Source organism: Streptomyces sp. NPDC055189 (genome assembly GCF_053606765.1).
The window spans coordinates 57,672-115,342 of the sequence record NZ_JBSGSG010000005.1; the positions used below are offsets into that span (position 1 = coordinate 57,672).

At 71.3% G+C, this 57,671-nt stretch carries 34 protein-coding genes, 1 tRNA gene and 1 pseudogene (1 of these 36 only partly in view); 20 read left to right on the forward strand and 16 right to left on the reverse strand.

All coding sequences use genetic code 11. The annotated features are described in order from the left end of the window. The 9 genes and pseudogenes from ACWFR3_RS05550 to ACWFR3_RS05590 form a co-directional block, all read left to right on the forward strand. Window positions 1–43: the 3' portion of a TauD/TfdA family dioxygenase gene (locus tag ACWFR3_RS05550; protein WP_453733255.1), read on the forward strand. It extends 899 nt beyond the left edge of the window; 43 of the gene's 942 nt are visible here — the last part of the coding sequence; its start codon lies off the left edge, out of view; its stop codon occupies window positions 41–43. Between the two features lie 13 nt (window positions 44–56). Then, on the forward strand, window positions 57–821 hold the full coding sequence (locus tag ACWFR3_RS05555) for a thioesterase II family protein (RefSeq protein ID WP_453733256.1): 765 nt from the start codon (window positions 57–59) through the stop codon (window positions 819–821). Then, on the forward strand, window positions 818–1,039 hold the full coding sequence (locus ACWFR3_RS05560; protein WP_453733257.1) for an MbtH family protein: 222 nt from the start codon (window positions 818–820) through the stop codon (window positions 1,037–1,039). Before ACWFR3_RS05555 ends, ACWFR3_RS05560 begins: the two co-directional genes overlap by 4 nt. A 100-nt stretch (window positions 1,040–1,139) precedes the next feature. After that, on the forward strand, window positions 1,140–9,029 hold the full coding sequence (locus ACWFR3_RS05565) for an amino acid adenylation domain-containing protein (RefSeq protein WP_453733258.1): 7,890 nt from the start codon (window positions 1,140–1,142) through the stop codon (window positions 9,027–9,029). A gap of 30 nt (window positions 9,030–9,059) precedes the next feature. Beyond that, window positions 9,060–15,146 (forward strand): amino acid adenylation domain-containing protein, encoded by a 6,087-nt coding sequence (locus tag ACWFR3_RS05570; protein WP_453733259.1) that lies wholly within the window; start codon window positions 9,060–9,062, stop codon window positions 15,144–15,146. Between the two features lie 101 nt (window positions 15,147–15,247). Next, window positions 15,248–15,748, forward strand: coding sequence for a phospholipase (locus ACWFR3_RS05575; protein WP_453733363.1), 501 nt, complete (start codon window positions 15,248–15,250; stop codon window positions 15,746–15,748). Continuing rightward, window positions 15,745–16,896: a hypothetical protein gene (locus ACWFR3_RS05580; RefSeq protein WP_453733260.1), complete on the forward strand. Its 1,152-nt coding sequence runs from the start codon at window positions 15,745–15,747 to the stop codon at window positions 16,894–16,896. The genes ACWFR3_RS05575 and ACWFR3_RS05580 overlap by 4 nt, the downstream gene beginning before the upstream one ends. A 120-nt stretch (window positions 16,897–17,016) precedes the next feature. Then, window positions 17,017–19,281 (forward strand): MMPL family transporter, encoded by a 2,265-nt coding sequence (locus ACWFR3_RS05585; RefSeq protein ID WP_453733261.1) that lies wholly within the window; start codon window positions 17,017–17,019, stop codon window positions 19,279–19,281. Window positions 19,282–19,504: 223 nt separating this feature from the next. After that, window positions 19,505–25,282: pseudogene (locus ACWFR3_RS05590) on the forward strand (amino acid adenylation domain-containing protein); the annotation flags it as partial. A gap of 7 nt (window positions 25,283–25,289) precedes the next feature. On the opposite strand, the gene ACWFR3_RS05595 reads toward ACWFR3_RS05590, so the two are convergent. The 6 genes from ACWFR3_RS05595 to ACWFR3_RS05620 all read right to left on the reverse strand — a co-directional run bounded on the left by ACWFR3_RS05595 (window position 25,290) and on the right by ACWFR3_RS05620 (window position 32,685). After that, a complete protein-coding gene (locus ACWFR3_RS05595) occupies window positions 25,290–25,901 on the reverse strand; it encodes a hypothetical protein (protein ID WP_453733262.1) in 612 nt (203 codons plus the stop codon). A gap of 121 nt (window positions 25,902–26,022) precedes the next feature. Then, window positions 26,023–26,095, reverse strand: a tRNA-Arg gene (locus ACWFR3_RS05600). Window positions 26,096–26,199: 104 nt separating this feature from the next. Further along, window positions 26,200–28,281: a pectinesterase family protein gene (locus ACWFR3_RS05605; RefSeq protein ID WP_453733263.1), complete on the reverse strand. Its 2,082-nt coding sequence runs from the start codon at window positions 28,279–28,281 to the stop codon at window positions 26,200–26,202. A 79-nt stretch (window positions 28,282–28,360) separates the two neighbouring features. After that, on the reverse strand, window positions 28,361–30,349 hold the full coding sequence (locus tag ACWFR3_RS05610; RefSeq protein ID WP_453733264.1) for a helix-turn-helix domain-containing protein: 1,989 nt from the start codon (window positions 30,347–30,349) through the stop codon (window positions 28,361–28,363). Between the two features lie 47 nt (window positions 30,350–30,396). Beyond that, window positions 30,397–31,794 carry an MFS transporter gene (locus tag ACWFR3_RS05615; RefSeq protein ID WP_453733265.1) on the reverse strand — a complete coding sequence of 466 codons (1,398 nt, stop codon included), beginning with the start codon at window positions 31,792–31,794 and terminating at the stop codon, window positions 30,397–30,399. Between the two features lie 84 nt (window positions 31,795–31,878). After that, window positions 31,879–32,685 carry a 3-hydroxybutyrate dehydrogenase gene (locus ACWFR3_RS05620; RefSeq protein WP_453733266.1) on the reverse strand — a complete coding sequence of 269 codons (807 nt, stop codon included), beginning with the start codon at window positions 32,683–32,685 and terminating at the stop codon, window positions 31,879–31,881. 407 nt (window positions 32,686–33,092) lie between these two features. On the opposite strand from ACWFR3_RS05620, the gene rho reads away from it, so the two are divergent. Then, window positions 33,093–34,304 carry a transcription termination factor Rho gene (rho, locus tag ACWFR3_RS05625; protein WP_453733267.1) on the forward strand — a complete coding sequence of 404 codons (1,212 nt, stop codon included), beginning with the start codon at window positions 33,093–33,095 and terminating at the stop codon, window positions 34,302–34,304. An 11-nt stretch (window positions 34,305–34,315) separates the two neighbouring features. On the opposite strand, the gene ACWFR3_RS05630 is transcribed toward rho, so the two are convergent. After that, on the reverse strand, window positions 34,316–35,599 hold the full coding sequence (locus tag ACWFR3_RS05630) for a M6 family metalloprotease domain-containing protein (RefSeq protein WP_453733268.1): 1,284 nt from the start codon (window positions 35,597–35,599) through the stop codon (window positions 34,316–34,318). Between the two features lie 330 nt (window positions 35,600–35,929). Here ACWFR3_RS05630 and ACWFR3_RS05635 point away from each other — a divergent pair, with 330 nt between their 5' ends. Both ACWFR3_RS05635 and ACWFR3_RS05640 read left to right on the forward strand, forming a co-directional pair. Further along, on the forward strand, window positions 35,930–36,586 hold the full coding sequence (locus ACWFR3_RS05635; RefSeq protein WP_453733269.1) for a TetR/AcrR family transcriptional regulator: 657 nt from the start codon (window positions 35,930–35,932) through the stop codon (window positions 36,584–36,586). Between the two features lie 135 nt (window positions 36,587–36,721). Further along, complete coding sequence (locus tag ACWFR3_RS05640) at window positions 36,722–38,230, forward strand: MFS transporter (protein WP_453733270.1); 1,509 nt, start codon at window positions 36,722–36,724, stop codon at window positions 38,228–38,230. Between the two features lie 60 nt (window positions 38,231–38,290). Here ACWFR3_RS05640 and ACWFR3_RS05645 read toward each other — a convergent pair whose 3' ends face one another. Continuing rightward, window positions 38,291–38,806: a MarR family winged helix-turn-helix transcriptional regulator gene (locus ACWFR3_RS05645; protein WP_453733271.1), complete on the reverse strand. Its 516-nt coding sequence runs from the start codon at window positions 38,804–38,806 to the stop codon at window positions 38,291–38,293. A 118-nt stretch (window positions 38,807–38,924) separates the two neighbouring features. Here ACWFR3_RS05645 and ACWFR3_RS05650 point away from each other — a divergent pair, with 118 nt between their 5' ends. Next, complete coding sequence (locus ACWFR3_RS05650) at window positions 38,925–39,707, forward strand: dioxygenase family protein (protein ID WP_453733272.1); 783 nt, start codon at window positions 38,925–38,927, stop codon at window positions 39,705–39,707. A gap of 31 nt (window positions 39,708–39,738) precedes the next feature. Here the strand turns inward: ACWFR3_RS05650 and ACWFR3_RS05655 are convergent, their stop codons facing one another. After that, window positions 39,739–40,827: a questin oxidase family protein gene (locus ACWFR3_RS05655; RefSeq protein WP_453733273.1), complete on the reverse strand. Its 1,089-nt coding sequence runs from the start codon at window positions 40,825–40,827 to the stop codon at window positions 39,739–39,741. Between the two features lie 106 nt (window positions 40,828–40,933). Further along, window positions 40,934–41,464, reverse strand: coding sequence for an N-acetyltransferase family protein (locus tag ACWFR3_RS05660; RefSeq protein ID WP_453733274.1), 531 nt, complete (start codon window positions 41,462–41,464; stop codon window positions 40,934–40,936). 184 nt (window positions 41,465–41,648) lie between these two features. Between ACWFR3_RS05660 and ACWFR3_RS05665 the strand changes: the two genes are divergently transcribed. Then, window positions 41,649–42,656 carry a sigma-70 family RNA polymerase sigma factor gene (locus ACWFR3_RS05665; protein WP_453733275.1) on the forward strand — a complete coding sequence of 336 codons (1,008 nt, stop codon included), beginning with the start codon at window positions 41,649–41,651 and terminating at the stop codon, window positions 42,654–42,656. 464 nt (window positions 42,657–43,120) lie between these two features. Here the strand turns inward: ACWFR3_RS05665 and ACWFR3_RS05670 are convergent, their stop codons facing one another. Further along, window positions 43,121–44,161: a helix-turn-helix transcriptional regulator gene (locus tag ACWFR3_RS05670; RefSeq protein WP_453733276.1), complete on the reverse strand. Its 1,041-nt coding sequence runs from the start codon at window positions 44,159–44,161 to the stop codon at window positions 43,121–43,123. 62 nt (window positions 44,162–44,223) lie between these two features. Between ACWFR3_RS05670 and ACWFR3_RS05675 the strand changes: the two genes are divergently transcribed. Continuing rightward, on the forward strand, window positions 44,224–45,786 hold the full coding sequence (locus tag ACWFR3_RS05675) for an MFS transporter (protein ID WP_453733277.1): 1,563 nt from the start codon (window positions 44,224–44,226) through the stop codon (window positions 45,784–45,786). A gap of 46 nt (window positions 45,787–45,832) precedes the next feature. On the opposite strand, the gene ACWFR3_RS05680 is transcribed toward ACWFR3_RS05675, so the two are convergent. Next, window positions 45,833–47,107 (reverse strand): extracellular solute-binding protein, encoded by a 1,275-nt coding sequence (locus tag ACWFR3_RS05680; RefSeq protein WP_453733278.1) that lies wholly within the window; start codon window positions 47,105–47,107, stop codon window positions 45,833–45,835. 205 nt (window positions 47,108–47,312) lie between these two features. Between ACWFR3_RS05680 and ACWFR3_RS05685 the strand changes: the two genes are divergently transcribed. The 5 genes from ACWFR3_RS05685 to ACWFR3_RS05705 all read left to right on the forward strand — a co-directional run bounded on the left by ACWFR3_RS05685 (window position 47,313) and on the right by ACWFR3_RS05705 (window position 52,543). Further along, complete coding sequence (locus tag ACWFR3_RS05685; protein ID WP_453733279.1) at window positions 47,313–47,999, forward strand: TetR/AcrR family transcriptional regulator; 687 nt, start codon at window positions 47,313–47,315, stop codon at window positions 47,997–47,999. A 240-nt stretch (window positions 48,000–48,239) separates the two neighbouring features. Then, the gene (locus ACWFR3_RS05690) at window positions 48,240–49,001 is read left to right on the forward strand and encodes a DeoR/GlpR family DNA-binding transcription regulator (protein ID WP_453733280.1); all 762 of its coding nucleotides are present in this window, start codon (window positions 48,240–48,242) and stop codon (window positions 48,999–49,001) included. A 68-nt stretch (window positions 49,002–49,069) separates the two neighbouring features. Then, a complete protein-coding gene (gene pfkB, locus ACWFR3_RS05695) occupies window positions 49,070–50,017 on the forward strand; it encodes a 1-phosphofructokinase (RefSeq protein WP_453733364.1) in 948 nt (315 codons plus the stop codon). A gap of 88 nt (window positions 50,018–50,105) precedes the next feature. Further along, complete coding sequence (locus tag ACWFR3_RS05700) at window positions 50,106–52,133, forward strand: PTS fructose transporter subunit IIABC (protein ID WP_453733281.1); 2,028 nt, start codon at window positions 50,106–50,108, stop codon at window positions 52,131–52,133. Window positions 52,134–52,288: 155 nt separating this feature from the next. After that, window positions 52,289–52,543: a hypothetical protein gene (locus ACWFR3_RS05705; protein WP_453733282.1), complete on the forward strand. Its 255-nt coding sequence runs from the start codon at window positions 52,289–52,291 to the stop codon at window positions 52,541–52,543. Window positions 52,544–52,579: 36 nt separating this feature from the next. Here the strand turns inward: ACWFR3_RS05705 and ACWFR3_RS05710 are convergent, their stop codons facing one another. The 4 genes from ACWFR3_RS05710 to ACWFR3_RS05725 form a co-directional block, all read right to left on the reverse strand. Then, complete coding sequence (locus tag ACWFR3_RS05710) at window positions 52,580–53,374, reverse strand: DUF6227 family protein (RefSeq protein ID WP_453733283.1); 795 nt, start codon at window positions 53,372–53,374, stop codon at window positions 52,580–52,582. A gap of 216 nt (window positions 53,375–53,590) precedes the next feature. Continuing rightward, entirely contained in the window at window positions 53,591–54,808 is a 1,218-nt protein-coding gene (locus tag ACWFR3_RS05715) for a L,D-transpeptidase (protein WP_453733284.1), read from the reverse strand. Window positions 54,809–55,076: 268 nt separating this feature from the next. Continuing rightward, window positions 55,077–56,168, reverse strand: a complete 1,092-nt coding sequence (locus ACWFR3_RS05720) for a P1 family peptidase (protein WP_453733285.1) — start codon at window positions 56,166–56,168, stop codon at window positions 55,077–55,079. 66 nt (window positions 56,169–56,234) lie between these two features. After that, window positions 56,235–57,467, reverse strand: coding sequence for a low temperature requirement protein A (locus ACWFR3_RS05725; RefSeq protein ID WP_453733286.1), 1,233 nt, complete (start codon window positions 57,465–57,467; stop codon window positions 56,235–56,237). Window positions 57,468–57,671 lie beyond the last annotated feature (204 nt).

The window sequence follows — 57,671 nt, forward strand, 5'->3', positions numbered from 1 at the left end:
CTTCACCGGCGACCGCCGCGTCCTGGTCGCCATGTGCGACTGAGGGCGGCCGCCGGATGAGCACCGACCGATCCAAGTGGTTCCGGGTCTTCACGCCCCGGCCCGACGCCTCCCTGCGCCTCGTGTGCTTCCCGCACGCGGGCGGCGCGGCGAGCAGCTTCCGTTCCTGGGCCGAGCTCCTCCCGTCCTGGATCGAACTGGTCGCCGTGCAGTACCCGGGGCGCCAGGACCGCTTCATGGAGCCGCACGTCGAGGACATCGCGACCCTCGCCGACCAGATCGCCTTCACCGCGGGGCACCGGCTCGCCGGCCCCGTCGCCTTCTTCGGGCACAGCCTCGGCGCGACCGTCGCCTACGAGACGGCGCTGCGCGTCGAACGCCAGCCGGAGGGCCCGCGGCTCACGCACCTCTTCGCGTCGGCGCGCCGCGCCCCCGCCCTGTGCGGCGGACGGCTCTCGGTCCAGCACGACGACGAGGCGCTGATGGCGTACGTAAGGGCGCTCGGCGGATCGGGCGCCGGGGTCCTGGAGGACGCCGAACTGCGGGAACTCGCGCTGCCCACGCTGCGGGCCGACTTCAAGCTCGTGGAGGAGTACCGGCACGTCGCGGGGGCCAGAGTCGCCTGCCCGGTCACCGCCGTCGTCGGCGACCGCGACACGACGTTCACGCTCGACGACGCCGCCGCGTGGCGGGACCACACGCAGAGCGCGTTCGCGGCTCACACGCTGCCCGGCGGCCACTTCTATCTGGAGGAGACGGCCCCGCAGCTCGTCGAGCTTCTGGCGCACACATTGAATTCCACGAGAAAGGCAGTGGCATGACCAATCCGTTCGAGGACCAGGACGGCACGTACCGCGTCCTGGTGAACTCCGAGGGCCAGCACTCGCTGTGGCCCTCCCATGTGGCGGTGCCCAACGGCTGGGACATCGCACTCGACAAGTCGGGGCGCCAGGAATGCCTCGACTTCGTGGAGAAGAACTGGACCGACATGCGTCCGGAAAGCCTCCGCCGGGTCATGGCGGGCGCCACTCAGTCCTGAGGCTGCTGAGCAGCTCCCGCTGGAATTTCCGGGGGTGCGGGAATTCCAGCCGGGGCTACGCAGCAGCCTCTCTCATTTCTCAAACCGGGGTGGAAAAGAAGTGTCCGAGATACGTGCCGAGCGCGATGAGCGTGCCGAAAGTCACCCGCTGTCCGCGGCCCAGAACGGGATCTGGTTCGCCCATCAGCTGAACCGGACGGGCCGGAACTACAACATCGGCGAGTACATCGAGATCCACGGCCGCTTCGACCGTGACCACTTCGCCACCGCATGGGGCCAACTCGCCGACGAGGCCGACGCCCTGCGCGTCTCGGGTGTGGACGCCGAGACGCTGCGCCTCACGGTGGCACCCACCGCGCCGGTCCGCATCCAGCGCATCGACTTCTCCGCGGGCGACGACGAGGGACGCGACCCCGAGTCGGCCGCGCTCGCCTGGATGCGCGCCGACCTGGCCCACCACGTCGACCTCACCGAGGGCCCGCTGTGGGCGGCGGCACTCTTCACGCTCTCCCCCGAGCGGCACTTCTTCTACCACCGCTACCACCATCTCGTCCTCGACGGCTTCTCCGGCCAGGTCCTCCTCGGCCGGCTGCGCGACCTGTACGAGGCGCTCGCCACCGACACCACCGCCGAGCCGAGCCCCCTCACCTCGTTCCGGGTGCTCGCCGACGAGGACGCGGCCTACCGCGCGTCCGACAAGTACGCGGCCGACCGCGAGTTCTGGCTCGAACGCCTCGCCGATCTGCCGGAACCGGTACGCCTCGCGGGCAGCCGTGGCACGGAAGCCGCCCGGACCCCGGCTCCGCGGGACGGCACCGGCTGGATCCGCCGCTCCGCCACGCTGAGTCCGCGGACCGTGCGCCGCATGAAGGAGATGGCCCGCGAGGGCAGGACCCGCTGGGCGGTCGTCGTCCTGGCCGCCGTCGCCGCTTACCTGCAGCGCATGTCGGGCCAGAGCGACATCGTCCTGACGTTCCCCGTCACCGCCCGCTCGGGCGACGCCGCCCGGCAGGCGGTCGGCATGACCTCGAACGTCATCCCGCTGCGCCTGGACGTCCAGGCCGGGCTGAGCCTCACCGAGCTGCTGCCGTCCACTACGAAGTCCCTTCGCGAGTCACTTCGCCACCAGCGCTACCGCCACGAGGATCTGCGCCGCGACCTGGGCCTGACCAACAGCTCTCCGAGCATCCTCGGCCCGACGGTCAACATCATGGCCTTCGAGTACGGGATGACCTTCGACGGAGCGACCACCAGGGCCCACAACCTTGCGCTCGGCCCCCTGGAGCACTTGTCCATCGCCCTCTACGACCGGGGCGACAGCGACGACGAAGGCATGGTGATCGACTTCGACGGCGCCGCCGAGCACTTCACCCCCGAGGAGCTGGAGTCCCACCAGGTCCGCTTCCTCGACTTCCTGGAAGGCGCGGTGGCCGACCCCGATCGCCCCGTGGGCACGGTCGAGGTGCTGAGCGCGCAGGAACGTGCCGAGCTGCTCTCCGCCTGGCAGGGCGCAGGAACCAGTGTCCCCGCCGGTTCGCTTGCCGAGCTGTTCGCCGCGCAGGCCGCACGCACCCCCGACGCCGATGCCGTCGTCTCGGACGGTGAGGTGGTGACGTACGCGGAGCTCGATGCCCGTGCGGGGCGTCTCGCGGCCCGGCTGCGGTCCCTAGGTGTCGGGCGCGGGTCGATGGTGGGCGTGCTTCTGGGCCGGTCCGTGGAGGTCGTCGTCGCGGCCCTCGCGGTGGTCAGGGCGGGCGGCGCGTATGTGCCGATCCACCAGTCGTTCCCCGACGAGCGGCGCGCGTGGGCCGTGCGGAGCACGGGTGCGCGCGTCCTCATCGCCGAAGACGGGGACGATCTTCCCTGGCTGCCCGAGGGCGTCACGGCCCTTCGCGTCGATGACCCGGCGCTCGCGCGGGAAACGCCGGCCCCCGAAGTGCCGGTGCACGGCGACGAGTTGGCGTACGTGATGTTCACGTCCGGCTCCACGGGCGTGCCCAAGGGCGTCGCGGTGCGCCACGCCGACGTACGCGACCTCGCCTTCGACACGCGCTGGCGGGGCGGCGCGCACGACCGCGTCCTCATGCACTCGCCGCACGCCTTCGACGCGTCGACGTACGAGATGTGGGTGCCGCTCCTCAACGGCGGCAGCGTCGTCGTCGCGGCCCCCGGCCTGCTGGACGCGACCGCGCTGGAGCGGATCGTCGCCGCGCACGACGTGACCGGGATGTTCCTGACGACGGCCCTGTTCAACCTGATCGCCGAGGAGCGCGCGGAGGCCTTCGCCGGCCTGCGCGAGATCCTCACCGGTGGCGAGGCGGCGTCCGCGCCCGCCATGCGCAAGGTCCTCGAAGCCTGCCCCGACACCCGGATCGGCCACGTATACGGGCCCACCGAAACCACCACCTACGTCACGTACACCCCCCTGACGACGCCCGCCGGGATCGAGGGCGTGCCGCCGCTGGGACGGCCGTTGGACAACACCCGCGCCTACGTCCTGGACGCCGCGCTCGGACTCTGCGCGCCCGGCGTCGTCGGCGAGCTCTACATCGCGGGCGCCGGTCTCGCGCGCGGCTACTGGGACCGGCCCGCCCTGTCCTCGGAGCGCTTCGTCGCCTGCCCCTTCGGTGATCCCGGCGGGCGCATGTACCGCACGGGCGACCTGGTGCGGTGGCGGGCGGACGGCCTGCTCGAATACGTCGGCCGGGCCGATCAGCAGGTGAAGCTGCGCGGGTTCCGCATCGAGCTCGGCGAGATCGAGGCCGCCCTCACCCGCGGCGGCGAGGCCACCAGGGCCGTGGTGATCGTGCGCGAGGACCGGCCGGGCGACCGGCGCCTGGTCGCCTACGTCGTCCCGGCACCCGGCGCCGCACCGGACCCGGCGGCACTGCTCGCCAGGGTCGGCGCGGAACTGCCCGAGTTCATGGTGCCGTCCGCCGTCGTCACCCTCGAAGCCCTGCCGCTGACCGGCAACGGCAAGATCGACAAGCGGGCGCTGCCCGCCCCCGACCACGAGGCGTTCGCCACGACGGGCCGGGCCCCGCGCACGCCGCAGGAAGAGGTTCTGTGCGGCCTGTTCGCCGAGATCCTCGGCCTCGAACAGGTCGGTGCGGACGTCTCCTTCTTCGACCGCGGCGGCGACTCCCTGATGGCCACCCGCCTCGGCAGCCGCATCCGCGCCGTCTTCGGCGTGGAGATCGGCGTACGCGACCTCTTCGAGTCGCCGACCGTCGAAGGCCTTGCGGGGCTCATCGCCGAGGCGACCGGGGACGTGCGGCCGCCCGTACTGCCCGTCGGGCGCGGGGAACGGCCGCCGCTCTCCTTCGCCCAGCAGCGGCTGTGGTTCCTCAACCGGTACGAGGGCGCGTCCGCCACCTACAACGTGCCGATGCAGCTGCGGCTCACCGGCGACCTCGACCGTGCCGCACTGGCCGCCGCGCTCGCCGACGTAGTGGCCCGGCACGAGCCGCTGCGCACCGTCTTCCCGGACCTCGACGGCATCCCCTACCAGCACATCCTCGCTCCGGGCGACGCCCGCCCCGAGCTGCCCGTCATCGAGACGGACCAGGCGGGTCTGGACGACGCGCTCGCCGAAGCGGCGCGCCGCGGGTTCGACGTGGGCAGCGAACTCCCGCTGCGCACCGCCCTGTTCGCCCTCGCGCCGGACGACCACGTGCTGCTGCTCGTGCTGCACCACATCGCGGGCGACGGCTGGTCACTCGCGCCCCTGGCCCGCGACGTCGCCGCCGCCTACGAGACGCGCTGCCGGGGCGAGGCCCCCGACTGGCAGCCGCCGGCCGTCCAGTACGCCGACTACACGCAGTGGCAGCGCGACCTGCTCGGCTCCGAAGAGGATGCCGACAGCGTGCTCAGCAGGCAGAAGGCGCACTGGGTCGAGGTGCTGCGCGGTCTGCCCGAGCAGACCGAACTGCCCCTCGACCGGCCGCGCCCCAACGAGGCGAGCCACCGCGGCGCGACCGTGCCGCTGCACATCCCGCCGGCGCTCCACCGGGACCTGGCCGCCTTCGCCCGCGCCCGCCACGTCAGCCTCTTCATGGTCCTCCAGGCGGGCCTCGCCGCCCTGCTCACGCGGCTCGGCGCGGGCACGGACGTGGCGATCGGCACCCCCGTCGCGGGCCGGACCGACGCCGCCGTCGACGACCTGATCGGCATGTTCGTCAACACGCTCGTCCTGCGCACCGACACCGGCGGGAACCCCACCTTCCAGGAGCTGGTCGGCCGGGTCCGCGAGACGGACCTCGCGGCCTACGCCCACCAGGACATTCCCTTCGAGCGGCTCGTCGACATCGTCAACCCCGCCCGCTCCAGCGCCCGCCACCCGCTCGTGCAGGTCGTCATCGCCCTGCAGAACGCCGTGCCCGCGAGGCTGGAACTGCCGGGTGTCACCGCCGAGTTCAAGCCGGTCGAGATCGGCATCGCCAAGTTCGACCTGACCTTCTTCCTCACCGAGCAGCACACGGAGCAGGGCGACTGCGCGGGCATCGACGGCGCACTCGAATACGCCGTGGACCTCTTCGACCCGGCCACCGCTGCCACCTTCGCCGAGCGCCTCGTCCTCCTCCTGGAGGGCGCCGTGAACCGGCCGGACCAGGCCGTGGGCACGGTGGAGGTGCTGGGCGCCGCCGAGCGCACCGAACTCCTCACGGGCCGGCAGGGCGTCACGGCCCCCACGCCCGCCGGTTCGCTTGCCGAGCTGTTCGCCGCGCAGGCCGCACGGACGCCGGACGAGGTGGCCGTGGTGTCCGACGGTGAGGTGGTGACGTACGCGGACCTCGATGCCCGTGCGGGGCGTCTCGCGGCCCGGCTGCGGTCCCTAGGTGTCGGGCGCGGGTCGATGGTGGGCGTGCTTCTGGGCCGGTCCGTGGAGGTCGTCGTCGCGGCCCTCGCGGTGGTCAGGGCGGGCGGCGCCTATGTGCCGATCCACCCGTCCTTCCCCGACGAGCGCAGGGCCCGGGTCCTCGCCGACACCGGCACCTCGGTACTCCTTGCGGACGACGGCCAGGACCTCGCATGGCTGCCCGACGGCGTCCCCGTCCAGCGGGTCGACGACCCGACACTCGCGAGGGAAACGCCGCTCTCCCACGTCACGGTGCATGCCGACGAGTTGGCGTACGTGATGTTCACGTCCGGCTCCACGGGCGTGCCCAAGGGCGTCGCGGTGCGCCACGCCGACGTACGCGACCTCGCCTTCGACGGCTGCTGGCAGGACGGCGCCCACGACCGCGTCCTCATGCACTCGCCGCACGCCTTCGACGCGTCGACGTACGAGATGTGGGTGCCGCTCCTCAACGGCGGCACTGTCGTCGTGGCGCCGCCCGGCATGCTCGACGCCACGGTCCTGGAGCGGATGGTCGCCGAGCACGGGGCGACCGGGATGTTCCTGACCGCCGCCCTGTTCAACCTCATCGCCGAGGAACGCCCCGAGGCCTTCGCCGGTGTCCGGGAGGTCATGGCGGGCGGTGAGGCGCTCTCCCCGGCCCCGATCCGCAAGGTCCTCGACGCCTGCCCCGGCATCCGCGTCGGCAACGGCTACGGCCCCACCGAGACCACCACCTTCGTCACCCACGCGAGCTTCCGCACGGCGGCGGAGATCGACGGAGTGCCGCCGCTCGGGCGGCCGTTGGACAACACTTACGCGTACGTCCTGGACGCCTCGCTCGGTCTGTGCCCGACCGGTGTCATCGGCGAACTCCACGTCGCGGGCGCCGGTCTCGCGCGCGGCTACTGGAATCGCCCGGGTCTGTCGGCGGAGCGCTTCGTCGCCTGCCCCTTCGGTGAGCCGGGCGGGCGCATGTACCGCACGGGCGACCTGGTGCGGTGGCGGGCGGACGGCCTGCTCGAATACGTCGGCCGGGCGGACCAGCAGGTGAAGCTGCGCGGCTTCCGCATCGAGCCGGGGGAGATCGAGGAGGCTCTGACGCGGGACGAGGGCGTCGCCCAGGCCGTGGTGATCGTCCGCGAGGACCGGCCGGGCGACCGGCGGCTCGTCGCGTACGTCGTCCCGGCACCGGGAGCCGCGACCGACCCGGCGGCACTGCTCGCCGGTGTCGCCGCACAACTGCCCGAGTTCATGGTGCCGTCCGCGCTCGTCACCCTCGACGCGCTGCCGCTGACCGGCAACGACAAGGTCGACCGCAAGGCCCTGCCCGCCCCCGAGCCGGAGAGCGCCGCGTCCGCCGGCCGCGCGCCGCGCACCCCGCGCGAGGAGACCCTGTGCGGACTCTTCGCCGACGTGCTCGGACTCGACGAGGTCGGCGCCGACGACTCGTTCTTCGACCGTGGCGGCGACAGCATCATGGCGATCCAGTTGGTCTCCCGCGCCCGCCGCGAGGGACTGCACTTCACACCGCGCGACGTCTTCGGTCATCAGACCCCGGAGTCGCTCGCGGCGGTCGCCGGGAACGTCGACGAGGGTGGCGCCAGGGGCGTCGCCGAACCGGCCGGGTTCGGCGTGGGCGAGGTCCCGCTCACCCCGATCATCGCCGGGCTCGCCGCACAGGGCGGCAGCTTCGACAGCTTCAACCAGTCGGTCCTGGTACGGGTGCCGGCGGGGGCTTCGGTCGAGTCGTTGGCGGGTGCGCTGGGTGCGGTGGTCGATCACCATGACGTGCTGCGGCTTTCGGTGTCCGAGGGTGCTGATGGTGCCTGGGGGTTGGAGGTGCGGGAGCGCGGTGCCGTGGATGCGGCCTCGGTGCTTTCGCGGGTGGATGTGCGGGGGCTGGACGGGGAGGCGTTGGCGGAGGCGGTTGCTTCGGGAGGGCGGGTCGCTCAGTCGGAGCTTGCGCCTTCGCGGGGGCGGATGGTGCGTGCGGTGTGGTTCGACGCGGGGCGTGATGTGCCCGGTCAGCTGCTGCTCGTGCTGCATCACCTGGTGGTCGACGGTGTCTCGTGGCGGATCCTGCTGCCGGATCTGGCCGCTGCCTGGGAGGCCGTGTCCGCCGGTCGTCCGGTGGAGCTCGAACCCGTCGGTACGTCCTTCCGCCGCTGGGCCACGCTCCTCGCGGAGGACGCGGCCGGTGGCTCCAGGGCCACCGAACTTCCCTACTGGCGAGAGGTGCTGAGCACAGGGGAGCCCCTCATCGGGGCACGCCCGCTCGACCCCGCCGTCGACATGGCCGCAAGCGCGCGCCATCTGCGTCTGCGGCTCCCCGCCGACCTCACCGAACCTCTGCTCACCCAGGTGCCCGCCGCCTTCCACGGCGGGGTGAACGACGTCCTGCTCGCGGCCCTGTCGTTGGCCGTGCGGCGTTGGGACGTGCTGCGGGGGCGCGGGCATTCCGGTGGTCTGCTGGTGGATCTGGAAGGGCACGGGCGTGAGGAGCTGCCGGGGGCCGAGACGGATGTGTCGCGGACGGTGGGCTGGTTCACGAGCATTCATCCCGTGCGGCTGGACGCGGGTGAGGCCGAGTGGGACGAGGTCTGTGCCGGTGGTGCGGTCGCGGGCCGTGCGGTGAAGCTGGTCAAGGAACAGCTGCGGCAGGTGCCGGACCACGGGCTCGGCTACGGGATGCTGCGCCACCTCAACCCGGACACCGCCGTCGAACTCCGTGCGCTGGGAAGCCCGCAGATCGCCTTCAACTACCTGGGCCGCATCGGCACGGGAGAGCCCGTCGACTGGGCCGTGCTGCCGCAGCGGGACGCACTCGGCGGCGGCGCCGACCCGGCCATGCCGCTCGACCACGCCCTGTCCGTGAACGCGCTCACCCACGACCTGCCGACCGGCCCCGAGCTGGAAGCCACCTGGTCCTGGGCCGACGGCATCCTCACCGACGACGCGGTGCGGGAGCTCGCCGAGCTGTGGTTCGCGGCGCTGCGGGGCCTTTCCGCCCACGCCGCGCAGGAGGACGGGGGCGGGTTCACGCCGTCCGACCTGCCGCTGGTCGCCCTCAGCCAGGAGGAGATCGAGGCGCTGGAGAGCGAGTTCGACGACTTCGAGGACGACCTCGACATGGAAGACATCGAGAGCTAGTCGAGAGCCATCAGGGGATTCGGGGATCACATGAGTACGCAGTCGCAGGCCAAGAAGAAACAGTCCAGGATCGAAGACGTCCTCCCGCTGTCACCGCTCCAGGAGGGCCTCCTGTTCCATGCCCTCCTGGACGACGGAGCGGTCGACGTCTACACCGCCCAGATCGGGTTCGACTTGGAGGGACCGCTGGACGCGGCGGTGCTCCGCGAGGCCGGGCAGCGGCTCCTGGCCCGCCACGCCAACCTGCGCGCCGGCTTCAGGCACGAAGGGGTCAAGCGGCCCGTACAGGTCGTGCACCGCAAGGTCGCGCTGCCCTGGGCGGAGGCGGACCTGTCCGGACTCGGCGACGCGGAGACCGAGGCGGAGGCCGCCCGCCTCGCCGACGAGGAGCGGAGCCGGCCGTTCGACCTGCGGCGGCCCCCGCTGCTGCGGCTGCTCCTCGTCCGCCTCGGCGGCGACCGGCACCGGCTGCTGCTCACCAACCACCACATCCTGTGGGACGGCTGGTCGCTGCCCGTCCTGATCGGCGAGCTCTTCGAGCTGTACGCGGGCGAGATCGCGGGTACCGGCACCGACCTGCCCCGCGTCACCCCGTACCGCGACTACCTGACCTGGCTCGCCGCCCAGGACAAGGACGTGGCGAAGAAGGCCTGGGCCGGTGCCCTCGACTCCCTCGAAGGGCCCACCCTCGTCGCCCCCGACGTCGCCGACCGCGCGGCCGACCTCCCCGAGCAGATCACGACGGAGCTGCCCGCGGAGCTCTCGGAGAGGCTGACCGCGCTGGCCCGCTCGGGTTCGGTCACCCCCAACACCGTGATCCAGGCGGCCTGGGGCGTGCTGCTCGCCCGGACGACCGGCAAGGACGACGTGGTGTTCGGTGCGACCGTCTCGGGGCGCCCGCCGGAGCTCGCGGGCGTCGAGCGGATGGTCGGCATGTTCATCAACACGCTGCCCGTACGCGTACGGCTGCGGCGCGGCGAGACCGTCGCCGAACTCCTCTCGCGCGTCCAGGACGAGCAGGCCCAGCTCCTCGAACACCACCACCTCGCGCTGCCCGACATCCAGCAACTCGCCGGTGGCGGAGCCCTGTTCGACACCTCAACGGTCTTCGAGAGCTACCCGCTCGACCCGACGTCCTGGGAGTCACCCGCCCCCGGCCTGCGCCTGACCGACGTCAGCGGCGTCGACGCCACGCACTACCCGCTCGCCCTCGCCGCGATACCGGGCCCGACGCTCTCGCTGCGCCTGTCCTACCGCACGGACGCCTTCACCGGCACGGACGCCGCCCGCTGCCTCGACCGGCTCGTCCTCCTCCTGGAGGGCATGTGCGCCGACCCCGGCCGGTCGGTCGACGGCCTCGACATCCTCACGCCCGACGAGCGGCACACCCTCCTCACCGAGTGGAACGGCACCCCGGGCACACCGCCCGAAGGCACCCTGCCCGACCTCTTCCAGACGCAGGCGCACCGCACTCCGGACGCGCCGGCCCTGACGTACGAGGGAAAGCACTGCGGTTACGCCGAGCTGAACGAACGCGCCAACCGCCTCGCCCACCACCTCATCGGACAGGGCATCGGCCCCGAGTCGTTCGTGGCGCTCGCGCTGCCCCGCACCGACGAACTCGTCGTCGCCGTGCTCGCCGTGCTCAAGGCCGGCGCGGCGTATGTGCCCGTCGACCCGCACTACCCCGCGGAACGCCTCGCCTACATGGTCCAGGACGCACGCCCCGCCTGCGTCCTGACCACCGGCGAGCACGCCGCGCACCTGCCGGGCGACGCGCCCCGCATCGCCCTCGACGACCCGGCGACCGCCGCCCGCGTCGCCGCCGCCCCGGCCACCGACCCCACGGACGCCGACCGCACGGCACCGCTGGACCCCGCGCACCCGGCGTACGTCATCTACACGTCGGGCTCCACGGGCCGCCCCAAGGGCGTCGTCATCCCGCACCACAACGTGCTGAGGCTGATGTCGGAGACCGACCAGTGGTTCGGCTTCACCGGCGACGACGTGTGGACGCTCTTCCACTCCTCCGCCTTCGACTTCTCGGTGTGGGAGCTGTGGGGCCCGCTCCTGTACGGGGGCCGCCTTGTCGTCGTGCCGTACACGGTCTCCCGTTCGCCCGAGGAGTTCCTCGGTCTCCTCGCCGACGAGCGCGTCACGGTCCTCAACCAGACGCCGTCCGCCTTCTACCAGCTGATGCGTGCCGACAAGGAGAACCCCGAGGCGGGGGAGCGGCTCGCCCTGCGCTATGTCATCTTCGGCGGTGAGGCGCTCGACCCGGGCCAGCTCGACGCCTGGTACGAACGGCATGCCGATGACGCGCCCACGCTGGTCAACATGTACGGCATCACCGAGACGACGGTGCACGTCACCTATGTCTCCCTGGACCGCGAGAGCGCGGCACGCAGCACCGGCAGCGTCATCGGTCCCGCCATCCCCGACCTGAAGGTGTACGTCCTGGATGCCGCGCTCGGCCTGTGCGCGCCCGGTGTCGTCGGTGAGCTGTACGTCGCGGGTGCCGGTCTCGCGCGCGGCTACTGGGGACGTCCAGGGCTGTCGTCGGAGCGTTTCGTCGCCTGTCCGTTCGCGGAGCCGGGCGGGCGCATGTACCGCACGGGCGACCTGGTGCGGTGGAACGCCGACGGGCACCTCGAATACATCGGCCGCGCCGACCAGCAGGTCAAGGTGCGCGGGTTCCGCATCGAACTCGGCGAGATCGAGGCGGTCCTGGCCCGGCACACGGCCGTCGACCAGGTCGTGGTCGTCGTCCGCGAGGACCGGCCCGGTGACAAGCGTCTGGTGGCGTACGTCGTGCCTGCCGCCGACACGGTCGCGGACCCGGCGGAGCTGACCGCCTTCGCGGGCGGCGAGCTCCCCGACTTCATGGTTCCGTCCGCCGTGGTCGCCCTGGACGTACTGCCGCTGACCGGCAACGGCAAGGTCGACAAGCGCGCGCTGCCCGCCCCCGACTACTCGACGGCACCCTCCACCGGACGCGCCGCGCGCACCGCGCGCGAGGAAGTCCTGTGCCAGGTGTTCGCCGAGGTACTCGGCCTCGAACAGGTCGGTGTCGACGACTCGTTCTTCGACCGTGGCGGCGACAGCATCATGGCGATCCAGTTGGTCTCCCGCGCCCGCCGCGAGGGGCTGCACTTCACGCCGCGCGAGGTCTTCGCACACCGTTCGGTCGCCGCACTGGCCCCGATCGCCCGCGAGGCCGCATCGGCGTCCGGAAGTGCGGCCGAACCGGCGGGATCCGGCATCGGCGCACTCCCCGCGACCCCGGTCGTGGCGGGCCTGGCCGAGCACGGCGGACCGGTGGCCGGCTTCCACCAGTCGATGCTCGTGAGCGTGCCCGCGGCGGCTTCTGCGGAGTCGTTGGCGGGTGCGTTGGGTGCGGTGCTCGATCACCATGACGTGTTGCGGCTTTCGGTGTCCGAGGGTGCCGAGGGTGCTGATGGTGCCTGGGGGTTGGAGGTGCGGGAGCGCGGTGCCGTGGATGCGGCCTCGGTGCTTTCGCGGGTGGATGTGCGGGGGCTGGACGGGGAGGCGTTGGCGGAGGCGGTTGCTTCGGGAGGGCGGGTCGCTCAGTCGGAGCTTGCGCCTTCGCGGGGGCGGATGGTGCGTGCGGTGTGGTTCGACGCGGGGCGTGATGTGCCCGGTCAGCTGCTGCTCGTGCTGCATCACCTGGTGGTCGACGGTGTGTCCTGGCGGATCCTGCTGCCGGATCTGGCCGCTGCCTGGGAGGCCGTGTCCGCCGGTCGTCCGGTGGAGCTCGAACCCGTCGGTACGTCCTTCCGCCGCTGGTCCGCACTCCTCGCCGACGAGGCGAAGAGTGACCGGCGATCCGCGGAACTCCCGTACTGGCGAGCGATGTTGAAGGCAGAGGAACCCTGCGTGGGTTCCCGCGCCCTGGACCGCACCGCCGACACCGTGGCCACCGCCCGCACCCTGCACGTCAGCCTCCCCGCAGACGTCACCGAGCCGCTGCTCGGCAGGGCTCCGGCCGCCTTCCGCGGCGGAGTCGACGACGTCCTGCTCGCGGCCCTGTCGTTGGCCGTGCGGCGTTGGGACGTGCTGCGGGGGCGCGGGCATTCCGGTGGTCTGCTGGTGGATCTGGAAGGGCACGGGCGTGAGGAGCTGCCGGGGGCCGAGACGGATGTGTCGCGGACGGTGGGCTGGTTCACGAGCATTCATCCCGTGCGGCTGGACGCGGGTGAGGCCGAGTGGGACGAGGTCTGTGCCGGTGGTGCGGTCGCGGGCCGTGCGGTGAAGCTGGTCAAGGAACAGCTGCGGCAGGTGCCGGACCACGGGCTCGGCTACGGGATGCTGCGCCACCTCAACCCGGACACCTCCGTCGAACTCCGTGCGCTGGGAAGCCCGCAGATCGCCTTCAACTACCTGGGCCGCATCGGCACGGGTGGATCAGAGAGTCAGGAGACCACCGCCTGGGCAGCCGTACCGGGCACCGGCCTGATGGGCGGTGCCGACGCGGGCCTGCCTCTCGCGCACGCCCTGGAGATCAACGCCGCGGCTCTCGACGGCGACGAGGGCACCGTCCTCGAAGCCTCCGTGTCCTTCGCGGGCGGCGTGCTCGACGAGATCGAGGTGCGCCGGTTCGCCGATCTCTGGGCACAGGCGCTGCGTGGCATCGCGGTCCACGCCGCCTTGCCGGATGCGGGCGGGCACACGCCGTCCGACCTGCCGCTCGTCGGTCTGGACCAGGCCGGCATCGACCTCATCGAGAGCACCACCCCCGAGTTCGAGGACGTCCTGCCGCTGTCACCGCTCCAGGAGGGCCTGCACTACCACGCCCTGCTCGACACCGAGGGCACGGACGTCTACACCGCCCAGCTGAAGTTCGACTTCGAGGGGCACCTGGACGGCGCGGTGCTGCGTGCGGCGGGGGAGCGGCTCCTGGCCCGGCACGCGAACCTGCGGGCCGGCTTCCGCCACGAGGGACTCGACCGGCCCGTGCAGGTTATCCACCGCACGGCCGAACTTCCCTGGTCCGAGGCCGACGTGTCGCACCTCGCGGACGACGAGGCCCTGGCGGAGGCGGCGCGGCTCGCCGACGAGGAGCGGGGCCGCAGGTTCGATCTGCGGCGGCCTCCGCTGCTGCGGCTGCTCCTCGTCCGCTTCGGCGGCGACCGGCACCGGCTGCTGCTCACCAACCACCACATCCTGTGGGACGGCTGGTCGCTGCCGGTCCTGATCGGCGAGCTCTTCGAGCTGTACGCGGGCGAGATCGCGGGTACCGGCACCGACCTGCCCCGCGTCACCCCGTACCGCGACTATCTGGCCTGGCTCGCCGGCCGGGACCGGCTCACCGCTCACCGCGGCTGGGCGTCCGCGCTCGACGGCATCGCCGGGCCCTCGCTCCTCGCGCCCCAGCTCGCGGGACGGCCGCCCGTCCTGCCCGAACTCCTCAAGTCCGATCTTTCCGAGGACCTTTCCCAGCGCCTTGCCGATGCGGCACGCGACAGCGCGGTCACCCTCAACACCGTCCTGCAGACCGCCTGGGGTGTGCTGCTCGCCCGGATGACGGGCGCGGACGACGTGGTGTTCGGCGCGACCGTCTCGGGGCGCCCGCCGGAGCTCGCGGGCGTCGAGCGGATGGTCGGCATGTTCATCAACACGCTGCCCGTACGCGTACGGCTGCGCGCCGACGAACCCGTACGGGAGCTGCTCGCCCGCGTCCAGGACGAGCAGGCGGGGCTGCTCGAACACCACGGCATCGGCCTCACCGAGATCCAGCAACTCGCGGGCCGCGGCACGCTCTTCGACACCTCCATGGTCTTCGAGAGCTATCCGCTGGACGCCACCGGCTGGCACGACCCGGCTCCCGGGCTGCGTCTCGCCGGGCTCGAAGGCGTCGACGCCACGCACTACCCGCTGTCCCTCTCGGTCATCCCCGGACCGCGGCTCACCCTGCGGCTCTCCTACCGCCCCGACGCGTTCTCGGCGGACGAGGCGCAGCAGTACCTCGACCGTCTGACCCGGCTCCTGGAGGCCGTGGCGGACGACCGGGAACAGCAGACCGCGGCGCTCGACATCCTCACGGCCGCTGAGCGCCACCAACTCCTCGCCGAGTGGGGCGGCTACGCCTCCGCGTAGCCCGGTCAAGTCGATATAGAAGCCGTATATCCCCCTTCGGGAGAGTGGGCCCGCCCCGCCGGCAACGGCTCGGCGGGCCCGACTCCCGAGGAGCTCCCGTGCTGCGTCGCCGCTTCGCCGTCCACCTCGCCGTCACGGCCGCGACCCTGGCCGCCGTGATCGCGCTGCCGGGCCAGGCCAACGCCGCGCCCGCGGACAAGCCGCAAGTCCTCAGCCGGTGGACGCAGACGAGCGCCGCCTCGTACGGCGACTGGACCGACGCCCGCGCCCACCAGGGCGACTGGGCGGCCTACGGCTTCGACTGGTCCACCGACTACTGCACGACCTCGCCGGACAACCCCTTCGGCTTCCCGTTCCAGACCGCCTGCGCGCGACACGACTTCGGCTACCGCAACCACAAGGCGGCCGGCTCCTTCGCCGCGAACAAGGCCCGTATCGACAACGCCTTCCACGCCGATCTCAAGCGGGTCTGCGCCACCTACACCGGGGCCAGGCGCACCGCCTGTGACGCCACGGCGTGGACGTACTACCAGGCCGTCGACAAGCTCGGCTCAGCCGCGCGCGTCGCCGGAGAGACAACCCCTTCAACGGAGGACAAGTGACCATCGGTACACAGACCAGACGCCGCGCCTACCAGGCGGTTCTGCTGCTCACCGCCGCGGGCTCGGCTCTCGCGCTCACCGCGGGGACCGCGAGTGCGGCCGACGCCGTGAACGGCTGGCAGAACATCACCGACCCCTCCGTCGGTTCCACCAAGTACCCCGTGTACGACTTCCTGCCGGTCTCCGGGGACACCGCGTTCGCCAAGGGCACCTACGGCGTCGGCTCCGGTGACGGCGAGATCGACAAGTACTTCCTGCGCACCGGCACCACGTGGAAGGAACTGCCCAAGGCGCAGGGCCTGCACGACGACGGAGTCTGGGCGACCACCTCCGTCAACGACTTCTGGGTCATGGGCGACCCCTACCAGCAGCGGATGGTCGTCAAGCACTGGAACGGCACCGCATGGCAGGACCGCGCCCCCGCCGACAAGACCGTCTCCTTCCGTGACGTCAAGGCCCTGGCGGCCAACGACGTGTGGGCGGTCGGCACCACCGACGACGACCTGACGGGTGCCCGTCCGGCCACCGTCGGCCACTGGGACGGCGCCGCGTGGAAGATCACGAAGCTGCCGCAGACGGGGGCGGGCGCCACCGAACTCTCCGCCCTGCACGTGAACTCCGCCAAGGACATCTGGGCGGCCGGGCGCACCTGCACGGACACCGAGGAGAAGGACTGCCGCGGCTACGTCGTGCGGTTCGACGGCTCGTCCTGGAAGGAGGTCGCCACCCCGGCGGGCACCCCCGCGCTGGGCGAGATCGCGGGCACCGGGCCCTCCGACATGTGGGCGGCGACCGGCAGGTGGGCGAGGTCGGGCAGCAAGGCCCTGCACTGGAACGGCAGCGCCTGGAAAAGCGCCGACGTGACGCTCGAGGGAGCCGAATCGGTCTCCGACCTCACGTACGCCAAGGGCACGCTGTACGCCGGCCTGAACGTGAACGGCTACAAGTCCTCCGGCATCGCCCGCTGGAACGGCCAGGCGTGGGAGAACGTGCCCGGCCCGATCGCCCTTGACTCCTGGTACAAGAACCCGACCGTCAAGCGTCTGGTGGCCGACAAGGACGGCGCGCTGTACGTGAGCGGCAGCTACGACCAGGTCTTCGCGCGGCCGTCGTTCTCCGCGAAGCTCCCCGCCCAGCTGGTCCGCTGACCGCTGAGGCCTGCCGATATCGGAGAAATATAGAGGCGCCCGGAAGGCTCGCCTTCCGGGCGCCTCTTGCCTCCGGCGACCCGCACGCCCCGACCTGTTCCCGTCCCTGGAGACCCACTCATGGCAACGACCGCTCCCCCCACACCACCGCTCACGGCACGGGTCGCCGGATTCGCGGTCCGTCACCCCAAGCGGACCCTGGGCGGGTGGCTGCTCCTCGTCGTGCTCGCCGTCCTGCTCGGCGGCACCGCGGGCGACGGGGCGAAGACCACAGGGGCCGGCGAGTCCGGCCGGGCCCAGAAGATCATCAACGAGCAGGACGTGGTGCAGCCGTACCGCGAGAACGTCCTCATCCAGCCCAAGGACCCCAAGTCGGGGCCCCGTTACGCGGACGACCCGGCCCTGCGCCGTGCCACCGCCGACGTCGTCGCCGCCCTGCGCGCCACCGACGGAGCCGTCGAGGACCTCACGTCCCCGCTGGACGGCGCCGAAGCCGCCCGGGAACTGGTCTCCGAGGACGGCCGCTCCGGCCTCGTCACCTTCACGCTCGCCGACGCCGGGAACAAGTACGCCGAGCACTACGACGCCATCACCGAGGCCGTCACTGAGACCGCGGGCAAGCACCCGGACGTACGCGTCGTGCAGGCCGGTGACGCCACCCTGGAGACCGCCGTCGACGAGGCCGCGGAGGCCGACCTCCAGCGCGCCGAGCTGGGCTCACTGCCGCTGACCCTGATCATCCTGCTCGTCGTCTTCGGCTCGCTGGTCGCCGCCGGAATCCCGGTGCTGCTCTCGGCGAGCGCCGTGCTCGCCGCGCTCGGCCTGCTCGCGGTGGCGGGCACCGTGATCCCCGCCAACAGCACCGTGTCCTCCGTCGTCCTGCTCATCGGCATGGCCGTCGGCGTCGACTACTCCCTCTTCTACCTGCGCAGGGCCCGTGAAGAGCGCGCCGCGGGCAGCTCCGCCGCCGAGTCGCTCGACACGGCCGCCCGCACCTCGGGCCACGTCGTGGTCGTCTCCGGCCTCACCGTGATGCTCTCCGTCGGCGGCCTGTTCCTCACCGGCATCGACATCTTCAACGGCATGGCCGTCGGCACCGTCCTCGTCGTCGGCCTCTCCGTCGTCGGCTCCCTCACCGCACTGCCCGCCCTGCTCGCCCTCCTCGGCCACCGCGTCGACGCGCTGCGCCTGCCGGTGCTCGGCCGCCGCCGCACCACCGCCACCGAATCGAGGACCTGGACGGCCGTGGCCCGCGGGGTCGTACGCCGCCCGCTGCTCCTCGGTGGCGGGGCCGCCCTGCTGCTCGCGCTGCTCGCCGCACCCGCCCTCGGCATGAAGCTCGCCGACCCCGGCCAGCTCAACGCGCTGCCCCGCTCCATCCCTGCCGTCGACGCCGCCGTGCGCGTCCAGGAGGCCTTCCCCGGCGGCCCCTCCCCGGCGCAGGTCGTGGTCTCCGGCAAGGGCGCCACGGACGGCGCTGCCGACGAGGCGGTCGCCGGGCTGCGCCGGGTCGCGGCAGCAGGCAAGGGAGTCATCGGCGAGCCGATCAGTACGCAGAAGGTCGGCGACGTACTCGTCGTGAAGGTCCCCCTCGCGGGCAAGGGCACCGACCAGGCGTCCGTCGACGCGCTGAAGACCCTGCGCACCGAGCTCCTGCCCGAGGCCTTCGAGCGGGCGGACTCAATCAGCTACGCGGTGACCGGCGAGACCGCCGCCCAGCACGACTTCGCGACCGTCCTGGAGGGCCGCGCCCCCTGGGTGATCGGCTTCGTCCTCGCCTTCGCGTTCATCGTCCTCACCCTCACGTTCCGCTCCCCGCTGGTCGCCGTCGCCTCCGTACTGCTCAACGTCCTTTCCGTGGGCGCCGCTTACGGTGTCGTGGTGCTCGGATTCCAGGAGGGCGGACTCGCCGGGCTGCTCGGCTTCGAGTCGTACGGCGGTGTCGTCAGCTGGCTGCCGCTGTTCATGTTCGTGATCCTCTTCGGCCTGAGCATGGACTACCACGTCTTCATCCTCAGCAGGACCCGCGAACTGTGGCAGCGCGGCGAGAGCGCCCATGACTCCGTCATCAAGGGCATCGGCGGCAGCGCCGGGGTCGTCACCAGCGCCGCCGTCATCATGATCGCCGTATTCGCGCTCTTCGCGACGCTCTCCGGCATCGACTACAAGATGCTCGGCGTCGGCATGGCCGTGGCCATCGCTCTCGACGCCACGGTGGTGCGCGGCGTGCTGCTGCCGTCCGCCCTGGCCCTCCTCGGCGACCGGGCGTGGGGCAAGACCCCGCGCTCCGTGTCGACGGACTCCCCGCGGCCGCTGCCCCACGAGGGCGACGCGGCGCACGAGGAGACGTCCCGCGAGCCGGTTGCCGCCCACAGCGGCAGCTGACCCACGAGACGACGGGGCGGCGGCGTGCTGTCCCCCCGGCGCGCGCCGCCGCCCCGTCCTGCTTCATCCCTCAACTGGCCCCACCCGCACCGCTTTTCCGCCTTCCCCCTGCAGCATCACCTTCCCCCCTCGGCGCACCCCCGCGCCGTACATCCCCCGCCTAGACACGAAGGTGACCCGACCGATGCCCTCACTGCCCGGCGCCCCGAACCGCGACCAGCGGACGGCGGCGACGCTTCCGGACCTGTTCGAGGCACGGGCCGCCCGCGCGGCCGACGCCGTGGCACTGGTGTGCGGCGAAATCCACTGGTCCTACGCCGAGTTGAACGCCGCGGCGAACCGGGTGGCGCACGACCTGGCGGCCCGCGGCACCGGCCCCGAGTCGATCGTCGCCGTACGGCTGCCGCGCTCGGCCGACCTGGTCATCGCGATCCTCGGAGTGCTGAAGGCGGGCGCCGCCTATCTGCCGGTGGATCCGGGACTGCCGGCGGAACGGGTCGCGTACATGCTGCGCGACGCCGGGGCGGCACACGTCCTCGACGAGACGACCCTGCCGCGCACCGGGCCCGGCGCGCCGGCGAATCCGGTGCGGCCCGCGCTCCGCGCCGCCCACCCCGCGTACGTGATGTACACCTCCGGCTCGACGGGTCGCCCCAAGGCGGTCGTGGTGCCCCACGAAGGCATCGTGAACCGGCTGGCCTGGATGCAGGACACCTACCGGCTGGCCCCCGACGACCGGGTTCTGCACAAGACCCCGGCAGGCTTCGACGTCTCCGTCTGGGAGCTGCTGTGGACCCTCAACGAAGGGGCCACCATGGTCGTCGCCGAACCGGATGGGCACCGCGACCCCGACTACCTGACCGGCCTCATCCAGGCCGAGTCCGTCACGACGGCGCACTTCGTGCCGTCGATGCTGGAGGTCTTCCTGCGTGCCCCCGGCGCGGGGAACTGCACGTCTCTGCGCCGCGTGGTGTGCTCGGGTGAGGCACTGCCGCCCGCCGCGCAGGACACCTTCTTCGAGACCCTGCCGGGCACCGAGCTGCACAACCTGTACGGGCCGACCGAGGCGTCCGTCGACGTGACGTACTGGAAATGCCGCCCCGGCGACCCGGTCGTACCCATCGGCCGGCCCGTCCACCGCACCGGCGTCTGCGTCCTGGACGCCTCGCTGCGGACCGTACCGCGCGGTGTGCGGGGCGAGTTGTACGTGTCGGGCGTGCAGCTGGCCCGCGGCTACCTGGGCCGCGCCGCCCTCACCGCGGAGCGCTTCGTCGCAGACCCCTACGGACCGCCGGGCACCCGCATGTACCGCACCGGGGACCTGGCGTGCTGGTCGCCCGAGGGCAGCCTGCACTACCTGGGCCGCGCGGACGACCAGGTGAAGATCCGCGGCCTGCGCATCGAACCGGGCGAGATCCAGGCGGCGCTGACGGACACGAAGGGGGTCGCGCAGGCGGCGGTGACGGTACGCGAGGACCGGCCGGGCGACCAGCGCCTCACGGGGTACGTCGTGCCAGAACCCGGAGCGGTACTCCAACCGCGCGAACTCCTAGGGGAATTGGCGGGGACCCTGCCCGAGTACATGGTCCCCTCCGCCCTGGTGCTGCTCGACGCCCTGCCCCTGACCCCGAACGGCAAGCTCGACCGCAAGGCCCTGCCCGCCCCCGGCCCGGCGCTGCCCGCCGGGGAAGCGAGTGCGCCCCGCACCCCGCAGGAGTCGGCGCTGTGCGCACTGATCGCCGAAGTCCTCGGCATCCCGCACGCGGGTCCCGACGACGACTTCTTCGACCTCGGAGGGCACTCCCTGCTCGCCACCCGGCTGGTCAGCCGGGTCCGCACGGCCCTGGGCGCGGAACTGCCGCTGCGCGCCGTCTTCGAGGAGCGCACCGCGGCGGGGCTCGCCCGCCGTGTCACGGAGGCGGGCACGGGCCGGCCGCCCCTCCTGCGCCGCGAACGCCCGGCGGTGCTCCCGCCGTCGCACGCGCAGCGCCGCCTGTGGTTCCTCGGTGAGATGGGCGGCACGGGCAGCGCGTACACGATCTCCGCGGCGCTACGGCTGACCGGGGGGGTGGACGGGGGAGCGCCCGGCGCAGGGGCGCTGGACGAGGAAGCGCTGGCCACCGCGCTCGGGGACGTCGTCGACCGGCACGAGAGTCTGCGGACGGTTTTCGCCTCCAGTGCGGGGGAGCCGAGGCAGCGGGTGCTCGCGCCGGGGGCGGCCGCCGGAACGCTGCTGGAAGTCGTCGACCCGGCGGGCCGCCCCCTCGACGTCCTGATGTCCGAGTTCCGCAGCCGCCCCTTCGACCTCGCCCGCGAACTCCCGCTGCGGGCGGCCCTGTTCACCGTCGGGCCCGATGAGCACGTACTCCTCCTGGTGCTGCACCACATCGCGGCCGACGGATGGTCCCTCGCCCCGCTCGGCCGGGACCTGTCCGCCGCGTACCGCGAACGCCTGGCGGGCCGGAAGCCCGAATGGCCCCCGCTGCCCGTGCAGTACGCCGACTACACCCTGTGGCAGCACGAACTCCTCGGTGACGAACACGACGAGGACAGCCTCTTCGCCGGGCAACTCGACTACTGGCGAACGGAACTGGCCGGCGCCCCCGCCGAGCTGGCCCTCCCCGCCGACCGCCCCCGGCCCGCGGTGGCCGGCCACCGCGGCGCCGTGTCCCGGTGGCACGTCACCCCGGAACTGCACCGGAGCCTGGCCCGCCTCGCGCACGAGGAGGGCGCCAGCCTGTTCATGGTGGTGCAGGCCGCCCTCGCCGCTCTGCTCTCCCGCCTCGGTGCCGGGAACGACATCCCGATCGGTGCGCCCGTGGCGGGCCGCACCGACGAAGCGCTCGACGACCTCGTCGGCTTCTTCGTCAACACCCTCGTCCTGCGCACCGACGTGTCGGGCGACCCCACCTTCCGCGAACTGATCGCCCGGGTACGGGAGACCGACCTGCGCGCCTACGCCCACCAGGACGTCCCCTTCGAGCGCCTCGTCGAACTCCTCAACCCCGAGCGCTCCATGGCCCGCCACCCGCTCTTCCAGGTCGTCCTGAACTTCCAGAACAACGCAGCGGCCGGACTCGACCTCCCGGCGATCACCGCCCGGCCGGAGGAGACCGACCTCACCACCGCCAAGTTCGACCTGTCCTTCGCCGTCAGGGAGGCGGCGGACGGCGGACTGCACGGCACCACCGAGTACGCGCGGGACTTGTTCGACCAGGAGACGGCGGATCGCATCGGCGAGCGCCTGGTCCGCGTCCTGGAAGCGGCGGCGGTCGATCCCGCCGTACGCGTGGGCGACGTCGAACTCCTCACTCCCGAGGAACGCCACCGCGTCCTCGAGGAGTGGAACGACACCACGGTCGACCTGATCGACGAGACCGTCCCCGGCCTCTTCGAAGCCCAGGCCGCGCACACCCCGGATCACGTCGCGCTGGTCACGGCCGACGAGCGGCTCACGTACTTCGCACTCAACGCCCGGGCCAACCGCCTGGCCCACGACCTGCTCGGCCGCGGCGCGGGCCCCGGCACGGTCGTCGCGGTCAGCCTTCCCCGGTCCGCCGAACTGGTCGTCGCCCTGCTGGCCGTCATGAAGGCGGGCGCCGCCTACCTGCCGGTGGACCCCGACTATCCCGCCGAGCGGGTCCGCTTCCTCCTCGCCGACGTCGACGCGGAACTGCTCGTCGACAGCCGTGAAGAGATCCGGGAGATCACGGCATCACCCGCTCTCCCGGCGACGAACCCGGGGGACGAGGACCGCCCGGCCCCCTTCACCCCCGACCACCCCGCCTACGTCATCCACACCTCGGGTTCGACGGGCCTGCCCAAGGGCGTCGTCATCGCGCACCGCGCCGTGACCGGCTACCTCTCCTACCTGCACGCCTTCACGGGCCTCGGCGACCACGACACCGTCCTCAACCTGGCGTCGGCCTCCTTCGACCCTTCCGTACGTGACTTCTTCGGCCCGCTGACGGCGGGGGCCCGCCTGGTCGTGGTCGGCCCCGACGAGGCGAAGGACCCGGCGGCCCTCCTCTCGGCCCTCGTCCGGCACCGCGTGACGGTACTGCCCGCCCTGGTCCCCACGATGCTGACGGCGCTCGCCGACGCGGCCCGCGAAGGCGGCGTCGAGCCCTCGCCCTGGCTGCGACTCGGCCTGCTCAGCGGCGAGGAGCTGCTGCCCTCGCACCTGCGCAGGGCCGGGTCGATCGGCTCCGACTGGCGCCTGGTCAACCAGTACGGGCCCACCGAGTGCACGATGACGGCGACGTTCCACATGACGGGCCCGCGGGACCGCGCCGACGACACCCGGCTCCCCATCGGGCGCCCCATACCCAACGCCCGCGTCTACGTCCTCGACGACCGCCTGCGGCCCACCCCGCCGGGAGTCATCGGCGAGCTCTACCTGGGGGGCGACGACCTGGCCCACGGGTACGCCAACCGCCCCGCGCTCACCGCGGAACGCTTCACCGCCGACCCGCACCGCACGCCGGGCGCCCGCATGTACCGCACCGGCGACCTGGCGCGCTGGACCCCCGACGGCCGCCTCGAGTTCCACGGCAGAGCCGACGGCCAGATCAAACTCCGCGGGGTCCGCATCGAACTGGGGGAGATCCAGGCGGCGATGGCCGCGCTTCCCGGGGTGAGCCGGGCAGCGGCGGCCGTCCACACCTACGCCCCCGGCGACCAGCGCCTGGTCGGCTACGCGGTCCTCGAACGCGCCCCCGCTCCCACCCCTTCAGCTGCCACGCCCCTCCCGTCACCTGCCACGGCCGAGTCCTTGCTCGCGATGCTGCGCACCCGCCTGCCCGCCCACTCGGTGCCGGCCTCGCTGCGGTTCCTCGACGAGCTGCCGCTGACGCCCAACGGGAAGCTCGACCGCAAGGCGCTCCCGGCGCCGCAGGAGCCGACGGCAACCGAGGCCGCGCGGGCCCGCCTGCCTCGTACGGAACACGAGAGAGCCGTCCGCGACCTCTTCGCGGAGGTCCTGAGCACATCGCCGGAAGCGATCGGGGTCGACGCCAACTTCTTCTCCCTGGGCGGCCATTCCCTGATGGCGGCCCGCCTGATGACCCGCATCCGCACCAGGCTGGGCGTGGACCTGCCCCTGCGCGCGCTCTTCGAGACCCCGACGGTCGCGGGCCTGGCGACGAGCGTGGAGGAAAGGCTGCGGGGGACTCCGGAGCAGGCGGCGGACCGATCCCTGGACGTCCTGCTCCCGATCCGCACCGAGGGCACGGACGCCCCCCTCTTCTGCGTCCACCCGGTGGGCGGCCTGAGCTGGTGCTACGCGCGGCTGCTCCCGTACATCGGCGAGAGCCGCCCCGTCCACGGCCTGCAGGCCCGCGGCATCACGGACCCCGAAGGCAGCCCGAAGACCCTTGAGGACATGGCCAGGGACTACGCGGCCCGCATCCGCACGGTTCAGCCCGATGGCCCGTACCACCTCCTGGGCTGGTCGGTGGGCGGCAACATCGCCCATGCGGTGGCGGCCCACCTGGAGTCACTGGGGCAGGAGGTCGCCCTCCTGGCCCTGCTCGACTCCTGTCCGAGCCACTTGATGGACCAACTGCCGCCCGCCGAGGAGCGCGAACGGCTCCGCAAGGTCGTCTCCCGCTTCGAGAACGTCACACCGGACGGCTCCGACACGGACCTCACCCTGCCTGCCGAGTACGAGGGAACGGAGTTCGGCCGCATCCTGCGCAAGGAGGCGCGAGTGATGACCGGCATGACGAGACCCCAGGTGGAACGCATGTGGGCGGCCTCGGTCAACACGAGCCTGACCCTGCGCGCCTACACCCCGCCCCGGGTGCGAACCGGCCTCCTCTACTTCACGGCCCTCCTGGACCAGCCCCCTCACCGCCCCACGTACACGGCATGGCACGCCCACACGGAGGGCCCGATCGAGGAACACAAGATCCTCTCCTCCCACGCGGGAATGATGGAGGCGGACCCGGTGAAGGAGATCGGCAGAATCCTGGGGGAGGCGCTGCGGCGAAAGGGCTGAGAGCGCTTCACTGCCGGCCGGGACCGGCACCGGCTCCGTGGCGTTCGGCCAGCAGCCGCTTGCGATGGTTTCTGCGGCGGAGGGCGGTGACGAGCGCGATGGTGGCGCCGACGGTGATTCCGAGCAGGGGGAGAAGGACGGCCAGCATCAGCCAGCCTCCGAACGTGAGAAAGCCTCCGGGGCCCCCGATGGCGTACCGGGACGACCCTTGCCCCTGGGAGGTGCAGGTGACCTTGTACTCGCCCGCCCGCGGCACGTCGGTGGTGTAGAGCGGGTTCCAGGTCTCGTGCCGGGTGAGGAACACGTCGATTCCCGGATCGGTGAGTCCGGGGTCGCCCGGCCCGGTGATGCCGCACGCCCGGTCGGACGACGTGCCGAACTCTTCGTCCCTGATCCAGATCGCCTTCTCGTCCTCCGGGTCGAGCCGCAGAGTGACGGTGTCGCCGTCGGCGAACTGGTTGTCCGTATCGACCGAGCTGGCCGCGTCCTTGAACCGGTACACACCGATGGCCGTGCCCAGCACGATCAGAAGGACGGCGATCGCCGCCGCCGTCGCATACCAGTGACGGCCGGGGCGGAGTTCGTTCACCGGTATCCGCGGCGACGGGGAGGGCTGCATCGACACACCGTAGATCGCCCGCACTACCCGGCACCGCCGAACCCGGGCACGCACAAGGGCCCGCGACCAAGGAGGTCGCGGGCCCTTGTCCGAGCAGCGCATCCCGTACAGATGCTGTCCGTGCCCCCGGCAGGATTCGAACCTGCGACACCCGCTTTAGGAGAGCGGTGCTCTATCCCCTGAGCTACGAAGGCGGGGCTGGCTGGTTCCGCCACGGGTGGCGGTTTCAGACAGGGTAGCGGATGGGGGCGGGGGCGTGGTCTTCGTGGGGTTGCGGGAGTGCTGGGGGCCTGCGGTTTCAGGGGGTCGGGGTCCAGTTGCCCAGCCAGTCGGCGGGCTCTTGGGCCGCTGCCTGCGCGTCGGTCAATTGCGGGCGGTCGGTGCCGGCCGAGCCCGCGCCCGCGCCCGTGTTCTTGTACTCCGCGAAACGGTCGTCCTTCCAGGAGAAGCCGCCCATGTCCGTCCACGGAGTGGTTTTGACGGCCCCGCTCAGGGAGGTGTCGCGGACCGTGGCCTGCGGGTCGAGCGTCGCGTCGCCGCCCGCGTGCCAGTTGCGGCCCAGGTAGAAGCTGCGGGCCGACACGTCGCCGTTCACCGTGGAGTTCGTGATCAAGAAGCCCTTGCGGTCGGCCGGTGTGCTCGGTGCGGTGACGTAGCCCTGTGAGGTGCCGTCCCAGCGCTTCTTGAGGGTGATCACCGAGCGGTCCACCACCGCCGTCGCCCGGCCGAAGATGAAGTCCGTGTTGCCTGTGATGTAGGAGTTGCGGATGTAGGCGCGGCCCAGCTTGGCCTTCGACGCCGTGTCCAGGAGCAGCGTGTCCTGGTCGCCCTCCACGATCACGCTGTCCAGGAATGCCTTGTCCGCCGCCGTGCGCAGGGCCACCGCCTGGTGGCCCGACAGGTTCTGGTTCGCCTTCTCGTCGAAGTCGTTGGAGATGGTCAGGTTGCGGGCCTGGAAGTCGTCCGCCTCCGCGGCCACCGTCGCGCTGCCCGAGGTGCCGTAGGTGCCCGAGCCGTCCGGCTTCGGGGTGCCCGCCGCGTTGTCGTACACGATGACCGTGTCCTTGCGGCTGCCGCCCGTGCCCTGGAGCGTGACGTGGGGTTTCGTCGACGGGATCTTCACCGGCTCGCGGTACGTGCCCGGTGCGATGGAGACGGTGGCCCGTGAGGGGTTGTCCGGCGGGATCGCGTCGATCGCCGACTGGACCGTTCTGTACTGGGCGCTGCCGTCCTTCGCCACCGTGAGGGTGGCGGCTGCGGCGGTACCGGCGGCCCTCGTCGCCGTCGTACGCGGGCCCGCGCCCGCCTTCACCTTCGACGGGACGTCCGCGGCCTTGTCGAGCGTGTAGTCGTAGAAGCTCTTCGGGTCGAACGCCGTGCCGCCGCTCTCGTTGCGGCCGCTCGTCGCGGTGAAGACATTGCCCCGCTGCACTATCGAGGCCGAACTGTCCTTGGTGACCGGGTTTCGCACGCCCTCGAAATAGCTGTTCTCCAGGACCATCTTCGTGTTTCCGCGCGAGTAGTTCCCGTACGAGGACGTGATGTCCGTGCCTGCGACGTCCTGCAAGTAGTTGTTGTAGAGGTGCGCGTGGGCCACGTTGTCCGTGGACGGGTTGCGCTGCTCCGTCTCGCGGAACCAGTTGTGGTGGATCGTGATGTCGGCGGTCGTGTTCTCGGTCCAGCCGATGCCGAACGTCTTGTTGTTGTCGCTCAGTTTGTTCCAGGACACCGTCAGGAACGTGGTGTCCTTGCGGCTGTCTATCAGGCCGTCCGCCATGTGCCGCAGGTCGTTGTGGTCGATCCAGACGTGGTGTGCGCCGTCCATCTGTACGGCGTCGAAGTCGTGCTCCTTGTCGTTCCACGTGCCCGCGTACGAGTCCCGGATCGTGAGGTTCCGGATGATCACGTTGTGCACGCCCTGGCCAAGGAAGAAGCCGCCCCCGACGATCTGGCCCGACGTGCCGGAGCCGACGATCGTCTTGTCCGACGCGACCTTGATCTCTTTGCCCTTGGGGTCCATCGTGATCGTCGCCGCGACGACGATCACGTACGGGTCTGCGGACGTCGCGTATTTCTCCAGGTCGGCGAGGGTCTTGACGGTGACCGTCTTTCCGTCTCGGCCGCCGTATGTGCCGTTCTGGCCCAGCGCGTCGACCGACGCGAAGCCGTCGGCGACGTCGGCGACGTCGGCCGCCGTGGATGCTGCCGAGGCCCTCGGCTGCGCGTCCTCGCCGAAGATCCCGAAAGCCGTGCCGTACGTCAGACCCGCCGCGGCCGCCATGGCCACCGGGATGCCGACCGTCAGGCCCGTGCGCCGCCTGCGGTGCCTCGCCCTGCCCTCGTGCTGCTCGGTCTCTGAGATCTCTGACCTGTGCCTCATGCGAATCCGCCCTGGCGATAGTCGGTGTGCGTTGCGCAGGACAGTCGCCACCGCGGGGCGCGATGGTTGCCACCGTGGGCTAAGGCGTCCCCGTCGTTCCCGTCCCCGTCGTCCCCGTCGTCCCCGTCGTCCCCGTCGTCCACGTGTAGGCGTGCAGGCGCAGGGCGAGCTGGATCTCCAGCGAGCGTTCCGGGGACTGCCAGTCGGCGCCCAGCAAGTGGCCGATCCTGTCCAGGCGTTGGACCACGGTGTTCACATGGACGTGGAGCGAGTCCTTCGCCTTGGCCTGGCTCATTCCGCAGGCGAAGTAGGCGCGCAGGGTGTGGACGAGTTCGGTGCCTCGCTTGGTGTCGTAGTCCAGGACCGGGCCCAGCGTGCGGCGTACGTACGAGTCGAGGTTCGTGTCGTCGCCCAGGAGCACGCCGAGGAAGCCCAGGTCGGGCAGGTCCGCGCCCGTGCCGGTGTGGCCGAGCGCGCGCAGGGCGGACAGGCAGCGCAGTGCCTCGGCATGGGCCCGGGAGAGGGCTTCGGGGCCGGTCGCGGGGCCCGCGGCGCCCACCGTGACCGGGGCGCCCGTGGCCTGGGAGAGCTCGGCGGCGAGCGCGCGGGCCCTGGCGCCGGTGTCGTCGGCCGGGATGACCAGGACCACGTGGTCGTGGTGCAGGCCGGAAAGGCCGTGACGGGCGCGGGCGGCGCGGGCCGCGGAGGAGAGCAGCAGCCGGCGGGACGCCGCCTCGCTGTGGGCGACGAACACCGAGTGCGGGAGCGCCAGATCGACGTCCAGGCGGCGGGCCCGCGCGGTGAGGCGGCCCGGCGTCCCGGAGAGGGAGAGCAGGTCGCCCAGGAGCTCGCCCCGTACGCGGTCCTCGGCCTCGGCGGCCGAGCGGCGCAGGAGCAGGAGCAGCGCGGTGACGACCCCCGCGCGTTCGAAGAGGCGGCGGTCGGCCTCGCCCAGGTCGGCCCGGTCGGTGAGCGCGATGCTGCCGAGGAGCTCCGCGCCCGCGAGGACCGCGCAGACCCAGGTGCCGTCGAGGGGAACGGCCCGGCCGCTGGCCCGCGAGGCGGCGACGGCCTTGGCCGGGGGCGGGGCACAAGGGGCGAGCGGGGGCGTACGGGGGTCGGCGTCGACGCGGGCCAGCTCCGTGCCGTCCGCGTCATGGATGAGGGTGCCGCCCCGCAGGAGCGCGCCGATGGCGGTGGCGACCTCCGTGAAGTCCCCGCCGCGCAGGACGAGATCGGTCAGGCGGTCGTGGGCCTCCTCGGCCCTGAGCATGGCCTCGCTGTGCGCGCGGATGGTCTGCGACGCCGCGTTCAGGTCGACGAGCGCGGTCCGCGTCTCCTCCATGCGGCGTGCGCTGTCGATGGCGATCGCCGCGTGGTCGGCGAGCGAGGAGAGCAGCGCGCCCTCGTCGGGCGTGAAGGCACGGGCGGTGCGGTCGGCGGCGTACAGGACACCGATGACGTGCGTGCCCTGCCGCAGCGGTACGCCGAGGATGGCGTGCAGGCCCTCCTCCAGTACGGCGCTGTCGATGGGGGTGGTGTGCTGGAAACGGGGGTCGACCTCGTAGTCGCCGGTGGCGTACGGGCGGGCGGTCTGGGCCACGAGGCCGCCGAGCCCCTCGCCCATGCCGAGCCGCAGGTTCTGGAACGCGGCGGAGACCGAGCCGTCGGTGACGCGCATGTACGTGTCGCCGCCCGCCGGGTCGTTGAGGGAGAGGTACGCGACGTCCGTACGGAGCAGGAGCTTGGCCCGGTGCACGATGGCGCGGAGCACCGCGTCCAGGTCACGCAGCGCCGCGAGGTCGCCCGCGGTGTCGAAGAGCGCGGTGAGCTCGGCCTCCCTGCGCTGGTGCTGGTTGAGGGTGCGGCGTACGCGCAGTGCGGTCTGGGTCGCCTCGTCGATCGCGGTGAGCTCGGTGCCGCCCGCCCCGGCCGCGCGGGCCGCCGCGGCGGGGCGGGCGAACTGCTCGGCCGGGGCGTCACCGGCAAGGAGGTCGAGCAGCTCGCGCAGGGCGGTCACCGTACAGGCCTGCTCCCGGTGGGCGGCGGCGTCTGGGGAGCTGGACATACGACGGGTCGCCTCCGGGAGCGGGGTGCGCGTGCTGCTGGTGCGGTTCAGGTGGAGATTGTCGCCGAGGCGGTGGTGGTCGGGGAATCCTCGGGAGCGGAATGCCGCTCCTGTGCGAGGGAACGGCCCCTGGTCTCCTTCGCCACGAGCACGGTGAGCGTCGTGATCACCACGGTCACGCAGACGTACAGAGCCACCGGCGTCGCCGACTCGAAGTCCTTGAGGAGTTCGACCGCGATGATCGGGGCGAGCGCGCCGCCGATGATGGACGCGAGCTGCGAGCCCATCGAGGCGCCGGAGTAGCGGACCTTCGTGTCGAACATCTCGGAGATGAAGGCGGCCTGCGGCCCGTACATCGCGCCGTGGAAGAGCAGCCCGACCGTGACCGCGAGGGTGATCACGGCGAAGGACTCGCTGTCGACGAGGGCGAAGAACGCGAACGCCCACACCGCCATGCCGACCGAGCCGATCAGGGTGACCGGCCTGCGCCCGATGCGGTCCGAGAGCGCGCCCCACAGCGGGATCGTCACGAAGTGCACGGCGGAGCCGATCAGTACGGCGTTCAGGGCGGTGCTCTTGGGCAGTTCCAGGTGCACGGTGACGTAGACCAGGACGAACGCCGTGAGGATGTAGTACGAGACGTTCTCGCCGAGCCGGGTGCCGATGGCGGTGAGGACGCCGCGCCAGTTGTGCCGGAAGACCTCGACGACCGGGGCGTCCTCCTTGGCGGCTGCCCCCGAGGCCTTCTCGGCCTCCGCGCGGGCCTGTGCCTCCAGGAAGAGCGGCGACTCCGAGACCGAGACCCGTATCCACAGGCCGATGATCACCAGGACGCCGGAGAGCAGGAACGGGATGCGCCAGCCCCAGGCGAGGAACGCCTCGTCGGACTGGACCGCGGCAAGCAGCGCGAGGACGCCGGTGGCCAGGAGGTTGCCGCCGGGGGCGCCCGCCTGCGGCCAGGAGGCCCAGAAGCCGCGGTTCTTGTCGTCGCCGTGCTCGGAGACGATCAGGACGGCGCCGCCCCACTCGCCGCCGAGCGCGAAGCCCTGGACCAGGCGCAGCAGCGTGAGCAGGATCGGGGCGCCGACGCCGAGTGTCGCGTGGGTGGGCAGCAGGCCCATCGCGAAGGTGGCGCCGCCCATCATCATCAGGCTGAGCACGAGCAGCTTCTTGCGGCCGATCTTGTCGCCGTAGTGGCCGAAGACGACGCCGCCGAGGGGGCGGGCGGCGAACCCGACGGCGTAGGTCAGGAAGGAGAGGAGGGTGCCGACCAGGGGGTCGCTGTTGGGAAAGAAGAGGGTGTTGAAGACGAGCGCGGCGGCTGAACCGTAGAGGAAGAAGTCGTACCACTCGATGGTGGTGCCGATGAGGCTGGCGCTGATGATGCGGGCGATACCTGGCTTGCCCGGGGTTTTGCCCTGGGCGCGCGGCGTTGCGGCTGCCATGGCGTGATCCGTTTCTCGATGGGGACGTGTTCTCGGCGGGACGTGGGGTGGAGCTGGGGGCGAAGGGTTGGCGAAGGGGGGAGGTCAGGCGGCGGTCCAGCCGCCGTCCAGGGGCAGCGAGGCTCCGGTGACGAAGCCGCTGTTGGGTCCGCAGAGCCAGAGCGCCGCGGCGGCGATCTCCTCGGGTTCGATCAGGCGCTTTACGGCGGAACGGCGCAGCAGTACGTCGGTGAGGACCTGCTCGGGGGCGATGCCGTGGGCGGTGGCCTGGGCGCTGATCTGGTCCTCGACCAGGGGAGTTCGGGTGTAGCCGGGGGAGAGGCAGTTGCTGGTGACGCCGTGGGACGCGCCTTCCAGGGCGGTGACCTTGCTCAGGCCCTCCAGGGCGTGCTTGGCGGCCACGTACGCGGACTTGAAAGGGCTGGCGCGCAGTCCGTGCACGCTGGAGATGTTCACGACGCGGCCCCAGCCGTGGGCGTACATGTGGGGCAGCGTCCGGCGCAGCAGGAGGAACGGCGCGGTGACCATGACCTTCTGGATGTGGTCGAACCGCTCCGGGGGGAACTCCTCGATGGCGGCGACGTGCTGGAGCCCCGCGCTGTTGACGAGGATGTCGACGCGGGTGGGCAGGGTGTCCACCGCGGCCGGATCGGCGAGGTCCACGGCGTGGGCCTCACCGTCGATCCCGTCCGCGACGTCCTTGGCCGCGTCGGCGTGCAGATCCACGACGTGAACGAAGGCGCCGGCGCCCGCCAGGGCCACGGCACACGCCCGGCCGATGCCGCTCGCACCGCCGGTGACCAGAGCGGTGCGCCCGGCAAGGCCGGTTCCTGCGGGGCCGGTGGGGTCGGTTCCTGCGGGCTCGTCACCGCGGGCAGTGGGGCTCGTCATGGCCGGAAACGTAAGGGCGCGCCGGGCGGGGATCCCATGTGTGGGAGACACATAGCGGTGGGGGGCTTTGTGTGGGCCAAGATGCGGGGCGGGGTGTGGTGAGGATGCAGGCCGGGGTGCGGTCGGATGCGATCGGAGTTCCGGTGGGGGGTGGGGGCGGGGTGATGCAGGTCACTCTTGGTTGGGCGGGAGCTGTGCTACCTTGCGAACAGCACGTGTGTACGCCGCCTTCTGCGGCGCCGGTGCCGATCTTCTCTTCTTCCGCCTCGTCGAGGCTCCCGCAGCACTGAAGCTCCGTACTTATCGCGAAGCCGTCTGCTGCAGTTCTTTTCTCCGCCCGACGCACGGGACGTGAACACACCGTCCCGCCGGGCCTCTCGTTCGCATGTCTGCGAAAGGACCCCATCATGAGTACCGCAACCATCACCCGCAACAAGACCAACACCACGGCCGCCCCCGCGGCCTCCGCGGCCACCGAGACCCCCGTCGTCGCCGTCACCGGCATCCTCGACGTGAGTCACAACGCCAACGGCCATCTCCGTACCGGCGATTGCCTTCCCACCCCGAACGACGTGACCGTCCCCTCCGCGCTCATCCGCAGGCTCGGCCTGCGCGCCGGTGACCTGGTCGAGGGAGCCTGCGGCAAGGCCCGCACCCTCATCCGCGTCGACCGCGTCAACGGACACTCCGCCGACGCCCTGGGCAGGCGCACCCGGTTCGGCGACCTCACCCCGCTGCACCCCCGCGAGCGGCTCCGCCTGGAGACGCCGGGCAGCGGCGGCGGCAGCGTCGCGACCCGGCTCATCGATCTCGTCGCCCCTGTCGGCAAGGGCCAGCGCGGCCTCATCGTCGCGCCGCCCCGCACCGGCAAGACGGTCCTGCTCCAGCAGATCGCCGCAGCCGTCAGCGCGAACCACCCCGAGGTGCACCTCATGGTGGTGCTGCTCGACGAACGGCCCGAAGAGGTCACGGACATGAAGCGTTCCGTACGGGGCGAAGTGCTCGCCTCGACCTTCGACCGGCCCGCCAAGCAGCACATCGCCCTAGCCGAACTCGCCGTCGAGCGCGCCAAGCGGCTCACCGAGGAGGGCAAGGACGTCGTCATGCTCTTCGACTCCCTCACCCGGCTGTGCCGCGCCTACAACAACGCGGCCTCCAGCGGCGGCCGCACCCTCTCCGGAGGTGTCGACGCCGCCGCCATCCAGGGCCCCAAGCGCCTCTTCGGCGCCGCCCGTTGCGCGGAGGAGGGCGGGTCCCTGACCATGCTCGCCACCGTGCTCGTGGAGACCGGATCGCGCGCCGACGACTACTACTTCGAGGAGCTCAAGGGCACCGGCAACATGGAGCTCCGCCTCGACCGCGGCATGGCCGAGCGCCGGGTCTTCCCGGCCGTAGACGTCACCCCTTCCGGCACGCGTCGCGATGAACTCCTCGTGCCCGCAGACGAGTTGACCGCCGTACGCGGGCTGCGGCGCGCCCTGCACGGCAGGGACGCGCAGAGCAACCTGGAGGCGATCATCGACCGCCTGCGCAAGACCCCGGACAACGCCGTCTTCCTGCGGCAGGTGCAGCAGACCGTGCCCGGCGCCGGCTCCGCCGAGACCGTCAACGGCGGCTGAAAGCCGTGCTCTTACGGGCGCGTGACGTGCACCCGGTACCGGCCCTCCGCGTCGATGTCGGACACCGTGATGCGCACGCCCTTCTTCTTGTCCGTGAAGGTCTGGCCGGGCTCGTAGGTCGCGTCGGAGAGTTCCGCGTGGACGTTCGGCTGGCGCGTGCAGCCGCCGCTGTCCTTCGTGGAGTCGGCGACGGTGATCGGGCCGCGTCCCGTGTCGACCTCCGCGTCCACCCGGTAGATGAGGACGCCGGGCTTGCAGATCGCCTCGTCGTTGCCGCCGCGGGTGCGCACCTCGACCGCGTACCCGTGCGTCGAGTCCAGCGGCACGAAGGCGAGCTTGGTGCCGCCGTTAGCCGGCAGCGGGCTCAGCGTGTGCTCGGTGGTGCCGGAGTTCGACGCGCAGCTGATCTGGTCGTCGCCGATCCAGCCGAGCTTCCATTTGTGCCAGGCCAGCAGGTCGTTGTTGGCGCCCCAGTCCTCGCTCATGATGTCCCAGTGGCCGACCGCGCCGCCGCCGTCCTGCGTGTAGAGGTCGGGCAGGCCGAAGACGTGGCCGTTCTCGTGCGGGAGCACGCGGTAGCCCGTCTCGCCGTAGCTGCCCGAGCCGTCGTCCTGGCGGCTGTAGACGAAGGACGCGTTGGAGACGGGGACGCCGTCCGCGACGGGCGCCTCGGTGTTGCCCGCGAAGGTCACCGAGAGGACGGTGTCGAGCGCGGAAGGGCCCGCGTTCGGCGTGATGAGGATGTTCACCAGGTCGTACTCGCGGAAGTCCACGTCAGGGTCGGCGGCCGCCACGATGTCCGTGACCAGTTCGCGGTAGCCCGGATCGAAGGGGGCGCCGCGCTCTATCCCGTACTCCTTGAAGCTCTTGGGCATCCGCAGCCAGTCCGGGACCGGCGACTCGGGGCGGTAGTCGAGGCGCCCGTAGGAACTGGTGCGGAACCAGTCCGAGGTCTGCGGGAAGAACTCCGCGAGGCGGTCGAGCGCGCTTCCCTCGCCGGGGGCGTCGGAGAAGTCGACCATGAGGTTCAGGGCTTTGACGGTGCCCGTGGAGCGGGAGTAGCCGGAGGAGGTGGGCACGCCCTCCGACATCTGGACGCCCATCGTGCCGGTGATCATGCACGGGCTGAGGGTCGTCGCGCGGGCCAGGGACACAGGGCCCGCCGCCTGGGGGGACTCCTCCATCAGACGGCCGGTGCTCGCCGATGTGGTGACCGTGAGGGCAAGGACGGCGCATGTGGCGAGTGCCGCGCCACGTCGCGCTCCGCGTATCTGCCTCCAGGTCGGCTGCTGCATGCGTGGGCCTTCCCCTAGCGGCAGCCGCCGGTCCTGGCTGCACCCTTTCGATCACCCTCTTCCGGTGTGTGCGCGGACGCTCGCTGAGTGCGACCGATCGTGGGATTTCCGCGGACGGAGGTGTGACGCGGGTCACGGGAAGAAAGTCGGGGAGGCGGAAATATCCGGGGAGTCCTTCCCCGTTTAGACCTGTGTCCGAGCGAAACGGGGAGTGATTCCCCGCATCGCCCATCCGAGGCTCCGGGACTTTTCGTCCGGGGCTCCGAGGCTCCTGGACCGTACGTCCGCCGTACGTCCGGAGGCTCGACCACAAGCTTGAGGAGAGCCGCCGTGGGAACCGCCACCGCTGAGCAGCGCCGCACGCCCCGCCCGCGGGCCGACGCCCTGCGCAACCGGGAGCGGATCGTCGCCGCCGCACGCGAGATGTTCGTCGAGTTCGGCCCCGACGTGCCGCTCGACGAGGTCGCCCGCCGGGCCGGCGTCGGCAATGCCACGGTCTACCGGCACTTCGCCGACCGTTCCGAACTGGTCCACCAGGTCGTCCTGATGGTCACCGACCGCGTCTCGGCGCACGCCGAGGAGGCGATCGCGGCGGCCGAGGCCGACGCGAGCGTCTCGTTCGAGGCCCTGCGCCGGTTCGTACATGCCTCCGCCGACGAGCGGATCGGCGCCCTGTGCCCGATCCTCCAGGCGGCCTTCGACCCTGATCACCCGGATCTGGTCGATGCCCGTGAACGGCTCGAAGCCGTGATCGACGGGCTCATGCAAAGGGCGCGCGCGGCCGGGCAGCTGCGCACCGACATCGCCGTCGGGGACCTGATGGTCGCCCTCTCACAGCTCACGAGGCCGCTGCCCGGCACGGCGTGCCCGAACATGGACCGTTTCGTCCACCGCCATCTGCAGCTGTTCCTGGACGGCCTGATGGCGCCGGCCCGCTCCGAGCTGCCCGGTGAGGCGGCGACCTTGGAGGACCTCCGCCAGTCCTGAGTCCTGCCTGACCACGCTCGATCTCACGCCTGAACACGCTCGACTTCACGTCTGACCACGCACGACTTCGCCCTGCGCAGCGCGCGTCGCTTTTTCGTCGTTTTTCACCACTCGTATCGCTAGGTGGCTACTCCCATGTCAGAAACAGATCCCAGGCGCTGGAAAGCGCTGATATTCATCGCGCTCGCGCAGCTCATGGTCGTCCTCGACGCGACCATCGTGAACATCGCGCTGCCCTCCGCCCAGCAGGACCTGGGCATCTCGGACGGCAACCGCCAGTGGGTCATCACGGCCTACGCCCTGGCCTTTGGTGGTCTGCTGCTCTTCGGCGGCCGCATAGCCGACCTCTGGGGCCGCAAGCGCACCTTTGTGACCGGCCTTGTCGGCTTCGCCGCGGCCTCCGCGCTCGGCGGCGCCGCGACCGGCGAGGCGATGATGCTGGGCGCCCGCGCCCTGCAGGGTGTGTTCGGCGCGCTGCTCGCGCCCGCCGCCCTCTCGCTGCTCGCCGTGATGTTCACCGATGCCAAGGAGCGCGCCAAGGCGTTCGGCATCTACGGTGCGATCGCCGGTGGCGGTGGCGCCGTGGGCCTCATCCTCGGCGGCTTCCTCACCGAGTACCTGAACTGGCGCTGGACGTTCTTCGTGAACATCCCGTTCGCCGCGGTCGCCGCACTCGGCGCCTACTTCGTCATCCGTGAGCCGGCCGGCGCCCGCAACCGCTCGCCGCTCGACATCCCCGGCGTCGTCCTGTCGACCCTCGGTCTGGTCTCCCTCGTCTACGGCTTCACGCGTGCCGAGTCGGCCGGCTGGTCGGACTCCCTGACGATCGGCATGTTCGTCGGCTCCGCCGTCCTGCTCGCCGCGTTCGTCTTCACGGAGGCCAGGGTCAAGTCGCCGCTGCTCCCGCTGCGCGTCCTGACCGAGCGCAACCGCGGTGGCGTCTACCTGTCGCTCGGCCTCGCGATCATCGCGATGTTCGGCCTGTTCCTCTTCCTCACCTACTACCTGCAGATCGTCAAGGGCTTCTCGCCGGTCAAGACCGGCTTCGCCTTCCTGCCGATGATCGTCGGCATGATCACGGGCTCCACGCAGATCGGCGCCCGGCTGATGACCCGCGTCGCGCCGCGGCTCCTGATGGGCCCCGGCTTCGTGGTCGCGGCCGTCGGCATGCTGCTCCTGACGCAGCTGGAGATCGGCACCTCGTACGCCGGTCTGATCCTGCCCGCGCAGCTGCTGCTCGGTCTCGGCATGGGTACGGCGTTCATGCCCGCCATGTCGCTTGCCACGCACGGTGTCGAGCCGCGTGACTCCGGTGTCGCCTCCGCGATGGTCAACACCTCGCAGCAGGTCGGCGGCGCCATCGGCACCGCTCTCCTGAACACCATCGCCGCCTCCGCCACGACCGCGTACATCGCGGACCACGCGGCGGGCGCGAGGACTCCCGCGGCCCAGCAGCTGGTCCAGGCGCAGGCCATGGTCGAGGGCTACACCAGCGCGATCTGGTGGGCCGTCGGCATCCTGGCAGCCGCCGCCGCGATCGCCTTCACCCTCATCAACACCGGCGCCCAGAGCGGGGCTCCGGCCGCCTCGGGCGACGGTGAGGGCGTGGAGGACGAGGTGCGGATCCCGGTGGTCGCGCACTGACGCACTGAAGTACCGACGTACGTCAGTGCTGACGCACTGACGTACCGACGACGGGGAGGCTCAGCGGAGCCAGGGCAGGTCCGCGCCCGCCTCCTTCGGCTGAAGTCCCTCGGCGACGATCACCATGATCTCGCCGAGGGACTTCTGCTGTTCCGGGGTGAGCCGGTCGAAGAGGGCCTGGCGTACGGCGGTGACGTGGCCGGGGGCGGTCCTGCGCAGCACCTCGTACCCGTCGTCGGTGAGGATCGCGAACTGGCCGCGCTTGTCGGAGGGGCAGTCCTCGCGGCGCACCCAGCCGTTCTTCTCCAGGCGTGCGATGGCGTGCGAGAGCCGGGACCGGGTGATCTTGGTGTTCTTCGCGAGTTCCGTCATGCGCAGCCGCCGCCGTGGGGCGACGGAGAGCTGGACGAGGAGTCCGTAGTAGATGTGCGGCATGCCGGCGTCGCGTTGCAACTGGCGGTCGAGGTGGTCCTCCAGGAGCGTGGTGGCCTGCAGATACGCGAGCCAGGTGCGCTGTTCCCCGTCGTCGAGCCAGCGCGGTTCCCCGTCGGGGGGAGAAGTGGGTGCCGTGTCCATGTACTCCACTGTACGCAGCCCTTCCTTGAAAGTTAAACAATGAAGGAGTAGGGTCATCGTCTAGCGAAAGCTTGAGAGTTAAAGTAAATCGTTCTCGTACGTTCTCGGAGGTGCCGCCATGACCGCAACCCAGGAGCGCATGCCCGCCCTGTACCTCAGTCACGGCGCACCGCCGCTGGCCGACGACGCGCTCTGGCCCGGCCAGCTCCGCGCCTGGTCCGCGGAGCTGCCGCACCCCAAGGCCATCCTCATGGTCTCCGCACACTGGGAGGAGGCCCCGCTCGCGCTCGGCGCGATCGAGACGGCGCCGCTCGTGTACGACTTCTGGGGTTTTCCCGAGCACTACTACCAGGTGACGTACGCCGCGCCGGGCGCCCCTCAACTGGCCGATTCCGTACGCAAATTGCTGCGCGGGGCCGGTACGCCGGTGCAGGACATCCCGGATCGCGGGCTCGACCACGGAGCGTACGTCCCTCTCGTCGAGATGTACCCGGGCGCGGACATCCCCGTACTCCAGATCTCCCTGCCGACCCTCGACCCGCGGCGCCTGATGGACATCGGCCGCAAGCTGGCGCCGCTGCGGGACGAGGGCGTGCTGATCGTCGGAAGCGGCTTCTTCACGCACAACCTGGCGGCGCTGCGGCAGGGCGGTACGCCGTCGTGGTCCGTGGAGTTCGACGCGTGGGGGCACGAGGCGCTCGACGCGGGCGACGTGGACGGGCTGCTCGACTTCCGGCACAAGTCCCCGGCGGGCGAGCTCGCGCATCCGCGCACGGAGCACTTCGCGCCGCTGTTCGTGACGCTGGGGGCCGCGGAGGCCGCGGGGGATCTCGGCGGGCAGCGGAGTGTGATCGACGGGTTCTGGATGGGTCTCGCCAAGAGGTCGGTGCAGTTCGGCTGACGGGTGTGCCGCTCTCTGGTGTCTCTGGGCCCTAGACGAGCGGCTCGCTGATCTCGATCGCGCGCAGGGCCGCCGTCAGGGCCTGTTCGTCGCCCACGTCCAGTGCCGTGTCGGCGAACTTGATGACGTGCTCGTCGCCGTGCGCCAGGGCCCGCTCGAAGACCTCATCGGGGGCGAAGGTGCCGGGCGCCGTGTACGCGACCGGGGCGTCCGGGGCGTACATCGAGGTCACGGCGGCCGATGCCGTCCAGGCCGCGTGCAGGCTCGGCGCCCACAGAGTGCGGGGCAGTGCGGGCAGGGCGCGGAGGACGGCGTTGGGCGCGGTCGACGCGTGCACCAGCATCGTCTCCTCGCCGTGGCCGTGGGTGGCATACCGGTGGGTGGCCGCCCGCACCAGCTCGGTCAGCCTGCGGTGCGCCTCGTCGGGGTCGGTCACGTCGGCGGCCCACACGGGGAGGCCCGCGACCCGGCCGAGCCTGTCGGGGAAGCTGCCGCTGTCCCGGACGGGGATGGGCTCGACCGAGTCCAGGGCCGCGGCAGCGTTGCCGGTGTTCGCCGGCAGGAGTTCCACGCCGGTGACGGGGTGGTGGCGGGCGGCCCAGTAGCCGAGGCCGTGGGCGAGTTCGGTGCGGCGGGGCAGCGTCTCCCCGCCGCTCAGGAGCGTGCGCACCGCGTGGCCCACCCGGATCACCGGGTGCGTGGAGCCGCCGTACATGCCGGGCAGCAGGAGCGGCCACCAGGCGGCCAGGACATCGCGCCACGGGCGTTCGCCCAGCTCACGGTCGAAGTACGCGATCCAGTCCGCCGCGCGGTGCGGATCGCCGAGGGCCTCGCGCCAGTTGTCGCCGGTGATTGATTCCACCGGGCTCGGGTACTCCTCCAACTTCGGCGCGTACAGGTCGAGCCAGCGGTGAACGGCACCGGACCGGCCGTGCGCGGCGAGTGCCTCGACGGCCATCGGTGCGTGGTTGGTGAGCCGTCCGAGCCGCTCGGGGCCCGAGGCGTGCAGGCGCTGCAGGGCTTCGTCGAGGATGCCGGTCGGGTCGGCCGGGACGGCTGCCGGAGTGTCGGCTGAAGCGTCCGCTGCGGTGTTCGCTGAGGTGTCGGCTGTGGCGTCCATGGCGGGCACGGTAGGCGGGGCGCGCGCGGGGCGTAACGGCCTTGCGGCCTAGGTCAGGGCCTAAGTCAGGGCTTAGGACAGGCCTGGTCGGGACCTAGGACCCGCGTCAGGCGCCGGGGCCCAGGGGACGCTCGTACCAGGCGACGTCCCAGTAGCGGCCGAACTTGCGGCCCACCTCGCGGTACGTGCCGACGTGCCGGAAGCCGAAACGTTCGTGGAGGCGGCCCGACGCGTCGTTCGGCTGGGCGATACCGGCGTAGGCGCGGTGCACGTCCTCGCCCTCCAGGGCCTCGAAGAGCGCCTTGTAGAGCAGGGTGCCGATGCCGCGGCCCGCGGCGTCCGGCGCGCAGTAGACGGAGACCTCCACAGAGGTGGCGTAGGCGGGCTTGACCCGGAAAGGAGAACTGGTGGCGTACCCGAGGATCACCCCGGAATCCCGCTCGCGGGCAACCAATAGGCGGTGCGGGCCGTCTTCAGGGTGGGAGAGCAGCCAAGGGCGTCGCTCTTCCGGCGAGAAGACGGCCGTGTCGAATGTGATCGCCGTCTCACGTACGTAGTGGTTGTAGATATCGGTCAGGGCCGCGAGATCGGCCTCCGTGCCCGGCCTGACCTGCACCTCCGTACGTTCCGACGGCATCTGGCCTCCCCTTGTGGCGGCACAGGGTACTGCAACGTCAGGAAAATAGATGCACGGCTTGGGAATTCTGTCCGGATTCCAGTCGTTGTTTCCATTGGAAGCAGGGCACCCGGAAGGGTGTGGTTTCCACCACAGAGGCCCGTGAAAAGGGCCGACCAGGACCTCCACACGCAAGGGAGCACGCATGGCAACCCGTGCCGTCGCCCGTCGTAAGTCCGCCTCCACCGGCGAGACCGACGCGGCACGCAGTGTTCGCGCCGTAGGCGGGGAGATCGCCGACCGCGACCTGGTCGGCATGTACCTCGACGAGATCGCGCGTACGCCGCTGCTCGACGCCGCCAAGGAAGTCGAGCTGTCCCAGATCATCGAGGCCGGTGTGTATGCCCGGAAGATACTCGACGGCGACGTCGAGGACTCCGTCCCCGGCGCTTCCGCGTCCCGTGAGGAGCTGGAGGCGCTGGTCGCCGACGGCGAGCGGGCGAAGGATGTCTTCATCCGGTCCAACCTGCGGCTCGTCGTCGCCGTGGCGCGCCGCTACCCGCGCAGCGGTCTGCCGCTCCTCGACCTCATCCAGGAGGGGAACGCGGGCCTGGTGCGCGCGGTCGAGAAGTTCGACTACGCCAAGGGCTTCAAGTTCTCCACGTACGCCACGTGGTGGATCCGTCAGGCCATCACGCGCTCCATAGCCGACCAGTCCCGCACGATCCGCCTCCCCGTCCACCTGGTGGAGGAGCTCGGCCGGATCCGCCGGGTCATGCGCGAGTTCAACCGCAAGCACGGGCGCGACCCCGAGCCGGCGGAGGTCGCCGAGGAGCTCGACACCACGCCTGCGCGTGTCACGGACGTCCTGGACTGGGCGCGCGACCCGGTCTCGCTGAACATGGGCGTGGACGACAACGGAGACACGCAGTTCGGTGACCTCCTCGAGGACACCTCCGCGGTCTCCCCGGAGCAGTCCGTCCTGACCCTGCTGCGCAGCGAGGAACTGGACGACCTGATAGGCCGCCTCGACCAGCGCACGGCCTCCATCATCAAGATGCGCTACGGCATCGAGGACGGCCGCGAGCGGACTCTGACGGAGGTCGGCAAGCAGCATGGGCTGACGCGTGAGCGGATCCGCCAGATAGAGAAGCACGCGCTTCTCGAACTGAAGAAGCTGGCTCGGGATACGGGGTTCGACGCGGCCGCCTGAGCGGCGGGCGGAGCGGACCAATAGCTGAGCCCCGGTGCCATTCCCCCCCGGCACCGGGGCTCATTTCTGCCCTCTGGGGCGGGCCCACCCCGCGCTCCGCGCGAAGCTCCCCCACCCACCCACCCGATCCCCCGCGTCAACCTCTCCACGAACAACCTCTCCCACCCACCCGCCCGATTACCCCGCGTCTGATCCTCCGCGAACGAGCTTCCCCGCCCACCCGCCCGATTACCCTGGGTAACGGGTGGTGTGTGGGTGGGAGACCTCCGCGCGAAGCGCGGTAAAGGATCCCCGCGCACCGGCCCGCAGAGTCACGCGGCGGCTGGACAGGAGACCTCCGCGCGAAGCGCGGTAAAGGGTCTCAGCCCACCGGCCTGCAGAGTCGCGCGGCGGCTGGACAGGAGACCTCCGCGCGGAGCGCGGTGAAGGGTTCCCGCGTACCGGACCGCGGCGCAGACCTCGGTTCACGTCCCCGACGCCCGGGTCAGGCGGGAGCCCAGTTCACGGAGGGAAGCCACCAGCTCCGGCGGCCCGTGGGCGACGAAATCATGCCCCGTCATAGCCAACCGCACCGCCAGCCACTCGACCGCGTCCGTCACCGTGGCACGGACGCGGCACGTAGTGGCCGTCAGCGCCTCCGGCGTACCCAGCGCCGAGGGAAACACCCCCGCGACCGCCTCCGCCGAAGCGGAGAACGTCACGTCGATCTCGTACGACGGCTGCCCCCGCCACATCGACCGCCGGATGTACTCCGCGGCGTCCCCCGCAGGCAGCTCCCGGGGAACGAAGCGCGCGCCGGTCGCGAAGGGCGACGAAACCCGGTCCACCCGGAACGTGCGCCAGTCGTCACGGTCGATGTCGTACGCGACCAGGTACCACCGCCGCCCCGTCGACACCAGACGGTGCGGCTCCGTCAGACGGCGGGACTCCGTACCGTCGCCGGAGCGGTACGCGAAGCGGAGGCGTTCCTGGCCCGCCGCCGCGGACGCCATGACCGTGAGCGTCTCGGGCGCGATGCTGGCGCCGTCCCCGCTGGTCAGAGGGGTCGTCGCGATCTGGAGGGTCTGGACGCGGTGGCGCAGGCGGGAAGGCAGGACCTGCTCCAGCTTGGCCAGGGCCCTGACCGACGCCTCCTCCACCCCTTCCACCGCATGCCCCGCCCCCGCCCGCAGCCCCACCGCGATCGCCACCGCCTCCTCGTCGTCCAGGACGAGCGGCGGCATCGCCTTGCCCGCGACGAGGCGGTAGCCACCGGTCGCCCCCTGGCTCGCCTGCACCGGATAGCCGAGGTCCCGCAGCCGGTCGATGTCGCGCCGCACCGTACGGCGGCTGACGTTGAGCCGCTCCGACAACTCCCCGCCGGGCCACTCGCGCGGGGTCTGCAGCAGGGAGAGCAGCTGCAACAGCCGAGCCGGGGTATCCGTACCGCCGCCGGAACCAACCCTTTCCGTACCCGTACCCGTACCCGAAGCCCCACCCGTACCCGTGCCCGAAGTCGAAGTCATGTCACACAGGATGCCGCGCATCTAGGACATGTCCTGGCCTATATGGCTTCTAGTCTCTTCCCATGACTTACAGCAGCCCCGCCACAACACCGCCCGGAACGGCGGCCGCCGCCGCCGACCGGCGCCGATGGTTCGCCCTCGCCATCGTGATGACCGCGGCCTTCATGGACCTCGTCGACGTCACCATCGTCAACATCGCGATCCCCTCCATCCAGGAGGACGCGGGCGCCTCGTACAGCCAGATCCAGTGGATCACCGCGGGCTACGCGCTCGCCTTCGCCGCCGGACTCATCACCGGCGGGCGGCTCGGCGACATCCACGGGCGCAAGCGGATGTTCCTCATAGGGATCGCGGGCTTCACGCTCGCCTCCGCGCTCTGCGGATTCGCCGCGAACCCGGAGATGCTGGTCGCGTCGCGGATCCTGCAGGGCGCCATGGCCGCGATGATGGTGCCGCAGGTCCTGTCGATCGTGCACGCCACCTTCCCCGCGCACGAGCGGGGCAAGGTCTTCGGGCTCTTCGGGATGATCGTGGGCCTGGGCGCCGTATCGGGACCGTTGCTCGGCGCGCTGCTCACGCAGTGGAACATCTTCGGGCTCGAATGGCGGCCGATCTTCCTCATCAACCTGCCCGTCGGTATCGCGGGGCTGATCCTCGGCAGCAAGTTCATCAGCGAGTCCAAGGCGCCCAAGGCGCTCAAGCTCGACCTTGTCGGCGTCGTCCTGGTCACGCTCGGCCTGCTCATGGTGCTCTACCCGCTGACCCGCGGGCGCGAGCTGGACTGGCCGCTGTGGGGCTACGCCATGATGGCGGGCGGACTCGTCGTCTTCGGCGCGCTCATCGCGTACGAGAAGGCGAAGGCGGCGAAGGACGGTTCGCCGCTCGTGGAGCTGTCCCTGTTCAAGGTGAAGAGCTTCGCCGCGGGTATCGCGGTGCAGACCGTGTTCGGGGTCGCGATGGGCATCTTCTTCCTGGTCTGGACGGTCTACATGCAGACGGGACTCGGCTGGAGCGCGCTGCGGGCGGGCGTCACCGGGGTGCCGTTCTCGATCGCCGTCTCGGTGGCGGCCGGGATGTCCGTGCAGAAGCTCGTGCCGCGCTTCGGGCGCAAGGTGCTGCAGGGCGGCGCGCTCATCATGGCCACCGGCGTGCTGCTCTACATCTGGGAGGCGGACCGGTACGGCGCGGACATCGCGTCCTGGCAGATGGCGCTGCCGCTGCTCGTGATGGGCGCCGGCATGGGATTCATCGTCGCGCCCCTGACGGACGCCATCCTCTCGGACGTGCCGCGCGAGCACTCGGGGTCCGCGTCCGGGCTGCTCAACACCGTGCAGCAGATGGGCACGGCGCTCGGGCTCGGCCTGGTCTCGGTCGTCTTCTTCGGCATGATCGACGAGAAGGCGGCGCGCAGTGAGGTGCCGATGGAGATCGTGGGCGCGTTCCAGAACTCGCTGTGGTGGGTCGTCGGCGTACTCGTCGCCATCTTCCTGTTGATGTTCGCCCTGCCGGGCAAGCCGCGTCAGCACGTCGAGGGCGGCGGTGACGAGGGCGGCGGTGACCAGGACGCATCCGTTGAGGCGTCGTCCGGTGAACTCCCCGAGCAGGAGCCCGCGTTGACCTCCTGAACCTCCTGAACCTCGTGGCGGTGGGCGGTCGCGGCCCGGGCGGAGCCTAGAGCTCTGCCCGGGCCGCCGTCGCGTCCAGGGATTCGAGTACGGCGCCGGGGTTGCCGCCCTTCGTGACGGCGGCCCCGATCTCCTTGCGGATGGTCGCCCGTACCGTCGGCCACGAGCGCATGCCGACCGGCTGGAACTGCGCCTGCGGCATCTGGTCGATGAACTTCCACAGCGGCCGCTGGGCCGTGTCCGCGCGCAGCGCCGACGACGCGGAGCTGGTCACCGGGAGCGCGGCCTGGCCGCCGCCGTACGCCTTCGCGGACTTGCGGCCGTAGAGGTAGCCGAGGAACGTGCCGCACGCGTCGCCGCGGCCGTTCTGCTTGAACGCCATCAGCCAGTCGCTCAGGCCGACCGGGGCCGCCGCCCCGCCGAGGCGGGTGGGGAACGCGGCATGCGCGTAAGGGAACTTGACCTTGTCGGCGGCGCCCATGAGCACCGGGTGCGCGATCAGCATTCCGATGCCGCCGCGCATGAACTGCTCGTACGCGGCTGTCCTGTTGAGCCCCGCGGGGTCGGCGCCCGCGAGCCCCGGCGCTACCAGTTCGTCGCGCAGCCAGGTCAGCGTCCGGACGTTGCTCGCGGTGTGGAAGTCGTAGCCGGTGGCCAGGGCCGCGTAGCCGCCTTCGTCGGCCAGCAGCCAGGACAGGGTCTCGTCCTCGGCGGCCTCCGGGCCCAACTGCAGCCCGTACGGCGTCTTCACGCCGATCCCCTTCAGCGCACGGGCCGCCGACCGCAGCTCGTCCCAGGAGGCGGGGGCGCCGCTGATGCCTGCCTGCTTGAAGAGGGCCGTGTTGTAGAAGAGACGCGGGGTGCTGGCGAGGAACGGGATGCCGTACTGGATGTGCTTGACCGATCCCGCCTCGGCGTACGAGCGGGTGAAGTCGGCCTCGGTGCGGATGTCGAAGAGGTCGGAGGTGCTGTAGAGCTGGTCGTCCTCGGCGTAGGGGGCGAAGACGTTCGACTGTGCGATGTCGGGGGCGTCGCCGTCCTTCACGCGGCGGGCCAGCGTCCGGTCCAGCTTGTCGAAGGGGACGCGTTCCAGGGCGATCTTGACGGTGGGGTGCGCCTTCTCGAAGGCGTCGACCAGGCCGTCCCACTGGTCGCCGATGGAGGAGCCGACGCTCTTGTCGTAGCTGGCGACGAGGAGTTCGAGGGTGGTGGTGTCGTCGGCGGACGAGCAGCCGGTGAGGCCGAGTCCGAGGCCGAGCGTGGAGGCGCCGGCGAGGCCGGTGAGGGCGGCCGAGTTGGTCAGGAACTGTCGACGACGCACCGGGCTAGCCACCTTCTTGGACGTACTTGATCTGCCATCTGAACTGCTGTCTGAACTGCTGTCTGAACTGCCGTCTGGTCTGGCATCTGGTCTGCCGTCTGATCTGTCATCGCACTCATGCGGTGGCAGATTCTGCCACACAGGCATAATGCGCCGGACTGGCCCTGCTCCTTCAGCTTCCGCCGGCTGGCATAACCTGCCTCGCATGCCCGCAAGTTCGCTCAACCGGCCCGAATCGCCTGAATCACCCGGCTCGCTCACCGAGCGGCGTAAGGCGGAGACGCGCCTGGACATCGCCCGCACGGCCGCCGCGCTCTTCGTCGAGAACGGGCTGCGGGGTACCCGCGCCGAGGACATCGCCCGCGCGGCGGGCGTCGCGCCGCGCACCTTCTACCGCTATTTCGCGACGAAGGAGGAGGCCGTCGCCCCGCTCTTCGCCGCCGGTGCGCAGCAGTGGGCCGAGGCGGTACGGGACGCACCGGCGGACTTCTCGGTGCGGGACGCGCTGCTGCATGCGGCGGCGCGGGCGCTGGTCCCTGACAGTGATGCCGCGCCGGGGGTCGCCATCGGGGACGCGGAGGCGCTGGAGTGGGTGCGGGTGCTGCTGCGGATGGTGATGGCGGGGGAGAGTGCGGCGCTGCGGGCGGTGTGGTCGGAGGCGTGCCACGCCTCGGAGGAGACGCTGATCTCCGTCCTGGCGGAACGGGAGGGCGGGGGTGAGGCGGAGCCACCTTCGCTGGAACTGCGGCTGGTGGCGGGGGTCGCCAGCGCGGCGGTACGGGTGGCGGTGGAGGCGTGGGCCTCGGGGGATGACCCGGCGGGTGGCACGAGCGGACCTGCGGCCCTGGCCGGGCATTGCATCGAGGCCTTGGAGGGCTTCGGCTGGCCGTAGGGCGGATGGACGGGGAAGCTCGTTCGCTGAGGGCGGATGCGGGGTAATCGGGCGGGTGGGCGGGAGAAGTCCGTACCTCGCCCGTACGCAGCCCCACACGCAGCCCCAAGTAAAGGCCCAGGGGCCAGAAGGAAGTCCGTCTGTGTCCGCGCAATGCCCGACCCTGTTTACTTTGCGGAAATCCCGCCGTAGCCTGCAAGGGAACCCACACACTCGGGCATCAGGTGGAGGCAAACGGACATGTACGCACCGGAGCGCCAGCAGGAGATCCTGCGGCTCGCGCGCGACGGCGGGCGGGTCGACGTGCTGTCGCTGGCCGAGGAGTTCAAGGTCACCGCCGAAACCATCCGGCGCGACCTGAAGGCACTCGACCGCGCGGGCATGGTGCGCCGCGTGCACGGCGGCGCCATACCGGCCGGACGTCTCGACTTCGAGCCCGACCTCGCGGAGCGCGAGGGAACGGCGGCCGACGAGAAGGACCGCATCGCGCACGCCGCCCTCGCCGAGCTGCCGACGGAAGGCAGCGTCATTCTCGACGCGGGCTCGACCGTCGCCCGCCTCGCCGCCTCCCTCCCGCTGGAAGCGACCTTCACCGTCGTCACGCACGGCCTGCCCACCGCCGCCCGCCTCGCCGACCACCCCGGCATCCAGCTCCACCTCATCGGGGGCCGCGTCCGCAGCCGTACGCGCGCCGCCGTCGACGCGTGGGCGCTGCGGGCGTACGCGGAGATCCGCGCCGACGTCCTCTTCGTCGCCGCGAACGGCTTCTCAGCCGAAGCCGGCCTGACCACCCCCGACCTCGCCGAAGCGGCCGTCAAGCGCGCGGCGATCGGCGCGGCCCGCCGCGTGGTGCTCCTCGCGGACTCCGCCAAGCACGGGCAGGAGCACTTCGCGCGCTTCGGCGATCTCGACGACGTGGACCTGCTGATCACCGACACCGGGCTCAGCCCCGATGACGCCGCCGCGATCGAGGCCGGCGGCACGGAGGTGATCCGGGCATGAGCGGCGCGGACGAGAACGCGAACAGCAGCAGCACCCCGCAGGTCGGCAACGAAACGGTACGTACGCGCATGATCCTCACCGTCACCCCCAACCCCTCCCTCGACCGCACCTACGAGGTCCCCTCGCTGGACCGCGGCGAGGTCATCCGCGCCACCGGCGACCGGATGGACCCCGGCGGCAAGGGCGTCAACGTGTCGAGGGCGGTCGCGGCGGCGGGGGCTCAGACGCTCGCCGTCCTGCCGCTCGGCGGTGCGCCCGGCGCGCTCGTCGACCAGCTCCTCGACGAGCAGGGCATCAAGGTCGCCCCGGTGTGGGTCGCGGGCCAGACCCGCTCCAACATCGCGGTGGCCGAACCGGACGGCACCCTCACCAAGATCAACGCTACGGGCCCCGAACTGACGTCGTCCGAAGCCGAGCTGCTGCTCTCCGCCGTGCGGGAGCGGTCCGCCGGAGCCGACTGGATCGCCTGCTGCGGCAGCCTCCCGCGCGGGCTCGCCCCCTCCTGGTACGCCGATCTCGTGGCCCGCGCACACGCCGCAGGCGCCCGTATCGCCCTGGACACCTCGGGCCCGGCGCTGCTCGCGGCGCTCGCCGAGCGCCCCGACGTCGTCAAGCCGAACGCGGAGGAGCTCGCCGAAGCGGTGGGCCGCCCCCTGTCGACGGTCGGCGACGCGGTCAAGGCTGCCGAAGAGCTGCGGGAGTTGGGCGCGCGGGCCGTGCTCGCCAGCCTCGGCGCGGACGGCCAGATCCTGGTGGACGACTCCGGCGCGTACTTCGGCAGCGCTCCGGTCGACGCCGTACGCAGCAACGTCGGCGCCGGTGACTCCTCCCTGGCCGGTTTCCTCATCGCGGGCGGCACCGGCGCCACGGCCCTCGCCTCGGCGGTGGCGCACGGCGCGGCAGCGGTGCAGCTCCCCGGCAGTGCGATGCCGACCCCCGCCGACCTCGCGCCGGACGCGGTCACGGTCACGTCGGAGGTCCCCCTGGACCGCGTACTGACGGAGCCGGCGTCATGACTCCCCATCCCCATCCCCACCCCCGCAACAGCTCAGCCCCCGTCCCCACCCCCGCCCTCCGGGCGATACGCGTGCGAAGGAGCCCGCGATGAGCGAGATGATCACCGCGGAACTGGTCGACCTCGAAATCGACCGGTCCGCCGGAACCAAGGAAGCGGCGGCCCGTGCCCTCGCCGAGCGCATGGTGGCCCTGGGCCGGGTGACCGACCTGGACGGGTTCCTCGCCGACGTGGCGGCCCGCGAGGCGCAGATGCCGACCGGCCTCGACGGCGGCATCGGCATCCCGCACTGCCGCAGCACCCACGTCACCGAGCCGACCCTGGCCTTCGGCCGATCGGCAGACGGCATCGACTTCGGGGCGCCGGACGGACCCGCCGACCTGATCTTCCTGATCGCCGCTCCGGCGGGCGCCGACGACGCCCACCTGACGATCCTGTCGTCGCTCGCACGCCAGCTGATGGACGAGGAGTTCACCGGTGCCCTGCGGGCCGTGTCCGATCCGGCTTCGGCGGCGGCGCTGATCACCGGCGATGCGGCGGCCGCCGCTGTGGGCAGCAGTTCCGCTGGGGCGGAACGGGTGGGCACAGCCCCCGACGCAGGGCCGCCCTCCCCAGAGGCTTCCGGCGAAGAGGCTCCTACGTTCAGAATCGTCGCCGTCACCTCCTGCCCCACAGGCATCGCCCACACGTACATGGCAGCCGAGTCCCTGGAAAACGCCGCCCACGAGGCAGGCGTGGAAATCACGGTGGAGACCCAGGGCTCCGCAGGTTTCACCCGCCTCGACCCGGCGGTCCTGGCCTCCGCGGACGCGGTCATCTTCGCCCACGACGTCCCCGTACGGGAGAAGGACCGTTTCGCCGGTAAGCCCACCGTCGACGTCGGCGTGAAGGCGGGCATCAGCAGGCCCGCCGAGCTCATCGCGGAGGTCAGGGCGAAGGCGGCCCGCGGCGAGACCACCGCGGACGTCGGCCCGAGCCCCGTCGACAACGCCGGTGACAGCGGCGACGGCTACGGCACCAAGCTGCGCAAGTGGCTCATGTCCGGCGTCAGTTACATGGTCCCGTTCGTCGCCGCGGGCGGCCTCCTCATCGCGCTCGGCTTCGCCATCGGCGGCTGGAAGATCGACAAGGCACCGTCCGTCGCCGAGCACTTCGTGTGGACGGACACCACGAGCTGGGCCGCGCTCCTCTTCCAGATCGGCGGACTCGCCTTCGCCTTCCTGGTGCCGGTCCTCGCGGGCTACATCGCGTACGGAATGGCCGACCGGCCGGGACTCGTACCCGGCTTCGTCGGCGGTTCCGTCGCCGTCACCATCAACGCGGGTTTCCTCGGCGGTCTCGCGGCGGGTCTGATCGCGGGCGCGGTCGTCATGGGCATCCAGCGCGTGAAGATCCCGGCCGTCCTTCGCGGCATCATGCCCGTGGTCGTGATCCCGCTGATCTCGTCCGCGGTCGTCGGCTTCCTGATGTTCCTCGTCATCGGCAAGCCCATCGCCGAGTTGCAGAGCGCGCTCACCGACTGGCTGGAGGGCCTGTCCGGCGCCAACGCCATCATCCTCGGCGTCATCCTCGGCCTGATGATGTGCTTCGACCTCGGCGGCCCGCTGAACAAGGTCGCGTACGCCTTCGCCGTCGGCGGCCTCGCCAACCCGACCGAGGGCAGCCTCAAGGTCATGGCCGCCGTGATGGCTGCCGGTATGGTCCCGCCGCTCGCCATGGCCCTGGCCACCACGGTCCGCGGCCGGCTCTTCACCAAGACCGAGCGCGAGAACGGTAAGGCGGCCTGGTTCCTCGGCGCCTCCTTCATCACGGAGGGCGCGATTCCGTTCGCCGCGGCCGACCCGCTGCGGGTGATCCCCGCGTCGATGGCGGGCGGCGCGGTCACCGGCGCCCTGTCGATGGCCTTCGGCTGCACGCTGCGGGCTCCGCACGGCGGCATCTTCGTGGTGCCGCTCATCGGGCAGCCGCTGCTCTACCTGGTGGCGATCCTCGCCGGTGTCGGGGTCTCGACCGCGGCGGTCATCCTGCTCAAGGGCACGCGGAAGACCACCTCTTCGGAGGGCGGCGCCACGGCCGATGAAGCCGTGACGGACAAGCGCGTACCGGCGGCCGTCTGAGCCGGGCCGCCCAGGCCCCGGCTGTTCGGGACCCGGCCGTCCGGGCCCCGGCTGTTCGAGCCCTATGGGGGGGTTGTGCGACATGCGTCACTTCAGGACGTAAGTCCCACAACCCCCCTGTCGTAAGCCCTGGATCGTGTTGTCTACTGTGCGGCATGTTCCAGAATGTCTCGATCCTCCAGCAGACAGGCTTGGCCGTCCTGGCTGTGGCGACCGCCGCCTGGGCCGTGGGCCTGGTGCGGATGCTGCGGCGCGACCAGGTCGACGTGGACGCCTGGCGCCGGCCCGGGGCGCTGGGTGCGCTGCCCGTGCAGTCGGGCCCGCCGCGCGCGGAGACCGTCGAACTGACGCCGGACGAGCGGGCCGCCTTCGCCGGTCTCGTACGACAGTTCGGCGACGGCCGGTCCTGAGCCCGGCCGCCGCTGCTAGGTACAGCCGCAAAGGTCCTACTTCTTCGCCCGCTGCTGCGGAATGCTCCTCGCGCGCTGCTCCATCGCCGCGCGGGCCCCTTCCTCGGAGTCGTACACCTCGCAGCGGTGCCGCTTGTCGGGCGTGACCGTGTGCTCGACCTCCCAGAGGCTGAGCTCGCTGCCGTCGAAGAGCAGAAAAGCGTGTTCGTAGAGCGAGAAGCTGAGGCGCGCCTCGCCCGTCAGGCCGGGGCGGCCGAAGGCCTGTGTGATCTGGTGCGCGAACGCCGAGCGCAATAACCGCTCGACCTCCTGGGCCGGCCGCCCCTCGTCCGTCGAGTTCTCGGCGCGGCGCAGCAGTCGGCGCGCGTGGTCGGCGGAGTCGTCGGGGACGTACGTATGGCGGGGCTCCTCGACGACCGGGAGCTGGAGCACGACCGGCTGCTCGCAGACGGCGGCGGGGGTGTCGGGCGGGAGCGGCAGGCGTGAGGTGGCGACACCGGCTTCCTCCTCGTCCGCGTACAGCTCGTGCTGGGCGTGGCTGCCGGGGCCCGTGTTGTGCACCAGCTCCCAGAGGGTGAGCGCGCCCGCGTCGGCGAGCAGCCACGTGTGCCGGTACGTCTCGCGGTGCATGCCCGCGCTGTGGTGTGCGGAGTGCAGTGAACTGTCGTACGCGAGAGCTGAGTCCAGGCGCCTTATCGTCTCGTCCGGCAGATCGAAGGAGTTCAGGGCGCGGCGAAGAAGCTGCTCGAGATGCTCCTGCGGAGAGTGCGGAGACTTCTGCTCGGCAGACTGTGGCTCGTACGCCGTCTCGTACTCGTACGGAACGCTCAAGGTTTCTCCCGGCGTTGCTGCATGTCACCTTGTGAGTGCATACCGTAGCCCCTGGGTCGGACATCATGTCCGGGAACGGGAAAACGAACGAGCCGCACGGCAAGTTCCCGTGCGGCTCGTGGTGTTGGGCCTGGTGAGAGGCCCGCCCCGGAGGGCTGCTGAAGGGGGAGTGGGGGGACTGGGGGTGAGGGTGAGGGTGAGTGTGAGGGGCCGGGGTCAGCCGGCGCTGCCCGCCGTCCACTCGCTCCAGGACATGTTCCAGCCGTTGAGGCCGTTGTCCGGGGCGATGGTCTCGTCCGGCGATCCCTTGACCGTCACGATGTCCCCGATGAGGGAGTTGTCGTAGAACCACGCGCCCGGCGTGCTGGAGTCGCCCGCGCCCTGCGCGTCCTGAAGGCCGACGCAGCCGTGGCTGGTGTTGGAGCTGCCGAAGATCGAGGGCGAGCCCCAGTAGTTGCCGTGGATGAAGGTGCCGGAGGACGACAGGCGCATCGCGTGCGGGACGTCCTTGATGTCGTACTCACCGCCGAAGCCGACCGTGTCGCCGTTCATCCGGGTCTGGGTGAACTTCTCGGAGATCACCATCTTGCCGTTGTACGTGGGGTTCGACGGGCTGCCCGCGGAGATCGGGATGGTCTTGACGACCTTGCCGTCCCGCTCGACCGTCATCTTCTTGGCCTTCACGTCGACCGTGGAGACCTGGGCGCGGCCGATGGTGAAGGTGACCGTCTTGTTCTGCACGCCGGTGGCGCCGTCCGCGCCCTTCACGCCCTCCAGGTCGATCTTCATCGTGACTTTGGAGCCGGCCTTCCAGTACTCCTCGGGCCTGAAGTCCAGGCGCTGGTTGCCGAACCAGTGGCCCGCGACCTTCTGGCCGCTGTCGGAGGTGACCGTGATGTGCGACTGCACGGACTGCTTCTCGGTGATCGCCTTGTCGAAGTTGAAGGAGACCGGCATGCCGACGCCGACCTTCGTGCCGCCGTCGGGGGTGTAACTCCCGATGAAGCTGTTGTCCTTCGAGACGGTGGTGAAGATCGAGTTCTCGGTCGCTTCCTTGCCCTTGGCGTCCTTAGCGTCGGCCGTGATCTTGTACTTCATGCCGCGCTCGAGCTGGGCCTTGGGCTTCCAGCTGCTGCCGTCGGAGGCGAGCGTGCCGTCGACCGCCGCCCCGGTGGAGACCAGGGTCATCTTCACCTCGGTCAGCTTGCCGTTCTTGACCTTGACGCCGGTGGCGTTGATGGAGGCGCCGGTTGAGCCGTCCTTCGCCGAGATGGTGATGTCGGCGCCCTGTGACTTGGCTTCGCCGTTCTTGCCGTCGCCGTCGCCGTCCGAGTCGCCGCTGCAGGCCGTGAGGGCGAGCGCGCCCGCGGCGGCGAGCGCGGTGGCCGTCATAAGGGTGCGTCGCCGGGATTTGGCTATGTGCGACGTTGTCACGGGCTGCTCCATCTTTTTGCGAAGTGCGCGTTCTGACCAGGTAGGAGATAAGAGCCGCGCCCAGGCGGAAAGGTTCCGTCCGGTTGATGTGAGGACGGGCACAGGCGCATGGCCCGACGGCGGCCCAACGGGCTGTTCTCTGCGGCCATTTGTAGTTGTTCTTTCTGGGAATTCCCTTAGGTGACGCTTTGGGGTATCTGAGAGCGCTGCTGGGACTGCTTGCCGTGCACGTCGTAGAGGACGTCCTGGAAGGCGTCCTGGAGGTCGCCTAGAGGCCGTCGTAGAGGTCGGAGTACGCGGGGAAGTTGCCGCCCGGCGTCCGAACGGACTCCGCGGCCAGGAGCGCCCGTACGATCGCCGCCGACACCACGTCCGCGCCCGCCGCCAGGACTTCGTTCAGGGCGAGCGGGTTCTCCGCGGCCCCCGGCAGGGGGCGCTCGCCGGTCGCGAGGGCGAAGACGGTGTCCCCGTCGTTGAGGAGATGGACGGGGCGCACGGCGCGCGCGATGCCGTCGTGCGACGTGCCGGCGAGCTTCTGCGCCTGGGCCTTGCTGAGTTCGGCGTCGGTGGCGACCACGGCGAGGGTGGTGTTCAGCGGGGGAGCGCCGTTCTCGGCGGCGGCTTCGGCGAGGCGGCGCGTGGCCTCCTCGTGGACCTCGGGGGCGGGGTAGTCCACCCGCCGTCCCTCGAAGTACTGCCCGTACAGCGCGCCCGTCCGCGGATCGACCCCCGAGCCCGCGGCGTTCGCCACCACCAGGGCGGCGACCGTGACCCCCGAGTCCAGCCTGATGCTCGCGCTGCCGATGCCGCCCTTGACCTTCCCGACCAGGGCGCCCGTGCCCGCGCCCACGTTCCCCTCCTCTACGGGAGTGAACAGCTCGGTGCCCGCGGCGGCCTCCACGGCGGCGCGTCCCGTCGCGGCGTCGGGGCGTGCCGTGAACTCACCGCCGCGGCCGAGGTCGAAGACGCAGGCGGCCGGGACCACGGGGACGACGTGGGAGGGCTCGGGGCCGACCCGCACGCCGCGGCCCTGCTCCTCGAGCCACGCCATCACACCGGCCGCGGAGTCCAGGCCGTACGCGCTGCCACCGGTCAGCACGACGGCCTCGACGCGCTGCACCAGGTTGCGGGGGTCCAGGGCGTCCGTCTCGCGGGTGCCGGGACCGCCGCCGCGCACATCCACCGCCGCTACGGCGCCGCCCGCCGGGGCGAGCACCACGGTGGTGCCGGTGAGGTGACCCGGGTGCGCCGGGTCGGTGCGGGTGGCATGCCCTACGCGGAGGCCGGGGACATCGGTGAGGGAGCCGGGGGCATCGGTGCGGGATCCGGGGACATCGGTGCGGGAGTTGGAGGAAGCCATGCCGACCTGCGTATCACGCGCGGCAGTTGCGCGGCTGTCGCGGAGCGGGCCCGCACACCGGGCGGGCTACGTGGTCGCCTCCCTTCGGGCCGCCCGGCTGGTGAGCGTCACGCCGGTCGCGACGGTGGCCGTCGCCACGAGCCCCGCGACCAGGACGGCCCAGCTGCCCGCGAACGTACTGGCGAGCGTCGCCACGGCGCTGACGGGCAACACGAGTTGCTGGGCGAGGCCCACCTTGTAGTAGCGGGAGTGCAGCAGCCAGACGGTGAAGAGATACAGCGCCATCGGTACGGTCACGGCGGCGGACGCCGCGAGCGTCGAGATGTGCGCCTTGCCCGCGGCCTCCTCGACCGCGACCTCGATCCCGGCACCGATCGCGGCTGCCGCGCCGAGGATGAAGTAGTGCCCGTAACCCCACAGGAAGGACTGCCGGTTGGAGCTCAGGTGGCCGTGGATGGGCACGACGAAGTAGATCCACCAGGCGGCGAAGACCATCAGGAGACCGCCCGCCGCGATGGGCAGGACCTCGCCGAGCGCGTCGTGCTCCTCGATGCCGGTCTTCACGGCGACGGTCGCAGCGGCGATCGTCTCGCCGAGCACGATGATCGTGAACAGGCCGTACCGCTCGGAGATGTGGTGCGGATGCCAGGCCGTGCTGTAGACCCGCTCCGCGAACACCGGCACGCACATCTCGGCGACCGCCATCACGAGGAACAGCCAGGACCGCCCGCCCTCGGGCAGGAAAAGCAGCCCCGACCAGCCGATCTGACAGATCAGCACGCCGCACGCGTACCGCAGAGCGGTGGATCGCTCCTCGCCGGTGGCCGACTTGGCGACGCGCAGCCACTGGGTGGTGAGCGCGACCCGCATGATCAGGTAGCCGAGCCAGATGAGGAGGAAGTCATGCTCCTCGAACCCTCTGGAGACCCCCGCGGCGAACACGAGCACACCGGCGATCTGTACGAGCGTGACGACCCGGTAGAGCACGTCGTCGTTGTCGTACGCCGACGCGAACCACGAGAAGTTCACCCACGCCCAGAACAGCGCGAAGAACACCATCGCGTAATTGATCACGCCCTCGCCCGCGTGCCCCTCGGCGACGGCGTGCACGAGCGAGACCCCGGCCTGCGCGACCGCCACGACGAAACAGAGGTCGAAGAAGAGCTCCAGGGGAGTCGCGGCCCGATGCGCTTCCCCGCGCCCGCGCGGACGCAGCGGCCGCAGTGCGGCGGGAGCGGAAGGCGGGCCTGATGCGGGCTCGGATGCCGGTGCTGGCTCGGGGGCCGGTGCGGACGTCATGGGACCAGCACAGCAGAAGGTATGCGCCGAAGCGGGCTGCGGCGCGCGCCCCGGCGGCCCGACGCGGTCCGAAGGGCCCCTGACTTTGGTGCCTTTGGGCTGGTCAGGGCGTGCCCTACGACTCTGCTCCCGAAGAACCGCGCGCGGGAACGTGGATATGTCAGGCCCCGGAGCAAGGTCGGGACCCGTAGCGAACAGGGATCC

What these genes read in the sequence shown, in the direction of transcription:
- ACWFR3_RS05690 (WP_453733280.1), top strand. Translation starts at nt 48,240, where the DNA reads ATGTACGCACCGGAGCGCCAGCAGGAGATCCTGCGGCTCGCGCGCGAC.
- ACWFR3_RS05570 (WP_453733259.1), top strand. Translation starts at nt 9,060, where the DNA reads ATGAGTACGCAGTCGCAGGCCAAGAAGAAACAGTCCAGGATCGAAGAC.
- ACWFR3_RS05630 (WP_453733268.1), bottom strand. Translation starts at nt 35,599, where the DNA reads ATGCAGCAGCCGACCTGGAGGCAGATACGCGGAGCGCGACGTGGCGCG.
- ACWFR3_RS05605 (WP_453733263.1), bottom strand. Translation starts at nt 28,281, where the DNA reads ATGAGGCACAGGTCAGAGATCTCAGAGACCGAGCAGCACGAGGGCAGG.
- ACWFR3_RS05645 (WP_453733271.1), bottom strand. Translation starts at nt 38,806, where the DNA reads ATGGACACGGCACCCACTTCTCCCCCCGACGGGGAACCGCGCTGGCTC.
- ACWFR3_RS05585 (WP_453733261.1), top strand. Translation starts at nt 17,017, where the DNA reads ATGGCAACGACCGCTCCCCCCACACCACCGCTCACGGCACGGGTCGCC.
- rho (WP_453733267.1), top strand. Translation starts at nt 33,093, where the DNA reads ATGAGTACCGCAACCATCACCCGCAACAAGACCAACACCACGGCCGCC.
- ACWFR3_RS05685 (WP_453733279.1), top strand. Translation starts at nt 47,313, where the DNA reads ATGCCCGCAAGTTCGCTCAACCGGCCCGAATCGCCTGAATCACCCGGC.
- ACWFR3_RS05670 (WP_453733276.1), bottom strand. Translation starts at nt 44,161, where the DNA reads ATGACTTCGACTTCGGGCACGGGTACGGGTGGGGCTTCGGGTACGGGT.
- ACWFR3_RS05665 (WP_453733275.1), top strand. Translation starts at nt 41,649, where the DNA reads ATGGCAACCCGTGCCGTCGCCCGTCGTAAGTCCGCCTCCACCGGCGAG.
- ACWFR3_RS05615 (WP_453733265.1), bottom strand. Translation starts at nt 31,794, where the DNA reads ATGGCAGCCGCAACGCCGCGCGCCCAGGGCAAAACCCCGGGCAAGCCA.
- pfkB (WP_453733364.1), top strand. Translation starts at nt 49,070, where the DNA reads ATGATCCTCACCGTCACCCCCAACCCCTCCCTCGACCGCACCTACGAG.
- ACWFR3_RS05675 (WP_453733277.1), top strand. Translation starts at nt 44,224, where the DNA reads ATGACTTACAGCAGCCCCGCCACAACACCGCCCGGAACGGCGGCCGCC.
- ACWFR3_RS05725 (WP_453733286.1), bottom strand. Translation starts at nt 57,467, where the DNA reads ATGACGTCCGCACCGGCCCCCGAGCCAGCACCGGCATCCGAGCCCGCA.
- ACWFR3_RS05650 (WP_453733272.1), top strand. Translation starts at nt 38,925, where the DNA reads ATGACCGCAACCCAGGAGCGCATGCCCGCCCTGTACCTCAGTCACGGC.
- ACWFR3_RS05560 (WP_453733257.1), top strand. Translation starts at nt 818, where the DNA reads ATGACCAATCCGTTCGAGGACCAGGACGGCACGTACCGCGTCCTGGTG.
- ACWFR3_RS05700 (WP_453733281.1), top strand. Translation starts at nt 50,106, where the DNA reads ATGAGCGAGATGATCACCGCGGAACTGGTCGACCTCGAAATCGACCGG.
- ACWFR3_RS05660 (WP_453733274.1), bottom strand. Translation starts at nt 41,464, where the DNA reads ATGCCGTCGGAACGTACGGAGGTGCAGGTCAGGCCGGGCACGGAGGCC.
- ACWFR3_RS05610 (WP_453733264.1), bottom strand. Translation starts at nt 30,349, where the DNA reads ATGTCCAGCTCCCCAGACGCCGCCGCCCACCGGGAGCAGGCCTGTACG.
- ACWFR3_RS05620 (WP_453733266.1), bottom strand. Translation starts at nt 32,685, where the DNA reads ATGACGAGCCCCACTGCCCGCGGTGACGAGCCCGCAGGAACCGACCCC.
- ACWFR3_RS05655 (WP_453733273.1), bottom strand. Translation starts at nt 40,827, where the DNA reads ATGGACGCCACAGCCGACACCTCAGCGAACACCGCAGCGGACGCTTCA.
- ACWFR3_RS05720 (WP_453733285.1), bottom strand. Translation starts at nt 56,168, where the DNA reads ATGGCTTCCTCCAACTCCCGCACCGATGTCCCCGGATCCCGCACCGAT.
- ACWFR3_RS05705 (WP_453733282.1), top strand. Translation starts at nt 52,289, where the DNA reads ATGTTCCAGAATGTCTCGATCCTCCAGCAGACAGGCTTGGCCGTCCTG.
- ACWFR3_RS05595 (WP_453733262.1), bottom strand. Translation starts at nt 25,901, where the DNA reads ATGCAGCCCTCCCCGTCGCCGCGGATACCGGTGAACGAACTCCGCCCC.
- ACWFR3_RS05555 (WP_453733256.1), top strand. Translation starts at nt 57, where the DNA reads ATGAGCACCGACCGATCCAAGTGGTTCCGGGTCTTCACGCCCCGGCCC.
- ACWFR3_RS05640 (WP_453733270.1), top strand. Translation starts at nt 36,722, where the DNA reads ATGTCAGAAACAGATCCCAGGCGCTGGAAAGCGCTGATATTCATCGCG.